General features: G+C 66.3%; 47 protein-coding genes and 2 pseudogenes (2 of these 49 cut by a window edge). 26 read left to right on the forward strand and 23 right to left on the reverse strand.

Going from position 1 to position 57,671, the window contains the following annotated elements:
* Positions 1 to 1,761 carry the end of a type VI secretion system Vgr family protein gene (locus tag AC1Z3W_RS01295; protein ID WP_483506691.1) on the forward strand. 2,094 nt of this gene lie to the left of the window's left edge, so 1,761 of the gene's 3,855 nt are visible here — the last part of the coding sequence; its start codon lies beyond the left edge, outside the window; its stop codon occupies positions 1,759 to 1,761.
* Positions 1,727 to 2,638, forward strand: a complete 912-nt coding sequence (locus tag AC1Z3W_RS01300; RefSeq protein ID WP_483506693.1) for a hypothetical protein — start codon at positions 1,727 to 1,729, stop codon at positions 2,636 to 2,638. The genes AC1Z3W_RS01295 and AC1Z3W_RS01300 overlap by 35 nt, the downstream gene beginning before the upstream one ends.
* Before the next feature lie 105 nt (positions 2,639 to 2,743).
* On the opposite strand, the gene AC1Z3W_RS01305 is transcribed toward AC1Z3W_RS01300, so the two are convergent.
* The 7 genes from AC1Z3W_RS01305 to AC1Z3W_RS01335 all read right to left on the reverse strand — a co-directional run bounded on the left by AC1Z3W_RS01305 (position 2,744) and on the right by AC1Z3W_RS01335 (position 11,127).
* Complete coding sequence (locus AC1Z3W_RS01305) at positions 2,744 to 3,643, reverse strand: SMP-30/gluconolactonase/LRE family protein (RefSeq protein ID WP_483506694.1); 900 nt, start codon at positions 3,641 to 3,643, stop codon at positions 2,744 to 2,746.
* 45 nt (positions 3,644 to 3,688) lie between these two features.
* The gene (gene araH, locus AC1Z3W_RS01310; RefSeq protein ID WP_057925505.1) at positions 3,689 to 4,708 is read right to left on the reverse strand and encodes an L-arabinose ABC transporter permease AraH; all 1,020 of its coding nucleotides are present in this window, start codon (positions 4,706 to 4,708) and stop codon (positions 3,689 to 3,691) included.
* Positions 4,709 to 4,738: 30 nt separating this feature from the next.
* A complete protein-coding gene (araG, locus tag AC1Z3W_RS01315; RefSeq protein ID WP_483506695.1) occupies positions 4,739 to 6,289 on the reverse strand; it encodes an L-arabinose ABC transporter ATP-binding protein AraG in 1,551 nt (516 codons plus the stop codon).
* A 20-nt stretch (positions 6,290 to 6,309) separates the two neighbouring features.
* Positions 6,310 to 7,314: an arabinose ABC transporter substrate-binding protein gene (locus AC1Z3W_RS01320; protein WP_057925503.1), complete on the reverse strand. Its 1,005-nt coding sequence runs from the start codon at positions 7,312 to 7,314 to the stop codon at positions 6,310 to 6,312.
* Positions 7,315 to 7,388: 74 nt separating this feature from the next.
* The gene (locus AC1Z3W_RS01325) at positions 7,389 to 8,318 is read right to left on the reverse strand and encodes a Gfo/Idh/MocA family protein (RefSeq protein WP_057925502.1); all 930 of its coding nucleotides are present in this window, start codon (positions 8,316 to 8,318) and stop codon (positions 7,389 to 7,391) included.
* 24 nt (positions 8,319 to 8,342) lie between these two features.
* A complete protein-coding gene (locus AC1Z3W_RS01330) occupies positions 8,343 to 9,272 on the reverse strand; it encodes a dihydrodipicolinate synthase family protein (protein WP_483506697.1) in 930 nt (309 codons plus the stop codon).
* Positions 9,273 to 9,375: 103 nt separating this feature from the next.
* Entirely contained in the window at positions 9,376 to 11,127 is a 1,752-nt protein-coding gene (locus AC1Z3W_RS01335) for an IlvD/Edd family dehydratase (RefSeq protein ID WP_057925500.1), read from the reverse strand.
* 114 nt (positions 11,128 to 11,241) lie between these two features.
* Here AC1Z3W_RS01335 and AC1Z3W_RS01340 point away from each other — a divergent pair, with 114 nt between their 5' ends.
* Positions 11,242 to 12,192, forward strand: coding sequence for a LysR family transcriptional regulator (locus tag AC1Z3W_RS01340; protein WP_483506699.1), 951 nt, complete (start codon positions 11,242 to 11,244; stop codon positions 12,190 to 12,192).
* A gap of 930 nt (positions 12,193 to 13,122) precedes the next feature.
* Here AC1Z3W_RS01340 and AC1Z3W_RS01345 read toward each other — a convergent pair.
* From AC1Z3W_RS01345 to AC1Z3W_RS01355, 3 genes and pseudogenes are all read right to left on the reverse strand, one after another.
* Positions 13,123 to 14,304 carry a DUF6402 family protein gene (locus AC1Z3W_RS01345; RefSeq protein WP_483506701.1) on the reverse strand — a complete coding sequence of 394 codons (1,182 nt, stop codon included), beginning with the start codon at positions 14,302 to 14,304 and terminating at the stop codon, positions 13,123 to 13,125.
* 105 nt (positions 14,305 to 14,409) lie between these two features.
* A pseudogene (locus tag AC1Z3W_RS01350) lies at positions 14,410 to 14,736 on the reverse strand (IS4 family transposase); the annotation flags it as partial.
* Positions 14,737 to 15,006: 270 nt separating this feature from the next.
* Positions 15,007 to 15,483 carry an OsmC family protein gene (locus tag AC1Z3W_RS01355; protein WP_057925497.1) on the reverse strand — a complete coding sequence of 159 codons (477 nt, stop codon included), beginning with the start codon at positions 15,481 to 15,483 and terminating at the stop codon, positions 15,007 to 15,009.
* Between the two features lie 92 nt (positions 15,484 to 15,575).
* Here AC1Z3W_RS01355 and AC1Z3W_RS01360 point away from each other — a divergent pair, with 92 nt between their 5' ends.
* Positions 15,576 to 16,217, forward strand: coding sequence for a GntR family transcriptional regulator (locus AC1Z3W_RS01360; RefSeq protein ID WP_057925496.1), 642 nt, complete (start codon positions 15,576 to 15,578; stop codon positions 16,215 to 16,217).
* Between the two features lie 217 nt (positions 16,218 to 16,434).
* Here the strand turns inward: AC1Z3W_RS01360 and AC1Z3W_RS01365 are convergent, their stop codons facing one another.
* Complete coding sequence (locus AC1Z3W_RS01365; RefSeq protein WP_483506703.1) at positions 16,435 to 17,457, reverse strand: LacI family DNA-binding transcriptional regulator; 1,023 nt, start codon at positions 17,455 to 17,457, stop codon at positions 16,435 to 16,437.
* Positions 17,458 to 17,643: 186 nt separating this feature from the next.
* Between AC1Z3W_RS01365 and AC1Z3W_RS01370 the strand changes: the two genes are divergently transcribed.
* The 8 genes from AC1Z3W_RS01370 to AC1Z3W_RS01405 all read left to right on the forward strand — a co-directional run bounded on the left by AC1Z3W_RS01370 (position 17,644) and on the right by AC1Z3W_RS01405 (position 26,682).
* On the forward strand, positions 17,644 to 18,792 hold the full coding sequence (locus AC1Z3W_RS01370; protein ID WP_483506705.1) for an ABC transporter ATP-binding protein: 1,149 nt from the start codon (positions 17,644 to 17,646) through the stop codon (positions 18,790 to 18,792).
* 8 nt (positions 18,793 to 18,800) lie between these two features.
* A complete protein-coding gene (locus AC1Z3W_RS01375) occupies positions 18,801 to 20,786 on the forward strand; it encodes a beta-galactosidase (RefSeq protein ID WP_483506707.1) in 1,986 nt (661 codons plus the stop codon).
* Positions 20,787 to 20,849: 63 nt separating this feature from the next.
* Positions 20,850 to 22,109, forward strand: a complete 1,260-nt coding sequence (locus tag AC1Z3W_RS01380) for an ABC transporter substrate-binding protein (RefSeq protein ID WP_483506708.1) — start codon at positions 20,850 to 20,852, stop codon at positions 22,107 to 22,109.
* 54 nt (positions 22,110 to 22,163) lie between these two features.
* The gene (locus AC1Z3W_RS01385; RefSeq protein ID WP_483506710.1) at positions 22,164 to 23,117 is read left to right on the forward strand and encodes a carbohydrate ABC transporter permease; all 954 of its coding nucleotides are present in this window, start codon (positions 22,164 to 22,166) and stop codon (positions 23,115 to 23,117) included.
* 21 nt (positions 23,118 to 23,138) lie between these two features.
* A complete protein-coding gene (locus tag AC1Z3W_RS01390; protein ID WP_483506712.1) occupies positions 23,139 to 23,990 on the forward strand; it encodes a carbohydrate ABC transporter permease in 852 nt (283 codons plus the stop codon).
* 334 nt (positions 23,991 to 24,324) lie between these two features.
* Positions 24,325 to 25,071 (forward strand): SDR family oxidoreductase, encoded by a 747-nt coding sequence (locus tag AC1Z3W_RS01395; protein ID WP_057925489.1) that lies wholly within the window; start codon positions 24,325 to 24,327, stop codon positions 25,069 to 25,071.
* A gap of 152 nt (positions 25,072 to 25,223) precedes the next feature.
* On the forward strand, positions 25,224 to 26,078 hold the full coding sequence (locus AC1Z3W_RS01400; RefSeq protein WP_483506714.1) for a DJ-1/PfpI family protein: 855 nt from the start codon (positions 25,224 to 25,226) through the stop codon (positions 26,076 to 26,078).
* 121 nt (positions 26,079 to 26,199) lie between these two features.
* Positions 26,200 to 26,682: a YybH family protein gene (locus AC1Z3W_RS01405; RefSeq protein WP_483506716.1), complete on the forward strand. Its 483-nt coding sequence runs from the start codon at positions 26,200 to 26,202 to the stop codon at positions 26,680 to 26,682.
* Positions 26,683 to 26,748: 66 nt separating this feature from the next.
* On the opposite strand, the gene AC1Z3W_RS01410 is transcribed toward AC1Z3W_RS01405, so the two are convergent.
* The 3 genes from AC1Z3W_RS01410 to glcC all read right to left on the reverse strand — a co-directional run bounded on the left by AC1Z3W_RS01410 (position 26,749) and on the right by glcC (position 30,334).
* The gene (locus AC1Z3W_RS01410; RefSeq protein WP_057925486.1) at positions 26,749 to 27,696 is read right to left on the reverse strand and encodes a GlxA family transcriptional regulator; all 948 of its coding nucleotides are present in this window, start codon (positions 27,694 to 27,696) and stop codon (positions 26,749 to 26,751) included.
* A gap of 172 nt (positions 27,697 to 27,868) precedes the next feature.
* Positions 27,869 to 29,350 (reverse strand): nitronate monooxygenase, encoded by a 1,482-nt coding sequence (locus AC1Z3W_RS01415; protein ID WP_483506718.1) that lies wholly within the window; start codon positions 29,348 to 29,350, stop codon positions 27,869 to 27,871.
* 213 nt (positions 29,351 to 29,563) lie between these two features.
* Positions 29,564 to 30,334, reverse strand: coding sequence for a transcriptional regulator GlcC (glcC, locus tag AC1Z3W_RS01420; protein ID WP_057925484.1), 771 nt, complete (start codon positions 30,332 to 30,334; stop codon positions 29,564 to 29,566).
* Between the two features lie 223 nt (positions 30,335 to 30,557).
* On the opposite strand from glcC, the gene glcD reads away from it, so the two are divergent.
* From glcD to AC1Z3W_RS01470, 10 genes and pseudogenes are all read left to right on the forward strand, one after another.
* On the forward strand, positions 30,558 to 32,057 hold the full coding sequence (glcD, locus tag AC1Z3W_RS01425; RefSeq protein ID WP_057925483.1) for a glycolate oxidase subunit GlcD: 1,500 nt from the start codon (positions 30,558 to 30,560) through the stop codon (positions 32,055 to 32,057).
* Entirely contained in the window at positions 32,057 to 33,139 is a 1,083-nt protein-coding gene (gene glcE / locus AC1Z3W_RS01430; protein WP_175827159.1) for a glycolate oxidase subunit GlcE, read from the forward strand. Before glcD ends, glcE begins: the two co-directional genes overlap by 1 nt.
* Positions 33,140 to 33,163: 24 nt before the next feature.
* On the forward strand, positions 33,164 to 34,384 hold the full coding sequence (glcF, locus tag AC1Z3W_RS01435) for a glycolate oxidase subunit GlcF (protein ID WP_057925481.1): 1,221 nt from the start codon (positions 33,164 to 33,166) through the stop codon (positions 34,382 to 34,384).
* Positions 34,385 to 34,406: 22 nt separating this feature from the next.
* Positions 34,407 to 34,811 carry a GlcG/HbpS family heme-binding protein gene (locus tag AC1Z3W_RS01440; RefSeq protein ID WP_057925480.1) on the forward strand — a complete coding sequence of 135 codons (405 nt, stop codon included), beginning with the start codon at positions 34,407 to 34,409 and terminating at the stop codon, positions 34,809 to 34,811.
* Between the two features lie 42 nt (positions 34,812 to 34,853).
* Positions 34,854 to 37,028: a malate synthase G gene (locus AC1Z3W_RS01445; protein WP_124832575.1), complete on the forward strand. Its 2,175-nt coding sequence runs from the start codon at positions 34,854 to 34,856 to the stop codon at positions 37,026 to 37,028.
* 546 nt (positions 37,029 to 37,574) lie between these two features.
* A complete protein-coding gene (locus AC1Z3W_RS01450) occupies positions 37,575 to 39,137 on the forward strand; it encodes a sensor domain-containing diguanylate cyclase (protein ID WP_057925478.1) in 1,563 nt (520 codons plus the stop codon).
* A gap of 130 nt (positions 39,138 to 39,267) precedes the next feature.
* On the forward strand, positions 39,268 to 40,650 hold the full coding sequence (locus tag AC1Z3W_RS01455; protein WP_057925477.1) for a cache domain-containing protein: 1,383 nt from the start codon (positions 39,268 to 39,270) through the stop codon (positions 40,648 to 40,650).
* 32 nt (positions 40,651 to 40,682) lie between these two features.
* A complete protein-coding gene (locus AC1Z3W_RS01460) occupies positions 40,683 to 41,327 on the forward strand; it encodes a response regulator (protein WP_124832574.1) in 645 nt (214 codons plus the stop codon).
* A gap of 336 nt (positions 41,328 to 41,663) precedes the next feature.
* Positions 41,664 to 42,154, forward strand: a pseudogene (locus tag AC1Z3W_RS01465) (DUF2778 domain-containing protein).
* Positions 42,154 to 42,420: a hypothetical protein gene (locus tag AC1Z3W_RS01470; RefSeq protein WP_057925474.1), complete on the forward strand. Its 267-nt coding sequence runs from the start codon at positions 42,154 to 42,156 to the stop codon at positions 42,418 to 42,420. Before AC1Z3W_RS01465 ends, AC1Z3W_RS01470 begins: the two are co-directional and overlap by 1 nt.
* 97 nt (positions 42,421 to 42,517) lie before the next feature.
* Here the strand turns inward: AC1Z3W_RS01470 and AC1Z3W_RS01475 are convergent, their stop codons facing one another.
* On the reverse strand, positions 42,518 to 43,114 hold the full coding sequence (locus AC1Z3W_RS01475) for an MlaC/ttg2D family ABC transporter substrate-binding protein (protein ID WP_057925473.1): 597 nt from the start codon (positions 43,112 to 43,114) through the stop codon (positions 42,518 to 42,520).
* A gap of 329 nt (positions 43,115 to 43,443) precedes the next feature.
* Between AC1Z3W_RS01475 and hpnN the strand changes: the two genes are divergently transcribed.
* Complete coding sequence (hpnN, locus tag AC1Z3W_RS01480; RefSeq protein WP_057925472.1) at positions 43,444 to 46,077, forward strand: hopanoid transporter HpnN; 2,634 nt, start codon at positions 43,444 to 43,446, stop codon at positions 46,075 to 46,077.
* On the forward strand, positions 46,070 to 47,074 hold the full coding sequence (locus AC1Z3W_RS01485; RefSeq protein WP_124832571.1) for an MlaA family lipoprotein: 1,005 nt from the start codon (positions 46,070 to 46,072) through the stop codon (positions 47,072 to 47,074). The genes hpnN and AC1Z3W_RS01485 overlap by 8 nt, the downstream gene beginning before the upstream one ends.
* A 113-nt stretch (positions 47,075 to 47,187) precedes the next feature.
* On the opposite strand, the gene AC1Z3W_RS01490 is transcribed toward AC1Z3W_RS01485, so the two are convergent.
* From AC1Z3W_RS01490 to AC1Z3W_RS01510, 5 genes are all read right to left on the reverse strand, one after another.
* Entirely contained in the window at positions 47,188 to 47,895 is a 708-nt protein-coding gene (locus tag AC1Z3W_RS01490) for a phosphorylase (RefSeq protein ID WP_082664636.1), read from the reverse strand.
* Between the two features lie 3 nt (positions 47,896 to 47,898).
* Positions 47,899 to 49,872, reverse strand: a complete 1,974-nt coding sequence (gene shc, locus AC1Z3W_RS01495) for a squalene--hopene cyclase (protein ID WP_057925470.1) — start codon at positions 49,870 to 49,872, stop codon at positions 47,899 to 47,901.
* Between the two features lie 15 nt (positions 49,873 to 49,887).
* The gene (hpnE, locus tag AC1Z3W_RS01500) at positions 49,888 to 51,141 is read right to left on the reverse strand and encodes a hydroxysqualene dehydroxylase HpnE (RefSeq protein WP_057925469.1); all 1,254 of its coding nucleotides are present in this window, start codon (positions 51,139 to 51,141) and stop codon (positions 49,888 to 49,890) included.
* Positions 51,142 to 51,145: 4 nt separating this feature from the next.
* Positions 51,146 to 51,994, reverse strand: coding sequence for a presqualene diphosphate synthase HpnD (gene hpnD / locus AC1Z3W_RS01505; RefSeq protein ID WP_006757769.1), 849 nt, complete (start codon positions 51,992 to 51,994; stop codon positions 51,146 to 51,148).
* Positions 51,995 to 52,251: 257 nt separating this feature from the next.
* Positions 52,252 to 52,584 (reverse strand): hypothetical protein, encoded by a 333-nt coding sequence (locus AC1Z3W_RS01510; RefSeq protein WP_124832570.1) that lies wholly within the window; start codon positions 52,582 to 52,584, stop codon positions 52,252 to 52,254.
* 210 nt (positions 52,585 to 52,794) lie between these two features.
* Here AC1Z3W_RS01510 and AC1Z3W_RS01515 point away from each other — a divergent pair, with 210 nt between their 5' ends.
* Positions 52,795 to 53,679 (forward strand): alpha/beta fold hydrolase, encoded by an 885-nt coding sequence (locus AC1Z3W_RS01515; protein WP_124832569.1) that lies wholly within the window; start codon positions 52,795 to 52,797, stop codon positions 53,677 to 53,679.
* Between the two features lie 46 nt (positions 53,680 to 53,725).
* Here AC1Z3W_RS01515 and AC1Z3W_RS01520 read toward each other — a convergent pair whose 3' ends face one another.
* The 3 genes from AC1Z3W_RS01520 to AC1Z3W_RS01530 are packed head-to-tail and all read right to left on the reverse strand — an operon-like array spanning position 53,726 to position 55,666.
* Entirely contained in the window at positions 53,726 to 54,682 is a 957-nt protein-coding gene (locus AC1Z3W_RS01520; protein WP_057925466.1) for a GGDEF domain-containing protein, read from the reverse strand.
* A complete protein-coding gene (locus AC1Z3W_RS01525; RefSeq protein WP_057925465.1) occupies positions 54,679 to 55,305 on the reverse strand; it encodes a chemotaxis protein CheC in 627 nt (208 codons plus the stop codon). The genes AC1Z3W_RS01520 and AC1Z3W_RS01525 overlap by 4 nt, the downstream gene beginning before the upstream one ends.
* Positions 55,298 to 55,666: a response regulator gene (locus tag AC1Z3W_RS01530; protein ID WP_011548759.1), complete on the reverse strand. Its 369-nt coding sequence runs from the start codon at positions 55,664 to 55,666 to the stop codon at positions 55,298 to 55,300. The genes AC1Z3W_RS01525 and AC1Z3W_RS01530 overlap by 8 nt, the downstream gene beginning before the upstream one ends.
* A 468-nt stretch (positions 55,667 to 56,134) precedes the next feature.
* Here AC1Z3W_RS01530 and AC1Z3W_RS01535 point away from each other — a divergent pair, with 468 nt between their 5' ends.
* Positions 56,135 to 57,671 carry the 5' portion of a hybrid sensor histidine kinase/response regulator gene (locus tag AC1Z3W_RS01535; protein WP_483506725.1) on the forward strand. It continues 704 nt past the right edge of the window, so 1,537 of the gene's 2,241 nt are visible here — the first part of the coding sequence; its start codon is at positions 56,135 to 56,137; the stop codon falls past the right edge of the window.

Genomic DNA, 57,671 nt, shown 5'->3' on the forward strand with positions numbered 1-57,671 from the left:
GCGAGCGGTGAGGACGTTGCCGTGACGAGCGGCCGGCATGTCGGGATTGCCGTGGGGCGTTCGCTGTTCGCGAGCGTATCGAATGCGTTCTCTCTGTTTGTGCACAAGGCAGGCATGACACTCGTTGCCGCCGCGGGGAAAGTGCGGATCGAGGCGCGGAACGACGGTGTTGACGTGACCGCCAAGAAGACAATCCAGATCACAAGCATGACTGACAGTATCCATCTGCATGCGGCAGAGGAAATCGTGCTGCACGCCGGCAGTACCGAGGTACGCATCAGCGATCAGGGGTATGTGGTGCGAACAGCGGGCGAGCACACGATCTTTGCCGGCAGTCATCAGACAGACGAAGCGCAGGTGCGACCAATACGCCTGCCGGTCACGCCCGACAATCCGGGGCAGTATGCGGCGCACTTCGTGCTGTTGGAGCACGACAGCGGGCTTGCGCTGCCGAACCAGCCGTACCGGGTCACGCTCGACAACGGACGCGTGATAGAGGGCGTGAGTAACGCGCTGGGCGAAACGGATGTGGTGACGAGCCACGACATCGCGTTCGGCACGGTGGAGCTGCTGGCGGCGAGCGATCCGGACAAGGTGATTGCGGTGAACCGGGCAGCCATCGTGCGCGACAACACGACGCCCTACACCGCCCAAGCGCCGAACGCCGACAAACGCACCACAACGATCAAGGGCAAGAAGGTCAGCACCCCGGAACAGGGGGCGACGTCCGAGAATCAGCCGGCCGCGTTCGCGACCTGCGACCCGCTCAACTTCGGGTTGCGCTTCCATCACTTCATCGACGGGGCTAAACAGAGCGATACGCCCCCCGATATGCCGATACGCCGGGATGTTGAGTATCCGGTGACGAAGGCTTATACGGCGACGATCAAAAAGGCGCTCAAGGGGATCGAGTGGGGCAGGTTCAATACGTTGAGTGGCGAGATATCAAGAAGCCTAAAGGCAAATATCGCGCTCGCGGTTGAAAATATACTGAGCAGCGCCCTTGGCGCAGGGCCATTTGGGTTACCCAAGGGCCTGTTAGGCGATCCGACTGGATCAAATGGCGCAACCCCCAAGATAAATATCGTTAATGAAAATGATGGGAAATCCAAATACAACATGCGCCCGGATGTCAGCGCGTCATTTATCGGCATACCCTGGGTAATCGCTATCCAAGAGAGAGAAATAACGAAGATCGTTGCATCGTCGAGCAATGCAGCTGCCTTGGACGGCACCCTGAAGGCCTTCGCGGATCTGCTTTATCACGAAGCGCGACATTGCCAGCAAACATTCTGGATGATTGCCTTGCTTCAACAACATCCGAGCGACTATGCGATGTTCTCGCAGGCAATGCAGGTGTATGGAGACAGTATGCGAAAGGATGTCTTTGATGCGGCCGAAAAGACGCGACTTCCAGATGACGCGCGGGTAATGGCGGGGCTGCATCGCATGTTGGTTTTTCACTATTACTGGATGATTTCGCACATGCAAAATCAGGCGGGCGGAGCCTATGTGAAGTCCGACGTGCCGATTGCACAGGCCGAGGTGTGCAAGCTGTTGAGAGTGTCGCCAGAAACGGCGGCCAAGATGGTGAATTTCGAAGATGGATACCGGAGCCAGTTACATGAAGAAGATGCTTATGCGTGTGCGGAGGTGGTGCAAGCCTATTGGGACCGTCCTGATCGTGCTTTCGTGCGTAACCCCGGTACATGCACAGGAGAATACAATGCTTCACTTAACGCCATTGGGGGAGGGATTTGAAATGCAGACGACAGACGAAGAGCAACGTGTCGTGCTGCGCACCATTCTCGAATCAGCAATGGCAATCCTGCGCGATGATGCGCCATACGATCCGAAACATATTGTCTTTGGGACAAACTACACGACGTGGACGCACCACCCTGCAAAAGGGTTTCTTTATAAGTACGCAAATCGTGCGCTGCGTGGGACGGAGATTGAGTTTTCCACTGGCGACGATCCGGAGGACTACAGCGACAATCGAGATAAGGCGAAAATTGTCCCGGCCGGGGTAAGAATAGTCGTTGATTCAAGGGTTGCCAGCTTGCCGGACACGGAAATCAAGTCGCTTCTCCAGCTAGAGGACTATTGGATTAATCATCGCGGGAATCGTCGATATGGGAATGAAATAAGGACGCGCACCCCCGATGCTCCCAATTTGCAGTCCTTTCGCTACCGCTCAAAAGATATTCCGGGCAGTAAATTTCCGATCGATGTCGATCTTGGTTACATCAATCCGATAGATGGATCATTTCCGCAGCAATTGTGGATAGTCGAGATACGCCGCGTATACAAAATCTTGACGCCTGAGGAACGCAAGCAACGCCGCCTTGAAGAGCGGCAGGCGAAACGTCAGAAATACGGCGAAATGAACCTGCGCACAGGCATGCTGTGTCCCGAGACGGGGTTGTGGGAGGGATTCACCACGATTTCCAGCTCCCACCCATTGGTGGTCTACAAGGGGCGAAAATTCCCCACGGTCCGTACGTTAACGCCTCAAGAGGAACGCCAACAGCGGCGGGCCACCGAGCACGTAGCGGGTCGGTGGATGTGGTTGCGAGAGCCGCACGATCATCCGGTATGGTGGATGCAGGACGACCCGGAATCCGATCAAGCATGAACCGGAAAGACGGGGCCGATCGGTAATTTCGTGTTCGAGGCATATCTACCGACCAAATCGTGCTCTTGTGCGCCTGCCGATGAACACCCGCCGTCGCCCCGTCATTCACCGCGTGCGCTTCCCCGCAAACCGCACGGTCGGCAACCCCGCATGCCGTGTCTGCGCGACGAACACACCGCCGGCATCGGCATCGCTCGCCAGCGCGTCGTCGCTCAACCCAACCCGCGCACTCGTCACGTACAGCCGGCCTTCGCCATCAAGCGTCACGCAGCTCGGCTGCGCGGTCGGCACCGCCACGCGGTCCGTCTCAACACCGTCCGGCCCGTAACGCACCACCCGCCGCCCGCCCCACTGCGCGTTCCACAGTCCGCCGTCGCGATCCATCGTCGAACCGTCCGGATCGCCGTCCGCATCGGTCAACCGCGCGAACGGCCGCACGTTGGCGACGTCGCCGCCCGCGCGGTAATCGCACACGAAAATCTCGCGCACCATCGAATCGCAGAAGTACATCTTCGTGCCGTCCGGCGAGAATGCAATGCTGTTCGCGATCGCGGCCGCAGGCAGCGCAAGCCGTTCGAGCGTGAGGTCCGGATTGAGCCGGTAGAACCCGCCGACCGCGCGCGGCGGCTCGCCGCCTTCGTCCTTCATCCCGAACACGAACGCACCGAACGGATCGCAGCGCCCGTCGTTCAGGCGCGTCGGCAATTCGGGTTCGACGTCGACGATCCGCGTGAATGCGCCGCTGTGCAGATCAAAAAACGCGAGATGCGTCGCGAGCCCGACGAGCAGCACGTCCGGGTCGTTCGTCAGCGCGAAGCACGCGAGCCGCTCGGGCATCGGCCACTGCGCAAGATCCGAGCCGCCCGCGCGACAGCGCCACAGTCGCGCGCCTTCGATGTCCGTCCAGTACAGCGCGTGCGTCGCGTCGCACCACGTCGCACCTTCGCCGAGCATGTTGCGGCTGTCGACCAGCAGCGCCGCCGCGCCCGGATGAATCTGTTGCATGCCGTCTCCCGATATCTGTCGCATTTGCAGGCGGCCACGCATTCGTCAGATCTTCATCGCGCGCCGCTGGTTGCGACGATACTGGTCGAACAGCACCGCGAGCAACAGAATTCCGCCGCGTATCAGATATTGGTAAAAGGTCGGCACGTTCAGGAGGCTCATCGCGTCCTGCACGGAGCCCATGATCAGCACGCCGACCAGCACGCCGGAGATCGTCGCGACGCCGCCCGTCAGCGACACGCCGCCGAGCACGCACGCGGAGATCACGCCGAGTTCGAGCCCGACCGACGTCTTCGGATCGCCAAGGCTCATCCGCGACGCGAGCATCACGCCGGCGAAGCCGGTCACGAGCCCCTGCAGCACGAACACCGCGATCTTGATGCGCATCACCGGCAGCCCCGCGAGCAGCGCGGCCTCGCCGTTACCGCCGACGGCCAGCACGTTCTTGCCGAACACCGTCTTGCGCAGCAGGAAGCCGAACACGACGAAGCCGACGATGTTGCTCCAGATCGGATACGAGATGCCGAGGAACGACCCGCCGCCGAGATCGAAGAAGCGTTCCTCGGAGATCATCACCGCGTCGCCGTTCGACGTGATGAACGCGAGGCCGCGCACGACTTCCATCATCGCGAGCGTGACGATCAGCGAGTTGATCCGCCAGCGCGCGATCAGCACGCCGTTGACGAGCCCGACCGCACCGCCCGCGAGCACGCCGGCCGCGATGCCGAGCACGACGCTGTGCGTCGCGGTGATCAGCGTCGACGCGACGACGCCCGAGAACGCGACGATCGACGCGACCGACAGGTCGACTTCGCCGAGCGCGAGCACGAACATCATCGTCACCGCGATCGAGCCGATCAGCGTGACCGACAGCAGCAGGCCCTGGATGTTGCGCGGCGTGAGGAAGTCCGGCACGGTCAGCGACAGCGTCGCGAACAGCACGAGAAACACCATCACGATGCCGGAGCGGTTGATCAGTTGCCACACGCCGCCGCGCGCTCGCGCGGGCGCGGCCGTGGCATCCGGGGACGGGGAAGTGCGTTGGGGTTGCATTGCCTGGCTCATAACGTTTGCATTCCGGTTGACTGCTGGCCGCTAGCGCGGCAGTGCGAGCTTGATCAGCGTGTCGGGCGTCGCCTGCGCCTTCGCCACCTCGCCCGCGATCCGTCCTTCCTTCATCACGATGATCCGGTCCGACACGCCGATCACCTCGGCCAGATCGCTCGACACGATGATCACGGTGCGGCCCGCTTCCGCGAGTTCGTAGAACAGGTTGTAGATTTCCGCACGCGCGCCGACGTCGATGCCGCGCGTCGGCTCGTCCATCAGGAACACGTCGATGCGCTCGGCCAGCCAGCGCGCGAGCACGACCTTCTGCTGGTTGCCGCCCGACAGCGCGCCGATCGGCGTGTCGCCGTCGCGGGTCTTGATCGCGAGACGCTCGATGTATTTCTGCGCGAGCTCGCGTTCGCGCCGCGCATCGAGCAGCATGCGCGCCGGGCTGAAATGACGGCGCGCGCTGATGTTCAGGTTGTCGGCTACCGACGCGATCGCGACGATGCCTTCCTGCTTGCGGTCCTCGGGGCACAGTGCGATGCCGGCGCGTACCGCATGACGCGGGCTCGCGAACGCGACGCGCTTGCCGCCCAGCTCGATGTGCCCGCCGCTCGGGCGCGCCGCGCCGTACAGCAGCTTCATCAGCTCCGAGCGGCCCGCGCCGACAAGGCCGAAGAAGCCGACGATCTCGCCGCGCCGCGCGACGAACGACACCGGCTCGGACAAGCCCGGCCCCGTCAGTTCCTTCGCCTCGATCAGCACGTCGCCGGCCGCGCGCGGCCGGTAGCCGTACACGTCCTCGATCGAGCGGCCGACCATGCAGCCGATCAGCCGGTCGCGGTCGAGGTCGGCGACCGATTCGAACGTCTCGATCCGGCGGCCGTCGCGGAACACCGTCACGCGGTCGCACAGCGCGTCGACCTCCTCCATCCGGTGCGTGACGTAGATGATCGCGCGGCCTTCCGCGCGCAGCGAACGGATGATCCGGAACAGCTGCGTCGTCTCGCGCGCGGACAGCGAACTGGTCGGTTCGTCGAATGCGATCACGCGCGCGTCGCGCATCAGCGCCTTGCCGATCTCGATCATCTGGCGCTGGCCGATCGACAAATACTTCACCGGGATGTCCGGATCGATGTGCTCGCCGAGCCGCTCCAGCGCATCGAGCGCGCGCACCGCGAGCGCACGCTCGTCGACCACGCCGAGCCGGCTCGGCAGCTGGCCGAGCATCAGGTTCTCCGCGGCCGTCAGCTCGGGCACCAGATGCAGTTCCTGGTAGATGATCGCGATGCCGGCCTCGAGCGCGGCGCGCGTCGACGCGAAGCGCTGCACCGCGCCGTTCAGCGTCAGCGTGCCGGCCTGCGGCTGGTTCACGCCGGACAGCACCTTCAGCAGCGTCGACTTGCCCGCGCCGTTCTCGCCCATCAGCCCGTGCACCTCGCCCGCGCGCACCGACAGCGACACGCCGTCGAGCGCGCGCACGCCCGGGAACGTCACCGTGATGCCGTCGAGCGCGAGCAGCGCGCCGCCCGGCGGCGGCGTGGCGGTTTCGGCGTCGTTGCCGGGCACCACCGTCATCGTCTGCATCGTCATTGCGTCTGCGCCCCGCACGCTCAGATGCCGAGTTCGGTGCGCACGGCCTGCCAGTTCGCGCGCGTCATCAGCTTGCCGCTCGTCTGCGTGTCGGCCGGCGGCGTCTTGCCGTTGCGGATCCAGTCGACGAGGTTCTGCGTGCTGTCCTTGCCGTGGTTCGTCGAGCTGACCGCGATCGTCCCGTAGAAGCCGGTCGGCTCCTTCTTCTGGAATTCGGCGAACGCCTCGCCCGCGCCGTTGATGCCGACGCCGATCACGTCGGCCGCCGGAATGTGCAGCTGCTCGGTCGCGCGCACCGCGCCGAGCACGGTTTCCTCGTTCAGTGCGTAGACCACCCATTTCTTGATGTTCGGATGGCGCGCGAGCACGGGCGCTGCCGCGCTGAAGCCGCCTTCGTCGTCGGTCGTCTTCTGCGGCGCGTCGAAGATGTTCTCCTTGCGGAAACCGTTCGCGAGCAGCGCCTGCGTCGCACCGTCGGTGCGCAGCTTCGCGGTCGGCAGCTCGTAGTTGGTGATGCGCAGCGCGCCGACTTCCTCCGGCTTCCAGCCGCGCCGCTTCATCTCGTCGGAGATCGCCTGGCCGACCTGGTTGCCGATCTTGATCGCCGACATCCCGAGGTGCGGCACGTTCGGCAGCGGCTTGCCGGTCGAGTCGACGAGCTGGTCGTCGACGGTCACGAACTTCATGTTGTAGCGCTTCGCGCGCGCGGCGATCGCCGGCCCGAGACGCACATCGGGCGCGCAGATCACGAAGCCCTGCGCACCTTGCGAGCCGAGGTTGTCGATCGCGGCCAGCACCTTCTCGCCGTCCGGCGTGCCGATCTTCACGACCGAGAAATTCTCCTTCTGGCCGAGCGTGGCGGCCGCGTTCTGCTCGTTGATGAACCATGCCTGCTCGGGCATCTTCACCAGGAAGCCGATCTTCAGCGGCGCGTCGGCGTGAGCGGCGCCCGTCATCCCGAGCGGCGCGATGCAAAGCGCGGCCAGCAGCGCGCGCAGGGTGTGTCGGCGAATCGTGCGGTTCATGCGTGTCTCCTTGTATTGGCTTGGGTCTTCAACTTCCGTCGTACGCGCTCGCGGTGGAGCGCGCCGGCATGGTGTCAGCGGCCGAACGCGTCGGTCCCGACGCGCCGCCCGAACAGGAACGCGTCGGCGACGAGCCGCAACGGCCGCACGTCGACGTCGCTTTCGCCGCGCGCGATCAGCGCGCGGAACTGCGCATACAGCGCCGGATACTCGCGCTGCGGCCCGATCTCGACGGGCTCGCCGCCGATCGACAACTGCGCGCCGCCGCGGCTGATCGCAAGCACGCCGTCCGACGTGTCGACCGCGATCTCCCATTGCTCGACGGGGCCGTGCCGCCAGTCGAATTCCGCACGCACGGGCACGCCGTCCGTGTCGGCACAGTCGAGTTCGGCCGCGATCGGCATCTGCGCGTCGCTCGGCACATAGAGCGTCGCTTCGCGCAGCACCAGTTCGCGCGGTAGGATCCGCGTCACGATCGACAGCGCGTTGATGCCGGGATCGAACACGCCGAGGCCACCGGGCTCCCAGATCCACTGCTGCCCCGGATGCCAGCGCCGCACGTCCTCCTTCCAGCGCACCTGCACCGCGCGGATCGTGCGCGTCGCGAGCCACGCGCGCGCCGGCTCCACCGCGCTCGCACAGCGCGAATGCCAGGTCGCGAACAGCGTGAGGCCGCGTTCGCGCGCGAGCGCGTCCAGCGCGGCCACTTCGCCGAGCGTCGCGCCCGGCGGCTTCTCGAGCATCACGTGCTTGCCGGCTTCGAGCGCGGCGCGTGCCTGTGCATAGCGCACCTGCGGCGGCGCGCACAGCGACACCGCATCGAGCTCGGGCTCGGCGGCCAGCAGCGCGGGCAGATCCTGATAGTTGCGCACGCCGCTGACTTCCGCGTGGCGGCTCGCGCAAGCGGTCAGCGCGAAACCCGGTTCGGCGGCGATCGCCGGCAAATGCTGGTCGCGCGCGATCTTGCCGATCCCGATCACGCCCAGCGAAATCACCTTGCTCATCTGCGTTCCTCCTTCGCCACTCGCTCAGTGCGCCCAGCGCAGCACGAGCGGATCGAGCCGGCGCGCGATCGCGATCAGCTCCGCACGCGTGTCCGGATGCAGTTCCGGCATCGGATGCCGCGGCCGCTCGCACGCGATCACGCCGCCTTCGCGCATCAGCGCCTTCGCGGTGAGGATCCCGGACTGGCGGTTCTCGTGATTGATCAGCGGCAGCCACGCCTGATAGCGCGCGAACGCATCGTCGTGCCGCCCTTCGCGGAACGCTTCGAGGATCGGCCGGATGCCGTCCGGAAACCCGCCGCCCGTCATCGCGCCGGTCGCGCCGGCATGCAGGTCGGCGAGCAGCGTGATCGCCTCCTCGCCGTCCCACGGCCCTTCGATCGCATCGCCGCCGAGCCGGATCAGCTCGCGCAGCTTGTTCGCCGCACCCGGCGTCTCGATCTTGAAGTACGCGACCTGCTCGATCTCGCGCGCCATCCGCGCCAGGAACGGCGCGGACAGCGCGGTGCCGCTCGCGGGCGCGTCCTGGATCATGATCGGGATGGCGATCGCATCCGACACCCGCGCATAGAAGTCGAAGATCTGCGCTTCGGGCACGCGGAACGTCGCGCCGTGATACGGCGGCATCGCCATCACCATCGCGGCGCCGAGCTGCTGCGCGCGCAGGCTGCGCGCCGCGCACACCTGCGTGCTGTAGTGCGACGTCGTGACGATCACCGGCACGCGGCCGGCGACGTGTTCGAGGATCGTGCGCGTGAGCACGTCACGTTCGTCGTCGGTGATCGCAAACTGCTCGGAGAAGTTCGCGAGGATGCACAGCCCGTCCGAGCCCGCGTCGATCATGAAGTCGACCGCGCGCTTCTGGCTCGCGAGGTCGAGCTCGCCGGTATCGGAAAACGTCGTCGGGACGACGGGGAAGATGCCGCGATAGCGCGGCGTGCTGCTCGATGTCATGGTTCGGTCCTGCGTCGGCCTCGAGGCGAGGCCATCAAGCGTTCACGGTTTCACATCACCCACTTCGCGTGGCGCGGACGGTTGCCCGCGCCGCGCCTTGCGCTCAATGCGAATGGCTCGGCACGTCCGCGCCGCGCGTGCCGACCAGGAAGTCGAGGTCGCATCCCTCGTCCGCCTGCAGCACGTGATCGATATACAGCCGCGCATAGCCGCCCTTGCCGAGCTGCCCGGCCACGCCTGGCGCCGCGGTCGGATCGACATCCGACAAACGGCGCTGCAGTTCGTCATCCGTAATGTCCAGATGCAGCGTGCCGGCCTCGCAGTCGAGCTCGATCCAGTCGCCGTTGCGCACCGCGGCGAGCGGCCCGCCCGCGGCCGCTTCCGGCGCGACGTGCAGCACGACCGTCCCGTACGCGGTGCCGCTCATCCGCGCATCGGAGATCCGCACCATGTCCTTCACGCCCTGGCGCAGCAGCTTCGGCGGCAGCCCCATGTTGCCGACCTCGGCCATGCCCGGATAACCGCGCGGCCCGCAGTTCTTCAGCACCAGCACGGAGCTGGCATCGACGTCGAGCGCTTCGTCGTTGATCGTCGCCTTGTAGTGGTCGAGGTTCTCGAACACCACCGCGCGGCCGCGATGCTTGAGCAGTTCGGGGCTCGCCGCGGACGGCTTCAGTACCGCGCCGCGCGGCGCGAGATTGCCGCGCAGGATGCAGATCCCGCCGTCCGCAATCAGCGGGCGGTCGAGCGGGCGGATCACCTCGTCGTCGTAGTTCGGCGCTTCGCGCACGTTGTCCCACAGCGACTTGCCGTTCACCGTCAGCGCGTCCGGGTGCGGCAGCAGCCCGCCTTCGCCGAGCCGGCGCAGCACGGCCGGCAGGCCGCCCGCGTAATAGAACTCCTCCATCAGGAAGCGCCCCGACGGCATCAGGTCGACGATCGTCGGCGTGTCGCGGCCGATGCGCATCCAGTCCTCGAGTTCGAGCGGCACGCCGATGCGGCCCGCGATCGCCTTCAGGTGGATCACCGCGTTGGTCGAGCCGCCGATCGCCGCGTTCGCGCGGATCGCGTTCTCGAACGCGGCGCGCGTCAGGACCTTCGACAGCACGAGCCCTTCGAGCGCCATCTCGACGATGCGGATGCCGGACATGTGCGCGAGCACGTAGCGGCGCGAATCGACGGCCGGAATCGCCGCGTTGTGCGGCAGCGCGACGCCGAGCGCCTCGGCCATGCACGCCATCGTCGAAGCCGTGCCCATCGTGTTGCAGGTGCCGGCCGAGCGCGACATGCCGGCTTCGGCCGACAGGAAGTGGTGCAGGTCGATCTCGCCCGCCTTCAGCGCTTCATGCAACTGCCACACGGCCGTGCCGGAACCGATGTTCTTGCCTTCGAGCTTGCCGTTCAGCATCGGACCGCCCGACACGACGATCGCCGGCACGTCGCAGCTCGCCGCGCCCATCAGCAGCGCGGGGGTCGTCTTGTCGCAGCCGGCCAGCAGCACGACCGCATCGATCGGATTGCCGCGGATCGCTTCCTCGACGTCCATCGACGCGAGATTGCGCGTGAGCATCGCCGACGGCCGCAGGTTCGATTCGCCGTTCGAGAACACCGGGAACTCGACCGGGAAGCCCCCGGCTTCGGAGATCCCGCGCTTCACGTGCTCGGCGAGCTTGCGGAAGTGCGCATTGCATGGCGTCAGTTCGGACCACGTGTTGCAGATGCCGATGATCGGCCTACCGTCGAACTCGTGGTCGGGGATGCCCTGGTTCTTCATCCAGCTTCGGTACATGAAGCCGTTTTTGTCGTTCGTGCCGAACCATTGGGTGGAGCGCAGCCTGGGTTTTGTTGCCGACATCGTCAGTCCTGTGGTGACGGGATACCGACGCAGTCTAGGGAGAATTTTGATAACTCGCCAATGACGTTTTAGGCGATTACGATATCTATTTCGATATCGATATAAACCCGTACGATGACCGAAGCCAGCCCGTGGGGAAACCGCAGCCGCCTGAAAACCCGCCAGCTCCTGCTGGTCGTCGCGCTCGCCGACGAAGGCAGCATTCATCGCGCGGCGGCCGCGCTGAACATGACGCAGCCGGCCGCATCCAAGCTGCTGCGCGAGCTCGAGGAATCGATCGGCGCGGTGCTGTTCGAGCGCCTGCCGCGCGGGATGCGGCCGACGCTGTACGGCGACGCGCTGATCCGCCACGCGCGCGCGGCGCTCGGCAGCCTCGACCAGGCGCGCGAGGAGCTGGCCGCGCTGAAGGCCGGCCATCTCGGGCACGTGGCGGTGGGTGCGATCACGTCGCCGGGGCTGCGGCTCGTGCCGCCGGCCGTCGCCGCGGTGAAGGGCACGCATGCGAACGTGCGGGTATCCGTCGAGATCGACACGAGCAACGCGCTACTCGAACACCTCGCGCAGGACAAGCTCGACATCGTGCTCGGCCGGCTGTCCGCCGAACACGACAAGCTGCACCTGCGCTACGAGCCGCTGACCGGCGAGCCGGTCGCCGCGGTCGTGCGGCCCGGCCATCCGTTGCTCGCGCAGGCGCCGCTGTCGCTCGCCGACGTGCAGCGCGCCGCGTGGGTCATGCCGCCGGCCGGCAGCGTGCTGCGCCACCGCTTCGAACTCGTGTTCCAGCGCGCGAGCCTCGCGCCGCCGGCGAATGTGGTCGAAACCGCCGCGCTGCTGTTCATCACGCAGCTGATCGAGCAGAGCGACATGATCGCGGTGCTCGCGGAAGATGTCGCGCTGTACTACGCGCGACACGGGATCGTCTCGGTGCTGCCGCTGCAGATGGATTGCCGGATGGACGATTTCGGGATCATCACGCGCACCGACCGGCTGCATTCGCCGGCCGTCGCGGTGATGGCCGATGCGATCCGCGCGGCCGCGCGGGACGTGTACGGGATCGGGTTGTGAGGCGGCGGCCTCGGGTTCATGTGGGCCGCCTGCCCGTTGAAGGGCTCCTTATCGGTATGGTGAATCCGTGAATTTTTCCTTTATTTTCAATTACTTATACATTTCATGCCTGCGCGTACGGATGGCTGTCCTGATTCCAGAAAAAGAAAAGGAGCCGCGCGGCCCCTGTTCTCATCGTTGACACAACAACCTCTTAGCTACCTGCCGCACGCCTGAAGCGTCGCGCCCAGTGTAGAAGCTCCAGTTCCGCCTTTTAGCCTGCCCTACGACCTACACTGACAGAGCCATCAGAGCTGTCCTGACGACGTTCTGAACCGGCGGCCCCCATGCCTGAATCAATGCAGCCCGCGACTGCGCACGGGCGGCGCTTCAAATCCTCTTATCCACGCGCCCTCCTGCGTACTGAACACCGCCCAAGGTCCATCGTGCTCGGAAGGCTCACGACACACACCCAGCCGCGCTATGGCCGTCTGATACAGGCGGTCGAATCCCGTCCATAGGAACACCCGGATTAGTCTATCCGCTCGTATTTGGACCAAGTTTGTCTGAGTGGGACTAACCGTGGGCGGTTCGCCAAAATCCTATCCATTAGGGATGGTGGCAAAGTAAATTCCGATCCATCGCCGTCTCCCCTTTGAAGCAGTAGGTAATCCTTCCCCCAGATAAAGTCTGGAACCGGTGAGTCAAAAGTTGTTATTGCCAAAAGTTTATTGTCTTTGTTGTCGTAAAGTCTGGCGACAAATACATAGTCTATGATGTTAAACGGCTGCTCACTAAATGTCTCATGAGTGATAAAGCACATCGTGGCATAGTATTTTTTGTCAGGGGAGATTGACTTTTGGCAGTCCTCCCCCATAGGGCTTCGGTCAAACCCCCACATGTAACAAGCCCATGCACCCAGGGCGACAAGTAGTATTACTTTGCGCCGACTCATAGGAACACCCGGATTGACTTATCGAGACGAACAAATTTCTTATCTGAAAAAATAATGAAGTCCCCGCCCCGCTTATGCTTTTTTTGCCACTCCCGGAAGTCACTATTGCGCACCGGATAATAAAGGTTTCTTTTTTTCCTTACGTCTCCGACGGCCGCTGGATAATTAAGTTGCGGGATTCGAGAATCTCGCGAACTGACAAACGAGTATGGAACTACAATGATTCCGTTTTCGCCCCAATGACCCAAGTATTGCGATGGCTTACCCGCATCAGCCTCAAAGGTGTATCCATCTTTTACATAAACAAAAATGCCAATTATGTCAACGCATCTACTCCGGCTGCGTTCGTCAATGTAGAAGTTGGCTTGCGCAACTGCCGCGCAGATGTTGAAACTTCCGAGAGAGGCAAATAAATCATCCGGCACCCCCTTGTTTTCTTCGGTGAAGTACATGAACGACTTTATTTTATCCGCCAAGCCTCCGTCAACCGTTGCCCGTTGAAACTGAAACATTTCGTGCATCATCCTCACGTCATCTTTAAAAACTTCCGCCGTTCTAAAGAAGCCGTAGTGATCGTAGTATGCGGATAAGCTCTCCCTTAATATTTTGATTGCATCGGGCGAATAAATGCCGACCTCAATTAGCTGGTCATACTTTTCTTTCGCTCTCCGGTGTTTCAAAACCCAGTCTAACTTGACGATTGAGTAGTCGTACATGTCATCCGCATACGGCTTCCCGTTCTGGTCAATCGCATGTTTTTGATCATCCGAACTGGTTGAATAATTAAGCCTGCCAGCAAACCATCGCTCCATCAGCTTTGCGCCGACCGGCATCATTTCCCGGCGCATAGCGTCCGGAATCTCTTGAATGTCGAAGGGGGGAATGGTCGGTTCGACTTTGAGCGGAGGTTTGGGCTTTGGCGGATCGGGGGTATCCAGCCATCTCTTGAATCGTGAAAAAGCGTTATCAATCCTTTCGAAGTCGTCGGCCATCTTGTCCAGCGAATCCCGCTTGGGTGCCGAAGCCGGTTTGGGTGCCGGTGGTTTGGGCGGCTCTGGGGGCAATGGCGGGGCTGCGTCCATCGAGAGCTTGGCTTCATCCACGATGCGCGCGCCGTCCTGTTTTCGCCATCGCCAAAGCATCTTGTTTATTTCGTAGTAGGACAGTAACTCTGACATGTGCTCTCCAAAAATCGAACAAAGAATCTAGGTTAGATTTGAGTTTCACTCGCGGGCTGCTGTTCTTGCAAGCCGAATACCCAAACCCAGAGCGTTATGCATAAGTCAGTCGAGTCCTTCGCGTAGCGCACGTAACGTGTCAGCAGCGGTAAGCACTTTGTCGAGACTGCGCCAGATGGTTTTGGCGCCGGGCTCGCCGTCGCTCTTGCGACCGAGGAAGCCGCCGATTTGAGCAATCAGCCGTACGACCTCGTTCACCGTGGGCGCCTTGGTCGGCATTTTCTTTTTTGCGAGCAGATGAGCACCACGAATTTCATCTGGATCGAAGAACAAGGTGGCATCCAGATCCGGGCAGGTTCCGCCTTTGCACATCAGATAGGTGACGCGCCACGCCACAACCATGAACAAGGCCAGCGCACGCTCGATCCGGTCGACGGCGGCCATTTATCTACAGAATACCTCTCACTCTCAACGCCACCTGACTATTGTTATCAGTTTCACACACCGCCGATTTTCTAGATAATCGATCTTTATTTAATTTTCAGCTCCGGCTTTTCCAACAAAAAAGGCCGCTATCGACAGCCAGAAGTAACACCAGTGGGTAGCACTAGACGACCTAGCGTCACCCCATGCAACCAATAATTTGACTCGGGCCCTGCCTAATAACAATTGATTATTTGCACGTCTTCTCCCTGGCGCGCGTCACGCGGCCGCGACCTCGATCACCGGCTCGCACCGGATCGGGAAATTCACCGAATTCGCCACATAACACTTCGCATGCGCGTCGTGATGCAGCCGCTCGGCGAGCGCACGATCGTCGCCCGCACGGATCGTCACGTGCGGATGCAGCACGATTTCCGCGAAGCGGCCCGCTTCGGCGCTGTCGAGCATGGTCCCTTCCGCATCGTCGACATACGCAAGCACGCGGATGCCCGCATCCGAACACAGATGCAGATACCAGAGCTTGTGGCACGCCGATGCCGACGCCAGCAACAAATCTTCCGGATTCCAGCGCGCGGCGTCGCCGCGAAACGCGGCATCCGACGAACCCGGAATGTCCGGCTTCGAACCCGCGCGGATCACATGATCGCGGCCATATTCGCGATAGCCCGACGTGCCGGTTCCGCGGTTGCCGGTCCACTCCACTGCCACGCGATACTTGTGTTCGCCATGCGCCATCTCGCTCTCCTCTGCTATCGGATGTGAGGCCGCCATTGTGGCACCGGAATGCCGTTTGGTATACCATTATTCCAAAATGAGGACTCTAGGGCATGGAAGGCAGACTCGATTCCACGGCGGACACGGTGGCCGCATCGCTGCGGGAAATGATCATCAACGGCGAGTTGCAGGCAGGCGAGCGGCTCGTCGAGCGCGACCTCGCCGAACACTTCGGGATCAGCCGGATTCCGATGCGCGAGGCGATCCAGCGTCTGGAGCGTGAAGGGCTGCTGGACATCTTCCGCAATCGCGGCGCGGTCGTGCGGATGCTGAGCGCGGCCGACGTGCAGGAAATCTACGACATGCGCGCGCTGCTCGAAGGCGACGCGATCTACCGCAGCGTGAAGCGGATCGACGACGAAACGCTCGCGCGCGCCGAACTCGTGCACCGGCTGCTCGGCGAATCGAGCGTGCCGCGCCGGCAAGGCGAGCTGAACCGGGAGTTCCATGCGCTGCTGTATTCGTGTTGCGGCAATGAGCGACTGCTGAAGGCGATCGCGGAATTGCGCAGCCAGGTCGAGCGGTACGAGCGGCTGCAGGCGACGCTGCTCGCGGATACGCCATCGTTCCAGGTCGAGCACGAAGCCATCCTGCAAGCCTGCCGCGAACGCAATGCTCGCGGCGCACGTGCGATGACGGTCGCGCATCTCGAATCCGCCCGACGCATCGTGATGCGGCTCGTCGAAGGCGAGTGAGGCCGCGGCCAATCCGGCCTCGCCGGTTGCCACGCATCTCGATTCGGCGACGCGTATCGTGATGCGGCCCGTCGAACGCGACCGAGGCGGCCAGCCGATCCGCGTCGGACTCCTGTTCCGTCCGGTGGTCGGTGCCGTTCGTCGCTTGGCGGGTCGTGCCCCCGCGCCGGCAAACCGCGTCACGCCCGGTGTAGCGCCACACGGCCACCCACGCGCGCTAAGCCCTCGGCGCCTTACCCGTCGTCCCCCGCACCACCAACCTCGGCACCGACGCCGTCCGCACACGCAATGCATCGTCGACCTGCTCGCCCGCCTCGCGCAATGCGTTGAGCAGTTCGACCGCGAGCCCCGCGGCCTCGGCGGTCGGGATCGCGACGGTCGTCAACGTCGGACGCGTATCGCTCGCCAGATGAATATCGGTGATGCCGACGATCGACAGGTCGTCGGGCACGCGCCGGCCGCGATCGGCCGCCGCATGCAGCGCGCCGATCGCCGGCAGGTCGTTGGTCGCGACCAGCGCGGTCAGCCCGGGATGCGCGTCGAGCAACCGCCCCGCCGCGCGCACGCCGCCTTCGATCGAGTCGGGTTCCGCCGCGACGATCGACGCGTCGAGCCCCGCCTCGCGCATCACGTCGACGAAGCCGTCGTAGCGCGCCGCCTGCACGCCGCTCGCCGAGCCGCCGACGATCACGCCGATCGTCCGGTGCCCGAGTTCGAGCAGATGCCGCGTCGCGATCCGCCCCGCCTCGCGGAAATCCACCGCCACGCACGGCAACCCTTCGGGCGGCGCATCGGGCCGCTCCCACAGACACAGCACGACCGGCACGCCGCGCCGTGCGACGTCGACCAGATCCGGCAGGTGCAGGTTCGCGTTGGTCACGAGGATGCCCTCGGAAATCGTGCCGGCGATCTGGTCGAGATACGCACGCCCCTGCAACGGATCTTCGTTCGTATTGCAGATGATCAGGAACTGCCCGTTGCGGCGCACCGCACGCTCGACCGCGAGCGCGAACTCCGGATAGAACGGGTTCGCGATGCTCGACACCATCAGCGCGACCGTCGGCGCGCGCCCTTCCGCGAGTGCCCGCGCCGCGAGATTCGGTCGATACCCGAGCGCCTGCACGGCTTCGAGCACCCGCGCACGGGTAGCCTCGCCGACCCGGCCGCGGTTGCGCAGCACGTTCGAGACCGTCGCGGCCGTCACGCCGGCGCGGCGGGCCACTTCATCGAGTGTCGCCATCGTTTGCTCACTATATGAGACGCTGATCCAGTATTTGCTTCGCTCACCGAAGCGGCGCACTATCGCCGCACACCCTGCCGCCCAACGGGCGCGACTCGGCCGCGATCGCTACGGGCTCTTTTTTTGATCGCGATGATTAAGCGCTTAAGCATCAATGAAAGCGCATTAGAACATGGAGTGGAGACAATGGCGAGCATCTCGATGCGGCGCGTGCAGAAAGCCTATGGCGAGCATGCACCGGTCATTCGCGACGTCGATCTGGAGATCGGCGCGCACGAGTTCTGCGTGTTCCTCGGTCCGTCCGGCTGCGGCAAGTCGACCCTGCTGCGGATGATCGCCGGGCTCGAGGATCTGAGCGACGGCGAGCTGTCGATCGACGGTCGCCGCGTCGACGACGTGCCCGCGGCGGAGCGCGGCGTCGCGATGGTGTTCCAGAGCTATGCGCTGTTTCCGCACATGACGGTCTACGAGAACATGGCGTTCGGGCTGAAGCTCGCGCGCGTGCCGAAGGCCGAGATCGACCGGAAGGTGCGCGACGCCGCGCGGATCCTGCAGCTCGACACGCTGCTCGAGCGCAAGCCGAAGGCGCTGTCCGGCGGCCAGCGCCAGCGCGTCGCGATCGGCCGTGCGATCGTGCGCGAGCCCGGCGTGTTCCTGTTTGACGAACCGCTGTCGAACCTCGACGCCGCGCTGCGCGGCCAGACCCGCATCGAGATCGCGAAGCTGCACCGGCAGTTCGAACGCGCGAGCGTCGTCTACGTGACGCACGACCAGACCGAAGCGATGACGCTCGCCGACAAAATCGTGCTGCTGCACACCGGCGCGGACACCGCGCGGCACGGCAGCATCGCGCAGGTCGGCGCGCCGCTCGACCTCTATCACCATCCCGCCAGCCGCTTCGTCGCCGGCTTCATCGGCTCGCCGCGGATGAACTTCCTGCCGGCCGTCGTCGCCGCCTGCGACGCGCGGCGCACCACCGTCACCCTCGTGCCGTCCGGCGAAACCTTCACGCTGCCGCGCGACTGCTCCGCGCTCGCGCCAGGCGCGACCGTCACGCTCGGCATCCGCCCCGAGCACCTGACGCTCGGCACCGCGCACGACGCGACCACGCTCGCGCGCGACATCGCGCTCGTCGAACGCCTCGGCGAGCAGACCTACGTGCACCTCGACCAGCCCGGCGGCACGCCGCTGATCGCGAAGGTGCCCGGCGACGCGCCGGTGCGCAGCGGCGAGCGCGTGCACGCGCATGCGCCGGCCGCGGCCTGTCATCTCTTCACCGAAGACGGCCGCGCGGTGCCCGCGTGCGCCGACGTTCCCGTCCACCACTACGCATAAGGATCGGCATGCGCCTCGGAGTCTGCTATTACCCGGAACACTGGCCGGAATCGATGTGGGCCGACGACGCCCGCCGGATGAAGGCGCTCGGCATCGCGCAGGTGCGGATCGCCGAATTCGCGTGGAGCCGCATCGAGCCGTCGCCGGGCGAATACGACTGGGGCTGGCTCGACCGCGCGGTCGACGTGCTCGGCACGGCCGGCCTCGAGATCGTGATGTGCACGCCGACCGCGACGCCGCCGAAATGGCTGGTCGACCGTCACCCCGACATCCTCGCGATCGGTGCGGACGGCCGGCCGCGCAAGTTCGGTTCGCGCCGCCACTACGACTTCTCGTCGCCGACCTATCTGGAGGCGTCGCGCCGCATCTGCGCGGCGGTCGCCGAACGCTATGGCCGACACCCCGCCGTGCGCTACTGGCAGACCGACAACGAGCTCGGCTGCCACCAGACGGTCGTCAGCTACTCGCCCGCCGCGCTCGTGCGCTTTCGCGAATGGCTGAAGGCGCGCTACGGCACGATCGACGCGCTGAACCGCGCATGGGGCACCGTGTTCTGGAGCATGGAGTACCGGCATTTCGACGAGATCGACGCGCCGGTCGGCACCGTGACCGAAGCGCATCCGTCGCACCGCCTCGACTACCGGCGCTTCGCGTCCGACGAGGTCGCGCGCTATCACCGGATGCAGGTCGACGTGATCCGCGCGCATTCGCCGGGCCGCCCCGTCGCGCACAACTTCATGCAGCTCTTCACCGAGTTCGACCACTACGAAGTGGCGCGCGACCTCGACGTCGCGACGTGGGACAGCTATCCGCTCGGCGCGCTCGAGGAGCAGTGGTTCGCGCCCGACGTGAAGGCGCGCTGGCTGCGCACCGGCCATCCGGATTTCGCGTCGTTCAATCACGATCTCTATCGCGGGATGTCGAAGCTGCCGTTCTGGGTGATGGAGCAGCAGCCTGGGCCCGTGAACTGGGCGCAATGGAACCCCGCGCCGCTGCCGGGCATGGTGCGCCTGTGGAGCTGGGAAGCGTTCGCGCACGGCGCCGGCTGCGTGTCGTACTTCCGCTGGCGGCAAGCGCCGTTCGCGCAGGAGCAGATGCATGCGGGCCTGCACACGCCGGACGACAAGCTCGACGAAGGCGGCCGCGAAGCGCAGCGCGTCGCGCGCGAGATCGCGGCCGTGCTCGACGCCGATCCCGACGCGAACGGCGCGGTGTGCGCACCCGTCGCGCTGGTGTTCGACTATGAAGCGAAGTGGCTGTTCGAAGTGCAGCCGCAAGGCGCCGATTTCCACTACCCGCGCTTCGCGTTCGAGTACTACTCGGCGCTGCGTTCGCTCGGCCTCGACGTCGACATCATTTCCGCGCACGCACCGCTCGACGGCTACCGGCTCGTCGTCGTGCCGCCGCTGCCGGTCGTGCCGGACGACTTCGCGGCGCGGCTCGCCGCATCGGGCGCGCATGCGGTGTTCGGCCCGCGCACCGGTTCGAAGACCGCCGACCTGCAGATTCCGCCCGCGCTGCCGCCCGGCCCGCTCGCGTCGATCCTGCCGATGCGCGTATGGCGCGTCGAATCGCTGCGGCCGAACGTAGCCGAGCGGATCGACGGCACGTTGCGCGACGGCTCGCCGCTCACCGGCGACGCGCGTCACTGGCGCGACCTCGTCGAACTGCACGACGACGCGCGCAGCGTCGTGCGTGCGCGCTTCGCCGACGGCCATCCGGCGTGCGTGTCGCACGGCGCGCTGCACTACTGGGCCGCGCTGTTCGACGACGCGACCACCGCGCGCCTGTTCGCCGACGTCGCGGCCGAGGCGGGCCTGACACCGTCGCCGCTCGGCGACGGCGTGCGCGTAAGCCGACGCGGCGGCCTCACCTACGTATTCAACTACCGCGACACGCCGCACACGATCGAGGGGGTGCCGCCGTCCGCGTTCGTGGTCGGCGCCGCACCGGTCGAGCCGCAAGGCGTCGCCGTGTATCGAAGCCGTTCGTAGCAACCGCCCCCGGCGCCGCGATGCGCCGGTCACGCACAACGACATACAGGAATGGAGACACACATGACCCATCGCCCCCTTCGCGTCGCCGCCCGGCTTGCGACCGCCGCCGCCATCGCGTTCGCTTCGTTCGGCGCCGCGGCGCCTGCCGACGCGGGCACGCTGACGATCAACATCGCGTTCAAGGGCGCCAGCCAGCGCGCGGTCTGGCAGTCGACGCTCGAGGCGTTCCACAAGGCCCATCCCGACATCGACGTGAAGCCCACCTTCGTCGACGAGGAAGCGTACAAGGTGCAGTTGCCCGCGTGGTTCACGACCGTCGCGCCCGACGTCGTGAACTGGCACGCGGGCGAGCGGATGGCGTACTACGCGAAGCGCGGGCTGTTCGAGGACCTGAGCGGCGACTGGGCGAAGAACGGCTGGGGCGCGATGTACGCGTCGACGCGCGACGCGTCGTCATACAACGGCAAGCAGTACGCGGCGCCGACCGTCTATTACTCGTGGGGGCTGTTCTACCGCAAGGACCTGTTCGGCAAGGTCGGCATCGCCGACGAGCCGAAGACGTGGGACCAGTTTCTCGATGCGTGCAAGAAGCTGAAGGCGGCCGGCATCACGCCGATCGCGGTCGGCGGCCGCGACGCGTGGACGCTCGCCGGCTGGTTCGACTATCTCGACCTGCGCCTGAACGGCAACGCGTTCCACCAGCAGCTGATGGCCGGCGACGTGCCGTACACCGACCCGCGCGTCAAGAAGGTCTACACGACGTGGAAATCGCTGATCGACGCGGGCTACTTCATCGACAACGCGCTGTCCTACGATCTCGACGGCGCGCAGCCGTTCCTGTTCCAGGGCAAGGCCGCGATGATGCTGATGGGCACCTTCATCGCGGCGGGTTTCCCGCCGAACGTGAAGCAGGAAATGGGCTACTACCGCTTCCCGATCATCGACCCGAAGGTGCCGACCGCCGAGGACGGCCCGGTGGAATCGCTGCACATCCCGACCAAGGCGAAGAACAAGGCCGACGCGCACACGTTCCTCGCGTTCGTCGAAACGCCCGAGATAGGCGCGAAGCTCGCGGAAGGGCTCGGCTCGCTGTCGGCCAACAGCAAGTCGCCGGAGCCGGCCGATCCGGTCTCGCGGATCGGCTTCCGGATCCTCGCCGACACGAAGGGCGGCGTCGCGCAATTCTACGATCGCGACATGACGAAGGAAATGGCCGACGAAGGGATGAAGGGCATGCAGCAGTTCGTCGCGAATCCCGCGCAGCTCGATGCCGTGCTCGCGCAGCTCGAGCAGACCCGCAAGCGGATCTACAAGAAGTAACCGCGTGACCTCTGCGGCGGCCTCGGGCCGCCGCGTCCGCCCAGGAGGCTTGCCGTGTCCAGTCCGATCACGTCCACCCCGCCCGCCGGCGCTGGCGCCGCGCCGCCGCCGCGCGGCGCATCCGCCGCCACCGCACTGCCCGCGCGCCGCCCGTCGCCGGCCGTGCGGCGGCAGCGGCGCGCCGCATGGCTCTTTCTCGCGCCGGCGTGCGCGATGGTTGCCGTCTATGTGATCTGGCCGATCCTGTCGACGCTCTGGCTGAGCCTCTGCAACTGGGACGGGATGACCGAGCGCACGTTCGTCGGTCTCGCGAACTACGCCGAGCTGCTGCACGCGCCAACCTTCTATACCGCGCTGCGCAACAACGTGATCTGGCTCGCGCTGTTCATGCTCGCGCCGCCGCTCGGCCTCGCGCTCGCGCTGTACCTGAACCAGGCCGTCGCCGGCATCCGGCTCGTGAAGTCGCTGTTCTTCGCGCCGTTCGTGCTGTCCGGCGTGGTCGTCGGCCTGATCTTCTCGTGGTTCTACGATCCCACCTTCGGGCTGCTCGCGCTGATCGCCGGACACGGAATCCCGGTGCTCGGCGATGCGCGCTACGCGACGTTCGGCATCGTGTTCGCCGCGCTGTGGCCGCAAACCGCGTACTGCATGATCCTGTACCTGACCGGCCTCACGTCGGTGAACCCCGAGCAGATCGAAGCGGCGCGGATGGAAGGCGCGCGCGGCTTCGCGCTGCTGTGGCACGTCGTGCTGCCGCAACTGCGACCGACCACGTTCATGGCGATCGTCGTCACGGTGATCGGCGCGCTGCGCAGCTTCGACCTGATCTCGGTGATGACGGGCGGCGGCCCGTTCGAGAGCTCGACCGTGCTCGCGTATTACATGTACGACCAGGCGATCAAGTACTACCGGCTCGGCTATTCCGCGTCGATCGCGGTCGTGCTGTTCGCGATCATGCTCGTCTACATCGTGTTCCAGTTGCGCCGCATGCTGCGCAACGAGCAGTGACCTACCGGGGATTCATCGATCATGTTTCCGACACCCGTTGCCCACTGGAAGCCGGTATCGCGCCGGCTGTACAAGCTGTCGCTGCCCGTCGCGCTCGTGATCTGGCTGCTGCCGATGATCGCCGTGTTCGTCACGTCGGTGCGCTCGACCGAGGAGCTGGTCGAAGGCCACTACTGGGGCTGGCCGCGGCACTTCTCGATGATCGAGAACTATCGCGACGCGCTGACCACGTCGCCGATGCTGCATTACTTCTGGAACAGCGTGCAGATCACGGTGCCGTCGGTGCTCGGGTCGATCGCGCTCGCGGCGATGGCCGGGTTCGCGCTGGCGACTTACCGGTTTCGCGGGAATACCGTGCTGTTCGGGACCTTCGTCGCGGGGAACTTCGTGCCGGTGCAGGTGTTGATGATTCCCGTACGCGACCTGTCGCTCAGGCTGGGGGTGTTCAATACGGTCGAGGCGTTGATTCTTTTTCACGTCGCGTTTCAGACGGGGTTCTGCACGCTGTTTCTGCGCAACTTCATCAAGCAGCTGCCGTTTGAGTTGATCGAGGCAGCGCGGATTGAGGGGGCCGGTGAGTGGACGGTGTTCTGGCGGATCGTGTTGCCGTTGATCCGGCCCGCGTTGGCCGCGCTCGCGATTCTCGTGTTCACGTTCGTGTGGAACGATTACTTCTGGGCGCTGTGCCTCACGCAAGGCGATGAGGCTGCGCCGATTACCGCGGGTGTTGCAGCGCTGAAGGGGCAATGGACGACGTCGTGGAATCTCGTGTCGGCCGGGTCGATTCTCGCCGCGCTGCCGTCGGTCGCGATGTTCTTCGCGATGCAGAAGCACTTCGTCGCGGGGCTGACCTTTGGGGCGACGAAAGGCTGAGCGCGCGTTGATCGCGGATTCTGCTCTCTCCCTCTTCATCGAGAGGTTGCCCGCTTCGGCGGGCTTTTTTCATTCTGACGGGGCTTGGGGAATGTCGCTTGCCGCCCCGCCCCGACCCTGCCGTGGTTGCTTGACGCGCGGGCGTCACCAGGCGCCGGAAGACGTTGTCGCCAATGCGGATTGAGTGGCGTTTTTTGAGGGTTATAAGACCTTTGCGCCATATGCGTCACGTTCCATACTTCGCATGGAAGATCAAGCCGGGAAAAGCGCGGAAACGCGATTGCGTTTTGGACTTTCGGCCTGATCGATCACATGACATGAAAAGGAACGGAAGATGAGACTCAAGAACAAGTCGGCCTTGGTCACGGGTGGAACCAGTGGCATCGGCCTTGCAACCGCGAAGCTGTTCATTGCGGAAGGCGCCCGAGTCGCCGTGACCGGTCGCGATGACGCCGTGTTCGAGCGCGTGAAGACCGAACTCGGCGAGAATGCGGTCGTTCTCAAGGGCGACGTACGGTCGATCCGGGACATGCGAGCGATTGCCGCAGAAGCAAAAGAGAAGTTCGGTGGCCTGGATGTCGTGTTCGCCAACGCTGGCTGGGCTTTCCCGTCCGCAATCGATGACATCGACGACGAACTCTATGACGAGATCATGGACATCAACGTCAAGGGCGTGGTGTACACGCTTCAAGCGGTGCTGCCGTACTTGCGAGAAGGTTCCTCTGTCATCCTCAATACATCGTTCGTCGCGCAGACCGGCAAGCATGGCATCTCGTTGACTGCGGCGGCGAAGGCTGCCGTGCGATCGCTTGCTCGCAGCTGGTCCTATGAGTTTCTCGACCGGAAAATCCGTTTCAACGCGATCGCGCCCGGCGCGATGAAGACGCCACTGCTCACCAAGTGGGGCATGCCCGACGAATGGGTGCGCGACCGTCAGGCCGAGTTCGCCGCAGCCATTCCGGTGGGCTACATGGGCAAGGCCGAGGACATCGCCTACGCGGCACTCTATCTCGCCAGCGACGAATCCTCGTACGTCGTCGGCACCGAACTGGTCGTCGATGGTGGTGCGTCGCAGCTTTAAGCTCGCGGTTCTCGATTCCCGCGCCCGACACGTCATCGCGTCACATCCCCATCCTGATCTCGCATCCGCCACGCGCTTCGTCGTGGCGGTTATTCAATCCGGCCCAGCCCGGGTGCGCTCGCAGAGGGGCCGAAGTGCAAGGAGAAATCATCTTGATCGACAGTAGCGATAACAACGATTCCGTCACGCAACTCGCCCGGGCAGGTCGCTCGCGCCGCGATGTTCTCAAGCTTGGAAGCATCGCCACCCTCGGCGCCGTGCTGGGGGGTAGCGCATTGCTTGGGCACGCGACGCCTGCTCGTGCACAGGCCGGCAGCGAAGGAATACTTTCCCCGAATGACCCGCTCGACATTTTGATCGTCAATTACGACGGCGGTACGCTTCTCGACTTCGCGGGCCCCAGCGAGATTTTCCATCGGCTACCCAATACGAACGTTCGCTACGCGAGCCTCAATGGGGGCGACGTGATCCTCGAATTTGGCGTCGTGTATGGCAAGACTGAACGACTGGCCGATATCGAGAAGACCGACGTGATCCTCGTCCCCGGCGGGTCCGATTTGACGGCGCCGATGCGGCCGGCGTATCAGGCGCAGATCCGGCGTCTGGCAGAAAGCGCCACGCACGTTACGTCGGTTTGCAACGGATCACTCGTGCTCGCCGCAACGGGCGTTCTCAAGGGCAAGCGAAGCGCCTGCCATTGGGCCTTCGTCAACAAGCTGGCCGAATACGGCGCCATTCCCGTTCCCGATCGCTTCGTGGAAGACGACAACGGACGGTTCATGAGCGGCGGCGGCGTGACGGCGGGCATCGACTTCGCACTTCGCGTGGCAGCGAAACTGCGCGGTCAACAGGCCGCCGAATTCACGCAGCTCGTGATCGAATATGACCCCGCTCCGCCGTTCCACTCCGGGCATCCCAGGGACGCACGGCCGGAAGTCATCGCGATGGTCGACAAGAAACTGCCCGGCGCATCCAGGGGGCTCGCACGCATCCCCGGCGTTCGCTGAAACGCTTGCCGGCAATGTGTGCATGGCCGCCGGCCTCGATGAAGGCCGCGGCCGGCATTGTCTGCTCCACCCGCCTGTTTGGCGACGCCCTATCCATTCAAGCCCGTTCGGAAATCACTCGATGCAACAGATCCGCTTTTGTACTGCTGCCCTTGCAGCCTGCGTCTCCTTTTTCGCATTCACGGCGCCGGCCACTGCTGGCGATTCGCAACGTCCGCCCGAAGCGGCCATCAGCGCCGAAAACGCGCGATGGGCAGATGCTTTTGCGCGCGGAGACTATGAAGCGATAGGGCGCCTCTATACCGACGACGGCACACTCTTGCCGCCCGGAGGCGACAAAGTCACGGGGAACCGCGCGATCGTCGAGTACTTCACCAAGGGGTATGCCGGATCAAAACCCGGCACCGTATCGTTCAGCCATGACGAGTTCTACGGTAATGATCGGATCGTGACGGAGGTCTCGGATGCGGAGGTCCGCGATCACGATGGAAAACTCAAGATCCGCGCCAAGCAGATTCTCGTCTTTGTGAAGCAGGCGGGCGTGTGGAAACTGCATCGCGACATGTGGAATGGTTACGGTCCCGTCAAAACCGATGACCATTGAGTGTCCGGCGACATAGCCCGCTGGAGAAACGTTGACCACGCAGCGCGCTGACCGGCCGGCGGTCGATCAGCGCGCTGCATTCGATCTGCTCTCGCGTCGAATCGCCTGCGGCGGGTGCCCATGCAGTTTGATGAAGGCCCGCCGCATCCGTTCCGGATCGGTGAACCCGACAGCCAGGGCAATCTGTTCGATCGGTTCGCTACCACCCTGCAGACGCAACCTCGCCGCTTCGACGCGCAAGCGCTCGACCGCCTTGGCAGGCGTTTCTCCGGTTTCGCGCCGAAAGGCTCGTCCGAACTGTCGCAAACTCAATCTCGCGGCATCCGCGAGTCGTTCGACAGGTAATGCTTCAGCCAGATGCTCCCTGGCGAAATTCAGCGCAATACGGATACGATCCGATTCCGGCTCCATCTGCGACATGGCGGAGAATTGGGACTGCCCGCCCGGTCGACGATACGGAACAACCAGAAGCCTGGAGACAGCGCGCGCAACCTCCGCGCCCATATCTCTTTCAATCATGCCGAGCGCCAGGTCTATTCCGGAGGCGATGCCCGCCGACGTCCAGACGCGGCCATCCACGATATAGATGCTATCGCCGTCGACCCTGGTGCGAGGGAATTGCGACTGCAACAGCGCAGCGTATCGCCAGTGGGTCGCTGCTCTCAAGCCATCCAGCGAGCCGGTTTCCGCAAGCAGAAACGCGCCCGTGCACACGCTTGCCACCCGCGATGCCCTGGCGGTCAATTTTTTCGCAGCGGCGATATTCTCCGATGTCTGCATCGGATCGATATCTCCCCCCACGAAAACGACGGTATCAAACGAGCGCCTCCCGATCGGCTTTGTCTCGATCGACAGGCCCGTATTGCCAGGAACCGGGCCGCCGGATTGCGAAATTACTTGAAGATCGTATGGCGTATGCCCGGCTGCCGTGGCCACCTGATTGAAGGCCGACAGTGGCCCGCCAAGATCAAGCGCATCGTAGCCACGGCAAACGAAGAATCCGATTCGATGCATGACGAAACAATGACTGAAATACCCAAGAGGCGTATTTTACCGATAACCCTCGAATAGCGTCATTCGGCCTAAAACGAGGGAAGAACGTCATTTACGCCACCATCAATTGCCGGTACACGCACTCGTCAGAACAGCGCGGGCGAATCAACGCCCATCCTCAACGCCCATCCGCCTAAACGCTCCCCGCCCCCTGCTCCCTCAACCGCACATCCACCGCCCCGATATTCTTCTCATGCGCGACCAGCATCAGCGACAGCGCGTGATGAATATCCGGATCGGCGAGCGTCGGCAGCAGCGTCTGCAGTTTGCGCACGACCCACCTCTGACCTCGGTTCAAAAACGCCATCCGTTCGGCCAGATCGTCGATCGCCATCGCCTTTTCATAGAACGAACCGGTCGCACGCGTCGGCGTCGCACCGAGCGTGCGAATCGCATCGACCAGCACGCTGCACCAGTGGGCCTCATCCTGCCGAATATGCGCGATCAGCCGATGGAGTTCCTGATCGTCGCCGACCTCGGCCGCCGTTTCCGACGCCACACGTGCACCCGCGCGCTCCGCCTCCAGCAACTCATCGAGCGCCGTGAGCAACGCCGCACGATTTTCATCCGCCTCGCCTGCCGGTGAAGCCACGACGCCCTTCTCGACGATCGCCGCCGCATCGAGCACGATCCGGCGCAGCACGTCGCCGGCCGATTCGATCGCCCGGATCTTCCCGGCGCCGGTACCCGCATACAACGCCATCGCTTCGAAATCGCCCGTCATCGTACGCAGCGGCGAATCCGTGCTGAACAGGTAGATCGGCCGCCCTTCCTCATCGCCGATCACCACGCGCTCATCACCGAAAGGATCCCCACGCTCGCCACGCGTGACGCTCGACGGCAGCACACGCACCCGCGCGCCGCGCGGCCAATTGATGTGGAAGATATCGGTCAACAGCGTGTCGCCTTCACGCGCATCGACGATCCGCTGCTGGTGATACGCATGCGCGAACGACTCGTGCGTTGCGATGAACGCCGTGCCCATGACCGCGCCCTGCGCGCCGAGCGCCATCGCGGCGGCCACGTCCGCGCCGTCGACGATCCCGCCCGCTGCTAGCACCGGCAACCGCGTCGCGTGAACCACTTCAGGCAGCAACTCGGCCAGCGGCCGATCGCCACGCACATGGCCGCCAGCCTCATGCCCCTGGACGATCAGCGCCTGCGCGCCCGCCGCCTCGGCCGCGCGCGCATCGTCGAGCGAGCCGACCTGATGCACCACACGCACGCCCGCATCGCGCAGACGCCGCACGACACCCGGCGTCACGTCCCAGAACAGTGCGACCACCGGCACACGCAATTCGATACACGCGTCGAGCTGCGCATCGAGCAACTCGGGCGGCGTCGACGCGGGAATCAGGTTGACGCCGAACGGCCGCTCGGTGGCCGCGCGCACCTGCTCGACCTCGCGCCGGATCAGCGCGACCGGCTCGCGCACCATCCCGAGAAAACCGAACCCGCCGGCCGCGCTCACCGCGCTCGCGAGTTCGGCCCGCGCGACACCGCCCATGCCCGCGAGCACGATCGGCCATGCACAGCCGAGCAGGTCGCAAACGGGGCGATGCAGGATCTGGACGGCGCGGGCCTCGGGCCCGTCGCCACGCGTCGGAATCGACATGCAGCGTCCTCCTTTCAGGATCGGCGGCGCGTCACGGTCAACGGTCAACGGTCAACGGCCAAAGCGCGCGTCGCGCAAAGGCGAAACGGTTCGTGTCGGGCCACGCATCGAATAGATCACATTGTGACATATTCGGCCGCCAGGCCGCACTCCCGGCGCAACATGCTTGATACACGTCATGGCGACACCGACCATTCGGTCATACGGTTCGGTTCAGGTCCACCCTTCGAGGCGCAGCGTCGAGCGCACGAGCCGCTGCTCCTCCGCTTCGATCTCGCGCAGATACTCGACGCACTGCCGGATATGCTCGCTCGCGGCCTTGCGCGCCTGGTCGGGCAGCCGCCCGGTCACCGCGTTGTAGAGCCGCGCGTGCTGACGGTCGATCTGCTTCTTCAGCGGCTCGCGATGATAGAGGTTGTTCACCGACGCGAACACGGAACTGAGCAGCAGGTCGGTCAGCGACTGCAGCGTGTTGACGAGCACCGGATTGTGCGACGCCTCGCAGATCGCGAGATGGAACGCATGGTCGAGCTTCGCGCGCGCGGCCGGATCGAGATCCTGCGCATCGGCCGCCGTCATTTCCTCGTAGCGGCGCCGGATCAGGATGAAGTCGGCGGGCGTCCCGCGCAGCGCGGCGAGCCGCGCGGCTTCGGTCTCGAGCATGCCGCGCACCTCGAACAGGTCGTATAGCGTACGCGGCTGCGAGCCGAGCAGATGCATCATCGGCGAGACTTCGCGCTGCGGGGTCAGGCTCGCAACGAACGAACCCTTGCCGTGCGTCGTGTCGATGATCCCGCGCGCGCGCAGCAGCTTCATCCCTTCGCGCACGGCCGTGCGCGACACGCCGAGCTTCTCCGTGAGCCGCCGCTCGGACGGCAGCGCCTGCCCGGCCTTCAGCACGCCGTCGACGATCAGCTGCTCGATCCGCTCGGCGACGACATCGGCGACGTTGCGCGCCGGCGCCTGTCTATCCTGCATTTCCATACTGGTATGACCACTTCGGAACGATATCGCCGATTTTCTCACAAACCCTTGTAGCAATTGGGTTTTCCGTCACAACCACCACTACCCGCCAGGCACGCCTCGAAAAACTGGTATGACCATGCCAGAGACGTCTGGACACGCGTCGGCCACCCGCCAAGAATGCCGTCCATCCGGCGCGCTGCGCATCCCGCGGCCGCCTGCATGGTGGAGACGGAGACAGACGATGAGTTTCACCTACGACGAACGGATCGACGGCGCGCTGGCGACCGTCGACCGCGACACGCTCGTCGCCGCGCTCAACGCGGCGGCGCCCGGCCTCGACGTGCTGCACGAGCGCGAGGCGCTGAAGCCGTTCGAATGCGACGGCCTCGCCGCATACCGCACGGTGCCGCTCGCGGTCGTGCTGCCCGACACGGTCGAGCAGGTGCGCGCGGTGCTGCGCGTCGCGGCCGCGCACGGCGTGCCGGTCGTCGCGCGCGGCGCGGGCACCGGGCTGTCGGGCGGCGCGATGCCGCTCGAAAAAGGCCTCCTGCTCGCGATGTCGAAGTTCAACCGGATTCTCGAAATCGACGCCGATGCCGGCATCGCGCGCGTGCAGCCCGGCGTGCGCAACCTCGCGATCTCGCAGGCCGCCGCACCGTACGGCCTCTATTACGCGCCCGATCCGTCGTCGCAGATCGCATGCTCGATCGGCGGCAACGTCGCCGAAAACGCAGGCGGCGTGCACTGCCTGAAATACGGGCTGACGGTGCACAACATCCTGAAGGTCGAGATCCTGACGATCGACGGCGACACGCTGACGCTCGGCGCCGACGCGCTCGATGCGCCCGGCTTCGACCTGCTCGCGCTGTTCACCGGCTCCGAGGGAATGCTCGGCATCGTCACCGAAGTGACGGTGAAGCTGCTGCCAAAGCCGCCAAGCGTGAAGGTGCTGATGGCGAGCTTCGACGACGTCGCCGAAGCCGGCGCGGCGGTCGCGCGGATCATCGGCGCGGGCGTGATCCCGGGCGGGCTCGAGATGATGGACAACCTCGCGATCCGCGCGGCCGAGGACTTCATCCACGCCGGCTATCCGGTCGACGCGCAGGCGATCCTGCTGTGCGAACTCGACGGCGCGGCGACCGATGTCGAAGAAGACGCCGCACGCGTCGCCGCGCTGCTGCGCGACGCCGGCGCGTCGGAGATCCGCGTCGCGCGCGACGAAGCCGAGCGCCAGCGCTTCTGGGCCGGCCGCAAGAACGCGTTTCCGGCGGTCGGCCGCATGTCGCCCGACTACTACTGCATGGACGGCACGATCCCGCGCCGCGAGCTGCCGCGCGTGCTCGAAGGCATCGCCGCGCTGTCCGCCGAATACGCGCTGCCGGTCGCGAACGTGTTCCACGCAGGCGACGGCAACATGCATCCGCTGATACTGTTCGACGCGAACCGCCCCGGCGAGCTCGACCGCGCGGAAGCGCTCGGCGGCAAGATCCTCGAGCTGTGCGTCGCGGTGGGCGGCAGCATCACGGGCGAACACGGCGTCGGGCGCGAGAAGATCAACCAGATGTGCGTGCAGTTCAACGCCGACGAAATCACGTTCTTCCATGCGGTGAAGGCGGCGTTCGATCCGCAGCGCCTGCTCAATCCCGGCAAGAACATCCCGACGCTGCACCGCTGCGCCGAATTCGGCGCGATGCACGTCCATCACGGCAAGCTGCCGTTTCCCGAACTGGAGCGCTTCTGATGCGACGCGAACGCGAACCCGAATCGATCGACGACAGCGCGGCGCTCGTCGCGCAGGTCGACGCCGCGATCCACGATCGTCAGCCGCTGCACATCCGCGGCGCGGGCACGAAGGCGTTTGTCGGCCGTGCCGTCGAGGGCCGCACGCTCGACGTGCGCACGCACCGCGGCATCGTCGCGTACGACCCGACCGAACTCGTCATCACCGCACGCGCGGGCACGCCGCTCGCCGAACTCGAGGCGATGCTCGACGCGGCCGGCCAGATGCTGCCGTGCGAGCCGCCGACGTTCGGCGGCGCGGCAACCGTCGGCGGGATGTTCGCGGCCGCGCTGTCGGGGCCGCGCCGCCCGTGGGCCGGCGCGGTGCGCGATTTCGTGCTCGGCTGCCGGGTAATCACCGGCCACGCGAAACACCTGCGTTTCGGCGGCGAAGTGATGAAGAACGTCGCGGGTTATGACGTGTCGCGGCTGCTCGCGGGCAGCTTCGGCTGCCTCGGCGTCGTGACGGAGGTATCGCTGAAGGTGCTGCCGAAGCCGCGCGCGACCGGCGATCTCGCGCTGCCGCTCACGGCAGGCGAAGCGGTGCAGCGCGTCGCCGGATGGCGTCGCGCCGGGCTGCCGCTCGCGGGCGCCTGCCATGTGGACGGCGTGCTGCGCGTGCGGCTCGAAGGCGGCGAGGGCTCGGTGAAGGCCGCGCGCGACACGATCGGCGGCGAGCGCATGGACGATCGCGTCGACGGCTTCTGGGCACGGCTGCGCGACCTGTCGCTGCCGTTCTTCGACGATCCGCGCCCGCTGTGGCGCGTGTCGGTGCCGGCCGCCGCGCCGCTCGATGCGCTGCCGGGCGTGCAACTCGTCGACTGGGGCGGCGCGCAGCGCTGGCTGAAGAGCGACGCCGCGCCGGCCGACGTGCAGCGGTTCGCCGCGCAGTGGGGCGGCCACGCGACCTGCTTCACGCCCGGCACGACGCCCGAGCCGTTCCAGCCGCTGCCGCCCGCGCTGCTGCGCGTGCACCGGCAGCTGAAGGCACAACTCGATCCGCATGCGATCTTCAATCCCGGCCGCCTGTACGCGGACGTCTGACGCCAACCCGACTTCGAACCGCCGATGCAAACCAATCTCAGCGAAGCAAGCAAGGCCCTCGACCGGGCCGACGAAGCGGAAGCGATCCTGCGCGCCTGCGTGCACTGCGGCTTCTGCAACGCGACCTGCCCGACCTACCAGGTGCTCGGCAACGAGCTCGACGGGCCGCGCGGGCGCATCTACCTGATCAAGCAGATGCTCGAAGGCGAGCCGTGCGGCGAGCGCACGCAGCGGCATCTCGATCGCTGCCTGACCTGCCGCAACTGCGAGACGACCTGTCCGTCGGGCGTGCGCTATCACACGCTGCTCGACATCGGCCGCGCGGAAGCGGAAAAGCGCGCGCGCCGCCCGGCACGCGAACGCCTGCTGCGTGCGGGCCTGCGTCACGTCGTGCCGCGGCCGGCGACGTTCGCCGCGCTGCTGAAGGCCGGCCGCGCGCTGCGCCCGCTGCTGCCCGCGACACTGCAGGACAAGATCCCGGCCGCCGCGCCGGCAGACACCCCGCGCCCGCCGGTACGCCATGCGCGGCGCGTGCTGATGCTCGAAGGCTGCGTGCAGCCATCGCTGTCGCCGAACACCAACGCGGCCGCGGCACGCGTGCTCGACCGGCTCGGCATCAGCGTGACGCCCGCGCGCGAAGCCGGCTGCTGCGGCGCGACCGAATATCACCTGAACGCACAGGAGGCGGGGCTCGCGCGAGCGCGCCGCAACATCGATGCGTGGTGGCCCGCGATCGAGGCCGGCGCGGAAGCGATCGTGCTGACGGCAAGCGGCTGCGGCGCGTTCGTGAAGGAATACGGCGACCTGCTGCGCTCCGACCCCGTCTATGCGGACAAGGCGCGGCGCGTCAGCGCGCTTGCGCGCGATCTCGCCGAAGTGATCGCGGCCGAACCGCTCGACGCGCTGGCCGATGCGACGCCGCGCCGCGTCGCGGTGCATTGCCCGTGCACGCTGCAGCACGCGCAGCGGCTCGGCGGCGCGGTGGAAAGCATCCTGACGCGGCTCGGCTTCGATCTGACGAATGTCGCCGACGGCCACCTGTGCTGCGGCTCGGCCGGCACCTATTCGCTGACGCAGCCCGAACTCGCGACCCGACTGCGCGACAACAAGCTCGACGCGCTCGAAGCCGCGCGGCCGGACCTGATTGTCACGGCCAACGTCGGCTGCCAGACTCACCTGAACGGCGCGGGCCGTACGTCCGTGCGCCACTGGATCGAGCTCGTCGACAACCGACTCGTCAACTGACCGCTGATTCCGGAGGAACACCTTGAAAACGAAACCCGAACTCGAACTCGCCGATGTCGAACGCATGCTTGCCGCCGCCCGCGCGGAAGCCGAGCGTCACGGCTGGGCGGTGTCGATTGCCATCGTCGACGACGGCGGCCACCTGCTGGCGTTCGCACGCCTCGACGGCGCGTCGGCGGCCAGCGCCTGCATCGCGCAGGACAAGGCGCGCGCGGCGGCGCTCGGCCGTCGCGAGACGAAGGCGTATGAGGATATGATCAACGGTGGCCGCACGGCGTTTCTGAGCGTGCCGCTGACGGGGTTGCTCGAAGGCGGCGTGCCGGTCACGGTGGACGGCCGCATTGCAGGCGCGATCGGTGTGTCTGGCGTAAAGTCCGAACAGGACGCGCAGATTGCCCGCGCCGGCACACAAAGCGTCGCGGCATAACCAGCCAAGCCGCGCGCGCATTTTTCCCCGGGAGGAATCACGATGATCGACCAAGCAGGACTGCAAGTCGCGCCAGCGCTGAGCCAGTTCATTGAAAACGAAGCACTGCCGGGCACCGGTATCGACAAGGCCGCGTTCTGGAGCGGTTTCTCGGCCCTGGTGCACGACCTCGCGCCGCGCAACCGCGAACTGCTCGCGGAACGCGACCGCCTCCAGCAGGAACTCGACTCGTGGCATCGCGCGCACCCCGGCCCGGTGCGCGACCATGCCGCGTATCGCGCGTTCCTCGAACAGATCGGCTACCTCGTGCCGGTCCCGTCGAACGTCGCGGCAGCCACCACGAACGTCGACAGCGAGATCGCGACGCAAGCCGGCCCGCAGCTCGTCGTGCCGCTGTCGAACGCGCGCTATGCGCTGAACGCCGCGAACGCACGCTGGGGCAGCCTGTACGACGCGTTGTACGGCACCGATGCGCTGCCCGAGGACGGCGGCGCGGAACGCACCGCGGCCTACAACCCGACGCGCGGCCAGCGCGTGATCGACTACGCGCGCGACGTGCTCGACAACGCGGCGCCGCTCGCGAGCGGCTCGCACCGCGACGCGCTGCGCTACCGCGTGCAGGACGGCCAGCTCGCCGTCGAAACCGGCAAGGGCGTCGTGCCCCTCGCACAGCCGGCGCAATTCGTCGGCTACCAGGGCGCGGCGGGCGCGCCGTCCGCGATCCTGCTCAAGCACAACGGCCTGCACCTCGAGATCCAGATCGACGCATCGACCCCCATCGGTCGCGCCGATCTCGCGAACGTGAAGGACGTCGTGCTCGAAGCGGCGGTCAGCACGATCATCGACTGCGAGGATTCGGTCGCGGCGGTCGACGCCGACGACAAGGTCCAGCTCTACCGCAACTGGCTCGGCCTGATGCAGGGCACGCTGGTCGAGGAAGTCGCGAAGGGCGGCAAGGCCTTCACGCGCCGCCTGAACGCCGATCGCGAGTACACGACGCCGGCCGGCGGCACGCTGTCGCTGCACGGCCGCTCGCTGCTGTTCGTGCGCAACGTCGGCCACCTGATGACCAACGGCGCGGTGCTCGACCGCGACGGCAACGAGATTCCGGAAGGGATCCTCGACGGCGTCGTCACGGTGCTGTGCTCGCTGCACGACCTGAAGGCGAAGCGCAACTCGCGCACGGGCTCGATCTACATCGTGAAGCCGAAGATGCACGGCCCGGTCGAAGTCGCGTTCGCCGATACGCTGTTCGCGCGCATCGAGGATCTGTACAACCTGCCGCGCAACACGCTGAAGATGGGCATCATGGACGAGGAGCGCCGCACCAGCGTGAACCTCGCCGCGTGCATCGCCGCGGCCGCCGCGCGCGTCGCGTTCATCAACACCGGCTTCCTCGATCGCACCGGCGACGAGATGCACACCGCGATGGAAGCGGGCCCGATGATCCGCAAGGGCGACATGAAGTCGTCGGCGTGGATCCAGTCGTACGAGCGCAACAACGTGCTCGCGGGCCTGTCGGCCGGCCTGCGCGGCCGCGCGCAGATCGGCAAGGGCATGTGGGCGATGCCGGACCTGATGCACGCGATGCTCGAGCAGAAGATCGCGCATCCGCGCGCCGGCGCGAACACCGCCTGGGTGCCGTCGCCGACCGCCGCGACGCTGCACGCGCTGCACTACCACCTCGTCGACGTGCAGGCCGTCCAGCAGGAGCTCGAGAAGACGCCGTACGCGAGCGAGCGCGACGCACTGCTCGAAGGGCTGCTGACCGTGCCGGTCGTCGAGCGCGCCGCCTGGAGCGAGGCCGAGATCCTGAGCGAGGTCGAGAACAACGCGCAGGGCATCCTCGGCTACGTGGTGCGCTGGGTCGAACAGGGCGTCGGCTGCTCGAAGGTGCCCGACATCCACGACGTCGGCCTGATGGAAGACCGCGCAACGCTGCGCATCTCGAGCCAGCACATCGCGAACTGGCTGCGCCACGGCGTGATCACCGAGGCGTTCGTGCTCGACGTGTTCAAGCGGATGGCGCGCATCGTCGACCAGCAGAACGCGGGCGACCCGAACTACCGCCCGATGGCGCCCGGCTACGACCAGTCGACCGCGTTCAAGGCCGCGTGCGCGCTGGCGCTGCAGGGCACGTCGCAGCCGAGCGGCTATACCGAGCCGCTGCTGCATCGGTTCCGGCTCGCGTTCAAGGCGCAACAGCGCGGCGCGTGAACCTTCGCATGCGGGCTTTCCCGCATGCGGTTTCCCGAAACGGGCGGCCATCACCGGCCGCCCGTTTTCATCTATGAATTTATGCGGATGCTGAAACGGATAACCGGTCCGTATCGCACGACTTCGGGTTTCGCGTTCGCCGGCCGCTCACCGCGAAAATCGGCGACCGCGGAATGCACGCCGCTCCCGCGCGGGCACGGAGCCTTGCGCTGCAACGCTCTGCGCGCAATTGGCAAGTTTCGGAGGCCGCGCTAATTTGATCCGGATCAACGATTCACAACATTTTCCGCGCACGCCAATGTGCGCGTTATACTCGGACCAATCCGCGCCGCCCGATTCGTCGGATCGTCGAATCGCGGCAAATCTTGCCGGTGAACAGGGGACCTGGCGGTTTATCCAACCGCAAATACCGATAATCGGCCCCCGTTTTCTCGGTCAGTCGGACAAATGCGTGCCGGGGGCCGCATACCCGATCGCCCCCGTCCAATCATACGAACAATAGCATCGGCCCACCGCCCGGCGGCGATGCCCATCGATCCACGGACCATGGCAGAAACCGACTACGCAATGCCCAGCGAATCCGGCCTGACGGGCCGTGTCGCGGCGCAATTGCGCAGGCTCCTCCTGCCGCACCTGATCTTCTATTCGGGCTTGCTGATCGGCCTGCTCCTGATGCTGCTCTGCGGCATCGTGCTGTACGAAGCCCGCATCGACGCGCGCGACCGTGCGCGCATCACGCAGCAGAACATCGCGCTGATGGCGTCGTGGGACATCGAACGCAATATCGAGTTCTACTCACTGTCGCTGCAGGCGGTCGTCGAAGGCGAGAACGATCCGACGATCGTCGCGCTGCCGATGCCGCTGCGCCGCCAGGTGCTGTTCGATCGTGCGACGACGGCCAAGTACCTCGGCGGCATCTACGTGCTCGACGCGAACGGCGACATTGCGGTCGACGGCAAGAGCGACGTGCCGCGCAAGGCCAATTTCGCCCACGAACGGTACTTCACCGTGCAGCGCGACCACCCGGACGTCGGCTTGTACGTCAGCGACCCATACCATTCACGGCTGCGCGACGGCTCGCCGAGCGTCGCGCTCAGCCGGCGAATCACGCGGCCCGACGGGTCGTTCGGCGGCGTTGCCGTGATGTCGATCCGGCTCGAATATTTCCAGAACCTGTTCTCGCGCCTCGCGCTCGGCGATCGCGGGTCGATGGCGCTGATCAATACCGACGGCCTGATGCTCGCGCGCCAGCCGTACGACCCGGCGATCGTCGGCCGCGACATCAGCAAGGCAAGCACGTTCCGGCAGTTCATGACCGCCAGCGAGGGCAGCTTCGCCGATACCGCGTCGATCGACGGCGTGCGGCGCCTGTACGTGTTCCGGCACCTCGATAACCTGCCGCTGATCATCATGGTCGCGCGCTCGGAAGCCGACACCTACGCCGCGTGGTACGACCGCGCGATCCCGATCGGCACGGCCATGGCCGTGCTCGCGCTCGGCTTCGTCGGCCTGTCGCTGCTGCTCGACGTGCAATTGCGCAAGCGTCACCGCGCGGAAACCGAACTGCAGGCCCTCGCGCGCACCGACGGCCTCACCGGCCTCGACAACCGCCGGATGCTCGACGTCACGCTCGCGCGCGAATGGCGCCGCGCGGCGCGCTCGCAGCACGCGCTGTCGCTGCTGTTCGTCGACGTCGATCACTTCAAGCGCTACAACGACACGCAAGGCCACCAGGCCGGCGACGATGCGCTCGCCGCCGTCGGCCGCTGCATCGCCGGCTGCCTGCGGCGCCCGGCCGACTATGCGGCCCGCTACGGCGGCGAGGAGTTCGTCGTCGTACTGCCCGACGTCGACACGAACGGCGCCGTGACGATCGCCGAAGCGATCCGCACCAGCATCCTCGATCTGGGGATCCGGCACGACACGAGCACGTCCGGCCGCCTGACCGCGAGCATTGGCGTGACGACCTGCTATCCGGAACGCGACGACAGCATCCAGGCCGCGCTGAAGCTCGCCGACGACGCGCTGTACCGCGCGAAGGAACGCGGGCGCAACCAGGTCGTCGTGCAGACGGCCCCGTCCGTCGACCGCACGCCGCGCCGCGTCTGAGCCGACCTGCGCGCCGACTGGCCGTCCGGCCGCCGCACCGCCGCCCGCGGGCAAAATCGCCGACAATGTCGGCTCGCCGCGCCGCCGCGCGGCACACGCGCCCGCCGGCCCGCGCCCGCTTCGCACCACCATGAGACTCAAGGCAAAGATTTTCCTTCTGGCCATCGTGCCGTTCCTGCTCGCGATCGCCGGCATCGGCTTCGGCGTGCGCCAGCAGGCGACGTCGCTCGCGCGCACGCAGCATGCGACGATCCAGGCTGCCTACCTGTCGAGCAAGGAAGTCGAGCTGAAGCACTACGTCGAGCTCGCGACGAGCGCGATCATGCCGCTGTACGACGCGAGCGGCCGCAATGCGCGCGACGAGGGGTTGCTGCGCACGCAAGCGCTCGCGATGCTGCAGAAGATGGATTTCGGCCCCGACGGCTATTTCTTCGTATACGACCTGCACGGCAATGCGCTGATGCATCCGCGCGAGCCCGAGCGCGTCGGCCACAACTACTGGTCGATGCGCGACCCGCAGGGTGCGCTGACGATCCAGCAACTGATCGGCGCCGCGTCGCACGGCGGCGGTTACGTGCGCTACACGTGGCAGCGGCCGTCGACGGGCAAGGCCGCGCCGAAGCTCGGCTACGTCGTCGCGCTCGAACGCTGGGGCTGGATGGTCGGCACCGGCATCTATCTCGACGACGTCGACACCGCGCTGCAGCGCATCGACGCGCGCGCGTCCGCGAACATCGAGCGCACGATGACCTGGCTCACCGCGATCGCGTTGACCGGCGCGGCGGTGATCGCCGTCTGCGCGCTGGTGCTGAACGTCAGCGAGTCGCGCAGCGCCGACGCGAAGCTCAAGCAGCTTGCGCAGCGCGTCGTCGAATCGCAGGAGCAGGAGCGCGAGCGGCTGTCGCGCGAGCTGCATGACGGGATCAGCCAGATGATGGTGTCCGCGAAGCTGATGCTCGAATCCGCGCTCGCGCGTTTCGAGCGTGGCGCGACGCGCATGCCTGAAGCCGAGCAGGCACTCGCGTCGGGTGTCGGGCGGCTCGGCGACACGCTGCGCGAGGTGCGGCGCATCTCGCATGCGCTGCGCCCGGCGATGCTCGACGATCTCGGCCTCGCGGCCGCGCTCGAGCAGCTCGTGCGCGAGTTCGGCGCGGAAAGCGGCATCGACATCGGCTATACGCAGGTCGCGCACAGCGGCGCGCGGCCGTTGCCCGCGCCGGTCAATACGGCGCTGTTCCGGATCGCGCAGGAAGCGCTCAGCAACATCGTGCATCATGCGCAGGCGTCGCGCGCGGCCGTCACGCTCGACGTCGGCGCGCATTCCGTCACGCTGACCATCGCCGACAACGGCTGCGGCTTCGACGCCGAGCGTTCGCAGACCGATGCGCGCCGCGGCATCGGGCTGCGCAACATGCGCGAGCGCCTCGACGCGCTCGGCGGCGCGCTGACGATCACGTCGCAGGTCGGCCACACCGTCGTGGCCGCGCGCGTGCCGCTGCGCGCCGTCGCCTGATAACGCGCCACCATAACCGGAGACCTTTGCCCATGAGCGCCCCCGACACCGCCCGGCCCGCCGCCCGACTGCTGCTCGTCGACGACCACCCGCTGGTGCGCGACGGCCTGCGGATGCGGCTCGAGGCGGCCGACCTGTCCGTGGTCGGCGAAGCCGGCAACGCGGACGAGGCGCTCGCGCTCGCTGCATCGCTCGAACCCGATCTCGCGCTGATGGACGTCGGCATGAACGGGATGAACGGCATCACGCTCGCCGGCGTGTTCCACGAGCGCTTTCCGGGGATCCGTGTGCTGATGCTGTCGATGCACGACAACATCGAATACGTGACGCAGGCCGTGCGCGCCGGCGCGCACGGCTATCTGCTGAAGGATTCGCCGGCGAGCGAGATCGTGCGCGCGATCGGCGCGGTGCTGGCCGGGCAGACGTTCTTCAGCGAGGGGCTCGCCGCGCGGATGATCCAGGCGAGCGCGGCCGCGTCGCCGCTCGACCGCTTGACCCCGCGCGAACGCGACATCCTCGATGCGCTGGCCGAGGGGCTGTCGAGCAAGCAGATCGCGCAGCAGACGGGGCTGTCGGTGCGCACGGTGGAAACCCATCGGCTCAACCTGAAGCGAAAGCTCGAGATCGAAGGGCAAGCGGAGCTGATCAAGTTTGCGGTCGAGCATCGGCGGCGGTGAGCGGATTGCCGGCCGATTTTTTACATTCAGGTCCTTTGACATGAATGTTCGACGTGACGAACCACATCCGGTGTCAGGCCGTCGCGTCTTACGCGATGCAGTCGAGAAGCACGGCTTGACTTGCCTTGACTCAACTTACAGCGACAGTGATTTCGCGGACAGTCCGTAACATTTTTCGGCTGCCGCGCGCAGTCGCGCGCGTGCGTCCGTAGACGTCGTGGTTCAAGACGATTTCACAGAGGAGGGCGACCCGATCGTGGTCCCCGGCAGGACTACCGAGTTGAGTGCCCCAGGTTCATCTGATACGGTCCGTCCAAATCAACTGCGGGATCACCCATGTCAGCGTCATGCACCTTCGTCCTGAACGGGCGGCCGATTTCCACCCTTTCATGCGTTGGCGCCGGTCCCGTATCGGCGTTCAACGGCATGCCAAACGATCGCAACCAACCGGAAGCGATCGCGAAGCCGAAGTCAGGTCCTTTGCCGCAGGGCTTGTATTACGTCGTCGATCGACAGTCGGGAGGCCGCCTGGGATGGCTCTATGACTTCGTGCATGCGAACCTGTATGAAACCAACCGGGATAGATGGTTTGCGCTGTACCGTGCCGACGGGACAATCGACGATTGGACAACCGTGAACGGCGTGCGCCGCGGCGCGGCGCATTCCGCCTGCATCCGAACGGCCCGCTCGGACGCAGCGAAGGCTGCATCACCGTGAAGGATGCGCAAGACTTCGAACGGTTATCGGCGTACCTTCGGGCACGGGGCGCAACGTTGCCGATCCCGGGGAGCAACGTCAAGGCATATGGAATCGTCGAGGTGCGGTAATGAAGGTCACGCGCTATGCCCTCAACATCCTGGCGACCCTCATTCTCGGCACGCTGCTCACACGCTGGTTCGTCCGTCTCCCGATCGAGACGCACATTCCCGCGACAATCGAATCGGCGATGGCATTTTTCGGGGTTGACACCATTGCGCATGCCGACGACGTCGAGGGGATCGGGCTCTTGCTCGTACTGGCCGTCTGTCTCGTCGTGGCCGGCTTGGCTGTTTGGGGCGTTAACCGGGTAGTTCGGCGCCAGGTGAAACACTGATGGTGCATTTGTTCAATGTGCAACGCCCCGGCCGCATTCGCGACCGGGGCGTGATGATTTCAGCGTCGCATTTCAGTCGCGGCTCGCGCCGCGACCGTCAATTCGTCCGCGAATTGTGCTTCTGCAGATACGCGATCAGCCCGTCGATACCGCCCGACGCGAGCTGGCTCTTGAACTGGCCCTGGTAGACCTGGATCAGCCACGCGCCCGACATGTCGATGTCGTAGATCTTCCAGTCGCTGCCGACCTTGCCGAGCCGGTAGCCGACCGACTGGCTGTCGCCCGGCGTCGTGACCGTCGACTGCACCAGCGCATCGGCACCCGACGCGCCGCCCGCCTTGAACGAGAACTTCGCGTCCTGGCTGCCGAGCTGCGCGAGCGATGCGGCATAGGTGCGCGTCATCAGCAGCTTGAACTGCTTGTACAGCTCCTGCTGCTGTTGCGGCGTTGCCTGCTTCCAGGCATCGCCGACCGCGATGCGGGTCGTTCGCTCGAAGTTCGTCGCGGGCAGGAAGCGCTGCTCGACGACGTGCGTGACTTTCGCCATGTCGCCACCGCGCGCACCCGGATCGGCCTTCATCGCGTTGACCGTGCCCTCGACCGCAGTGCGGACGACGTCGACCGGCGCGCTCTGCGCGAAAGCGGAAACCGACACGGCAGCCGCCGCGACGAAAGCAAACAGATGACGTTTCATACGGATAATCGCACTCGATGAGAAAAAAACGGCCGGCGGATTGCATCGATTGCATCGGCCGGTGGGTCGAAGTATAGCGGCCGGGGCGCCCGCCTGCCGCGCGGTGACCGACTGTTACCTTTGAACCCCTTTTGTCACAGGACCCGCCGCCGCGCGATTCCGGCCGATTATGTAAATATCCCCATACAAATTGCGGGGCTACCTGCGCCGATTCGTGTGCTGCGGAGCAAATATCCTTCCCGCCCCTTTACGCGCCAACGTCGCGACTGACGCCACGTTGCGCCGGTATACTCGTTCCTTTGCCCTTGCCAGCCCCTTCCCACCGCCACATGGTGACATCTCTCATCGTCCGACTCGTCGCATTGTCGGTACGCCGCCCCGTCTGGGTCGTCGTGCTGTCGCTCGTCATCGCCCTCTTCAGCGGCGTCTATGTCGCGCAGCACTTCAAGATCAACACGGACATCAGCAAGCTCGTCGACGCGGAACCGCAATGGGCCGTGCTCGGCCAGGCCGTCGACAACGCGTTCCCGCAACGCAACGGCACGATCCTCACGGTAGTCGAGGCGCCCGCGCCCGAATTCGCGACCGCCGCCGCGCATGCGCTCACCGAAGCACTGCAGAAGCAGGCCGACGCCGGCCGCATCGGCCAGGTCGCCGAACCCGGCGGCGGCCCGTTCTTCGAGCACAACGGGCTGCTGTTCCTGTCGCCGCAGGAAGTGTCGGATACGACGTCGCAGCTCGCGAGCGCGCGCCCGCTCGTCAACGAACTCGCGAAGAACCCGAGCCTGACGGGGCTCGCGACCACGCTGTCCACCACGCTCGGCCAGCCGCTCCTGACGGGCCAGGTGAAGCTGCCCTCGATGGCGAAACTGCTCGCACGCAGCGCCGCGACGGTCGACGACGTGCTGGCCGGCAAGCCGGCCGCGTTCTCGTGGCGCGGGCTGGTCGACAGCGACGCCGCGCGCCAGCCCGCACGCGCGTTCGTCACCGTGCAGCCGGTCGTCAACTACGGCGCGCTGAAGGCCGGCGCCGAAACGACCCAGGTGATCCGCGATACCGCGAAAGCGCTCGGCCTCGAGCAGCGCTACGGCGCGGTCGTGCGCCTGACCGGCGAACAGCCGCTCGCAGACGACGAATTCGCGTCGGTGGAAGACGGCGCCGCGCTCAACGGCGCGCTCACGCTGCTCGCCGTGCTCGTCATCCTGTGGCTCGCGCTGCGCTCGAAGCGGATGATCGGCTCCGTGCTCGTCACGCTATTCGTCGGCCTCGTCGTGACTGCCGCGCTCGGCCTCGCGATGGTCGGTTCGCTGAACATGATCTCGGTCGCGTTCATGGTGCTGTTCGTCGGCCTCGGCGTCGACTTCTCGATCCAGTACGGCGTGAAGTACCGCGAGGAACGCTTCCGCGATCCGCGCATCGATCACGCGCTGATCGGCGCCGCGCACTCGATGGGCATGCCGCTCGCACTCGCCACCGCGGCGGTCGCGGCGAGCTTCTTCTCGTTCATCCCCACCGCCTATCGCGGCGTGTCCGAGCTCGGCCTGATCGCGGGCGTCGGGATGTTCGTCGCGCTGCTGACCACGCTCACGCTGCTGCCCGCACTGCTGCGCCTGTTCGCGCCGCCCGGCGAATCGAAGACGCCGGGCTTCCCGTGGCTCGCGCCGGTCGACGACTTCCTCGATCGCCATCGCAAGCCGATCCTGATCGGCACGCTCGCCGTCGTGATCGGCGCGCTGCCGCTGCTCGCGTTCCTGCACTTCGACTTCAACCCGCTGCACCTGAAGGATCCGCACAGCGAATCGATGGCGACGTTGCTCGCGCTGAAGGATTCGCCCGAAGCAGCCGTCAACGACGTCACGCTGCTCGCGCCGTCGCTCGCCGATGCCGACGCGGCCGCGAAACGCCTCGACGCGCTGCCGGAAGTCGGCCGCACGACGACGCTCACGACCTTCGTCCCGGCCGACCAGCCGGCCAAGCGCGCGGCGATCGCCGCGGCCGCGAGCGACCTGCTGCCCGCGCTGACGCAGCCGGCCGCGCCGAGCGTGCCCGACGCGCAGCGGGTCGCCGCGCTCAAGCGCGCGTCCGACCTGCTGAGCTACGCGGCGGAAGACCACCCGGGGCCGGGCGCGGCCGCCGCACAGCATCTGTCGGCATCGCTCGCGAAGCTCGCCGCCGCCGACAGCGCGACGCGCGACCGCGCCGAGCGCGCGTTCTCCGACACGCTGCGCATCGCGCTCAACCAGCTCGCGACGCTGCTGCAGCCGCAGGACGTCACGCGCGAATCGCTGCCGCCGCAGCTCGTGCGCGACTGGATCGCACCCGACGGCCACGCGCTCGTGCAGATTTCGCCGAAGGTGCCGAAGGGCGTCGACCCGAACGACGACACGATGCTGCGCCACTTCGCGAAGGCAGTGAAGGCCGCGGAACCTGGCGCGATCGGCGGCCCGATCTCGATCCTGCATTCGGCCGACACGATCATCAACGCGTTCCTGCACGCGGCGCTGTGGTCGATCATCTCGATCACGATCCTGCTGTGGATCACGCTGCGCCGCTTCGGCGACGTGCTGCGCACGCTGGTGCCGCTGCTCGTGTCGGGTCTCGTCACGCTCGAGATGTGCGTCGTGCTCGGCATGTCGCTGAACTTCGCGAACATCATCGCGCTGCCGCTGATGCTCGGCGTCGGCGTCGCGTTCAAGGTGTACTTCGTGATGGCGTGGCGCGCGGGCCAGACGGGCCTGCTGCATTCGAGCCTCACGCACGCGGTGCTGTTCAGCGCCGCGACGACGGCAACCGCCTTTGGCAGCCTGTGGCTGTCGCATCATCCGGGCACGTCGAGCATGGGCAAGCTGCTCGCGCTGGCGTTGACCTGCACGCTGATCGGCGCCGTGGTATTTCAGCCCGTCCTGATGGGCAAACCGCGCGTCAAACGCGCCAAGAACCAATCGCAAGGAAACAATGAATAAGGTGCGAATCATTGCGGCGACCGTCGCTGCCAGCGCAGTGCTGAGCGGCTGCGCGACGGGCCCGAACCGCAACCCCAACGACCCGCTCGAGCCGATGAACCGGGCGATGTACAAGTTCAACGACACGGTCGACACGAACATCGCCGTGCCGATCGCGAAGGGGTACCAGAAGATCACGCCGACGCCGATGCGCACCGCGATCAGCAACTTCTTCTCGAACCTCGGCGATCTCGGCAACATGGCGAACAACCTGTTGCAGCTGCGCATCACGGATGCGACGCAGGATCTGATGCGCGTGGCGATGAACTCGGTGTTCGGCGTCGGCGGCCTGATCGACATCGCGACGCCGGCCGGCCTGCCGAAACATCACCAGGATTTCGGGCTGACGATGGCGCGCTGGGGCATGCCGTCCGGCCCGTACCTCGTGCTGCCGGTGTTCGGCCCGAGCACGATTCGCGACGGTGTCGGCCGCGCGGTGGACGTCCGCTTCAACCTGCTGAACTACATCGAGCCGGCCGTGCGCAATCCGATGTACATCGCGCAGTTCATCAGCGCGCGTTCGGACCTGCTCGGCGCAACCGATCTGCTGAAGCAGGCGGCGCTCGATCCGTATTCGTTCGTCCGCGACGCGTACCTGCAGCAACGCAAGTCGCTGACGTATCACGGCCAGTCGGCATCGGCCGCGCCGCCGAACTACGCCGAGCCGGGTGAATCGGGCGCGGTGCCGGCGGCCACGCCGGCCGTGCCGGGCTTGCCGAACTACGAGGATCCGGGCGAGTCGGGCGGGGCGGGCGGCGCCGCGCCGAACAACGCGCCGGCTGCACCGGGGTTGCCGCAGTATGACGATCCGGGCGCGGACAATGCGATGCCCGCGAGTGCGCCTGCCGCGGCCCCTGAGGCGGTATCGGCCGGGGCAACGACCGCGCCCGCCGCCAACGGCGCGCCGATCGCGCCAGCGATGCCGACCGTGCCTGCGAGCAGTCCGGCCGCGCAGTAACGCGGCGCGGAATCCACCGGAAAGCCGAAGAGCGCTGCATCATGCGGCGCTCTTTTTTTGCGCGTACGCGAACGGAAAAAGGAAGGGGGAAAGGAGAACGCAGCGAACGCCGCTCAGGCAATCCGCATCGCGCCCGCACGCTCGAATGCGTGCCGCGCCTGGATCAGCGTCGTGCGCGCCGCGCGCGCGTCGCCCGCGACCTGCAGCAGCGGGCCGAGCTGCGACGGCTGCTTCAGCAGTTCGCGCAGGATCGGCAGGATCGCGGTGCTGCCGTCGTCACGCAGGCCGGCCGTCGCCGCGCGCGGCAGTGTGCGCCACGCCGGGTCGACGATCGCGCGGCACACCGCGAACGGCACGCCGCGCGACGCCGCGAAGGCCGCGGCGATATGCGATTCCATGTCGACGGCGAGCGCACCCTTCGCGCGGTGCAGCGACGCCTTCTCCTGCTCGCTGACCACCGGCGCGCCGACCGCCGCCATCGTGCCGCGCGTGATGCGCGCCCACACCGGCGTGTCGTGCAGCGCCGCGACGAGCCGCGCGCTCCAGCCCGGATCGGTCTGCACGCGGCCGAACGGCCCGTCGATCGCATCCGCGATCACGAGTGCGCCGGGCGCGAGGTCGGGCGCAAGGCCGCCCGCCGTGCCAAAGCTCACGATGCCCGCGCAACCGCGCGCGGTCGCCTCGGCCAACGCACGCTCGAGCCGGTCGGCCCGCGCGGCGAACACGGCCTCGACACCGCGACCGCGCGCGATGCGTGCCTCGAACGCCATCCCCGTGACGGCGATGACGGGCAACGTGCCGTTGTGCTGCGTCGGCGCCACGCGTTACAGCCCGACCGTCACGCGCGTGGCGTTGTCGCGCTTCAGGTTGCGATAGCGCGCAAGCGCCCACAGCGGGAAGAACTTGCGATAGCCGTGGTAGCGCAGGTAGAACACGCGCGGGAAGCCCGTCGCCGTGAAGCGCGTCTCGTCCCACAGGCCCTCTTCGTTCTGGTTCGCGATCAGGTACTCGATGCCGCGCGCGACGGCCGGGTTGTTCACCTCGCCGGCCGCCATCAGGCCGAGCAGCGCCCAGGCCGTCTGCGACGCCGTGCTCGGCGCCTGCTCGAAGCCTCGGTAGTTGAGCTTGTAGCTGTCGCCGTCCTCGCCCCAGCCGCCGTCCTTGTTCTGGATCGAGAGCAGCCACTGCGCGCCGCGCTTCATGCGCGGATCGTCCGGCGTCAGGCCGGCCGCGTTCAGCGAGCACAGGGCCGTCCACGTGCCGTACACGTAGTTCATCCCCCAGCGGCCGTACCAGCTGCCGTCCGGCTCCTGCTCCTTCAGCATGTAGTCGAGCGCGCGGCGCGCCGGCTCGCTGTTCAGCGGCGTCTCGCCGAGCTGCGACAGCATCGACAGGCAGCGGCCCGACACGTCGGCCGTCGGCGGATCGAGCAGTGCGCCGTGATCCGAGAACGGGATGTTGTTCAGGTAGTACTGCGTGTTTTCCGGTTCGAACGCGCCCCAGCCGCCGTCGCTGCTCTGCATCCCGACGACCCACTCGCGCGCACGCGCGATCGAATCGCGATACGCATCGTTCTGCCTGAGTTTCTGCACGCGATCCATCGCCGCCACGACCACCGCCGTATCGTCGACGTCCGGATAGTGCGCGTTCGCGTACTGGAATGCCCAGCCGCCCGGCCGCACGTTCGGGCGGCGCGAGATCCAGTCGCCGCGCACGTCGAGGATCTGCAGCGGGCGCAGCCATTCGAGGCCGCGCAGCACGGCTTCCTCGGCACGCGCATCGCCGGTCTCGAGCAGCGCATGCGCGGCGAGCGACGTGTCCCATACCGGCGACAGGCACGGCTGGCAATACGCTTCGTCCTCCTGCACGACGAGCAGCTTCTCGACCGACTTGCGCGCGATCGCGCGGTTCGGATGATCTTCCGCATAGCCGAGCACGTCGTACATCATCACCGAGTTGGCCATCGCCGGATAGATCGCGCCGAGGCCGTCCTCGCCGTTCAGGCGCTCGTCGACGAACGACACGGCCTGGCGGATCGCGCGTTCGCGCGTGTAGCTCGGAAACAGGCCGTCGACCGCGCGCAACGCATGGTCGACCACGCGGAAGAACGCGAACCAGCCGGGGCTCTGGTGGCCCTGGCGCGGCAGCAGGCCGGCGTTGACGGGCGGATCGATGAACAGCTCGTCGATGCGCACGCCGCGCGGGTTCTTCGCGAGCGGCCGCTTCGCGTTCAGCACCAGCAGCGGCACGATCACGGTACGCGCCCAGTACGACACCTTCGACAGATGGAACGGGAACCACTGCGGCAGCAGCATGATCTCGACCGGCATCATCGGCACCGCGCGCCACGGAATCGCACCGTACAGCGCGAGCTGGATCCGCGTGAACACGTTCGACATCTCGGCGCCGCCCATCGCGTGGATCGCACGGCGCGCACGCTGCATATGCTCGGCGTTCTCGTCGTCGCCGATCACCTTCAGCGCGAAATACGCCTTCACGCTCGCGCTGATGTTCGGCGCGCCGTCGGTGAACAGCGGCCAGCCGCCGTCGGCCTGCTGGATGCGGCGCAGATAGCGGCCGATCTTCTGTTCGAGCTCGAGGTTCGGCGTCTCGCCGAGATAGTGGACGAGCAGCACGTATTCGGCGGGAATCGTCGAATCGGCCTCAAGTTCGTAGACCCAGTGTCCGTCCGCGTTCTGCGCGGCCAGCAGCGCATCGGTTGCGCCGGCAACGGCCGCGTCGAGCCCGGCCGGCGCGGTGGCGGCGGACAGGGTAGCCATTTCGGTGAGATCGTTCATCGGTCCCTCTGTTACTTACTGTGTCTGGAGCACGTCCGCGGCCAGCTGGCCGGAACGGATCGCGCCCTCGATCGTGGCGGGCAAGCCGGTGGCAATCCAGTCGCCTGCCAGCACAAGATTGGTCCAGCGCGTACGCGCGGCCGGACGTTTCATTTCCTGCGGCGGCACCGCCGCAAAACTCGCGCGCGGCTCGACGACGAGCTGCCACGCGGGGATGGTTTCCGGGTTCGCGCCGCTCACGCGCGCGACGTCTTCCCAGATGCGCCGCGCGAGCGCGTCGCGCGGCATGTCGAGCCAGCGCCCCGCGTCACGGATCGTCGCCGCGAGCGGGCCGCCGCCGGTGCGCACCGCGTCGACGACGCCGTTGACAACGGTCGTCTGCAGCGGGCTGCCGGCCGGTGTGTCGACCGCGAAATACGCGGTCACGACTGCACTGAACGTGTCGGGCGCGGCAAGATCCGGGACGAGCGGCTGCGCGACCTCGGGCGGCACGGCCAGCACGATCGCGTCGCCCGGCGCGAGATCGACGCGCTCGCCGCCGATCGTGACCGCGTCGACCGCATTGCCGTGCGCGCCGAATTCGAACACATCGAGCCGCGAGTTCAGCCGGATCTGCGCGCCGCCGTGCTGCAGCATCCGCAGTGCCGGTTCGACGAAGGCACTGCCGAGCCCGTGGCGCGCGACGAGCGGACGGCAACCGGGGCCGCCCGCGGCAAACGTGCCGCACAGCGCCGCGCGCGCGAGTTCCGCACTCGCGTGGCGCGGCTCGACGTTCAGCACCCCGAGGAAAAACGGCCGCAGCCAACGATCCCACAGCACGCCGTCGCATCGCATCGTCTGTGCGAGCGAGCGGCCGGTGCGCGCGACCGCGAGCGGGGCCAGCGCGAGATAGTCGAGCGGCGTGGTGCCCGGCGCGCGCGACGCGGCGTCGAACAGCCACGACGGCCAGCGCCCGTTGCCAAAGCGCAGCGTCCAGCGCTGCTGCGCAGCAACGTCGACCACCGGACATTCAGGCAGCGCGGGCCCCGTGAGCTGATCGGCCGCACCGATCGCGCGCAGATAGCGCTGCGTCGCGGCCTGTCCCGCGAAAACCTGATGCAGCCCGCTGTCGAGCGTCGTGTTCAGCGTTCCGTCGAACCACGAGCGGCAGCGGCCGCCCGCGTGCGCATGCGCGTCGTGCAGCACGATGCGCCGCCCGCGACGTTGCAGCTCGACCGCCGCCGACAGGCCCGCGAGTCCTGCACCGATCACGTGGACGGTTCTGGGCATCGGCTCAGAACAGCGCGTAGCGCGCGGCGATCATCAGCATGCGCGCCTTCGGCTTGCGCAGCGGCGCGCGCGGGGCGGCGAAGCCGCGCGCGATCGCGGCCTCGAGAATGCAGCGGTACGCGCCCGACATGATGCGCGGCGCCTTGACCTGCGCACGCGTGCAGGTGTCCATCACGGCGTCCGCCGCGCGGAAATGCTCAAGCGCGCGCTCGACGAGCGTCGCGCAGACACGCGGCAGCGCCGGGTCGCGCACGATCGTCGCCGGATCGGTGATCGCGATGCCTTCGCGCGCAAGCAGCTCGCGCGGCAGGTAGCAGCGGTTGATCGCCGCGTCGTCGTCGATGTCGCGCAGGATGTTGGTCAGCTGCAGTGCGCGGCCGAGGTGGTGCGACAACTCGATGCCTTCCGCTTCCGGGATCCCGAAAATCCTCACCGACAGACGGCCGGCCGCGCTCGCCACGCGATCGCAAAACAGGTCGAGCGTCGGTTCGTCCGGCGCGCAGATGTCTTCGGCGGCGTCCATCGCCATCCCGTCGATCATCGCGTGGAAGTCCTCGCGCTTCAGGTCGAACGCGCGGATCTCGCGCTCGAGCGCGACCAGATGGCGCGGCGGCTGGCCGGCGAAGCACGCGTCGATGTCCGCGCGCCAGCGATCGAGGCCCGCGTTGCGCTCGGCGCGCGGCAGGTCGCTGTCGGCGATGTCGTCGACCGCGCGGCAGAACGCGTAGACCTGGAACATCGCGTCGCGCTGCACCGCCGGCAGGATGCGCATCGCCAAATAGAAAGAACTGCCCGATGTGACGGCAGCGGCGTCGGTTTCTTGTTCGTCCACGACGAGATTGGAAACGGCCAAGACGAGCTCCACGGAGGCACCCACGCGGGGCGATTGAAGAAGCCATGCCCGGCTGGGTTGGTCAGGGCGTCAAATGCGTGCGAGATATGCGAACGATCGACGCAGACAGGCACAAATTACCGGCCGGAAGCCGGAATTGGGCGAAAGTATAGCAATCTTTGAAGTTCGATGGCGGACACGCGCCGCGCGCGGCGGGCCGCCTGCAGGCTGGCGGGCCGGCGCGGCCGGCCCCGATGAGGACGGCGTCGCGCCGCCCGTCAGCCGTAGACGATGTCGCGCTGCAGATCGAGCGCGATGAGCCCCATTTCGCGAGTCAGCTGCAGCATCGAACGGCGCTCGAGCCGCGAGCCCATGAAGCTCGTCACGCGCCCGTCGGGTTCCGCCGTGAACTGGAACGACGGGCCGCCCGTGCCGAACCATGCGCCCGGCACGTCTGGCGACTCCTGCCAGTCGATCTGCTCGAACACGCGCGCGATTCCCGCGCGCACCACGTCGCTCGGGCCGATCGGCGGCGCGATGTCGCCCAGGTCGTCGAGGGAATAGGGGCCAGGCTTATCCGGCCGCCGGTAGAAGAGGTAGTCGACGTTCATGGGACGCAATCGGGAGCAAAGCGTCAAATTAGCGCGCTTCGGCGCAAATTCAAATCAGATCAGGACGAAATGTGGCCTGTACGAGACAAAAGGGCCGCATCGCGGCGACCTGTGCGAACCCACGCACGACCGGGCCGCGCGTTCCTGCTTGGACGCGCGCGGCTTCGTCTAAGATGAACACCTTCCTAGATCTCGAAAAAGACGGACACCATGGAGACGAACGTAACCGCCCCCCCGCAATCCGACCATCCGGTTTTCGTGCTGGTGCACGGCGCGTGGCACGGTGCGTGGTGCTACGCGCACGTGGCGGCCGCGCTGGCCGCGCGCGGCTACCTGTCGATCGCGCGCGACCTGCCCGCGCACGGCATCAACGCCCGCTTTCCTGCGTCCTATCTCGAACGGCCGCTCGACAAGGACGCATTCGGCGCCGAACCGTCGCCGGTCGCAAATACCACGCTCGACGATTACGCGACGCAGGTGATGCAGGCCGTCGACGACGCGTACGCGCTCGGCCGCGGCAAGGTCGTGCTCGTCGGGCACAGCATGGGCGGCCTCGCGATCACGGCCGCGGCGGAACGCGCGCCGGAGAAGATCGCGAAGATCGTCTATCTCGCGGCGTTCATGCCCGCGTCGGGCGTGCCGGGCCTCGACTACGTACGCGCGCCCGAGAACAAGGGGGAAATGCTGGGGCCGCTGATGCTGGCGAGCCCGCGCGTCGCGGGCGCGCTGCGGATCGATCCGCGCAGCGGCGAACCCGCCTATCGCGAGCTGGCAAAGCGCGCGCTGTACGACGACGTGCCGCAGGCCGACTTCGAGGCGGTGGCGAACCTGATGACCTGCGACGTGCCGGCCGCGCCGTTCGCGACCGCGATCCCGACGACGCCCGCGCGCTGGGGCGCGATCGACCGTCACTACATCAAGTGCCTCGCGGATCGGGTGATCCTGCCCGCGCTGCAGCAGCGCTTCATCGACGAAGCCGACGCGTTCGTGCCCGGCAACCCGACGCACGTGCATCAGCTCGACAGCAGCCATTCGCCGTTCGTGTCGCAGCCGGCCGTGCTGGCCGGCGTGCTGGCCGACATCGCGAAAAGCTGAACGACGCGTATCGCGCGTGGGGAGCGGCGGCGCGGCGCCGCAACGGTCACGCGTACGCGATCGACCGGTCGCGCCCGAGCCGCTTCGCGCGATAGAGCGCGGTGTCGGCCTCGTTGACGAGCACGTCGCACGCCGGCGCGCCGGCGGTCGCGCATGCGCCGCCGACGCTCGCCGTCACCGGCACGCTGACGCCTTCCGCATCGACCGGCTTGCTGCCGATCGCGACGCGCACCTTGTCGGCCACCTTCATCGCCTCGTCGAGATTCGTGCACGGCAGCAGCAGCGCGAATTCCTCGCCACCGAAGCGGCCGAACGTATCCTGTGCGCGCACGATCGATGCGACGCGACGCGCCGTCTCGCGCAATACCGCATCGCCGGCCGCATGCCCGAACCGGTCGTTGATCGTCTTGAAGTGGTCGAGATCGAACAGCAGCACCGACAGGTCGCCGCCGTAGCGCTGCCAGCGCGCGAACTCGTCACCGAGCCGCGCTTCGAAGAAGCGCCGGTTCGCGATGCCGGTGAGGCCGTCGCGATTCGCATGCTCGCGCAACTTCGCGACCGCCTCCTCGCGCTCGCGCTGCATCACGCTCACGTGCGTGACGTCCGAGATCGTCACGCACACGGCCTCGACTTCGCGGCCGCGCGTGAGCGGCATGAACGTGCAGTCCTGCTGCATGTAGTCGACGCCGCCGGTAATCGGCCGATCGTGCTCGAAGCGAAACAGGTAGGGCCGCTGCTCCCACGAGCTGAACGCGAAGCTGCCGAGCTGGAACACGCTCTCGAGCTTGCGTTCGAGCCATGCGCGCGGCAGCGTCGGAAAGCAGTCAAACAGGTTGCGGCCGATCACGTCGGCAGCCGGGATGCCACTGTGGTCCTGCATGAAGCGGTTCCACATCAGCACGGTCATCGCGCGGTCGAGCACGAACAGGCCGAAGCCCACCCGTTCGATCACGAGGTCGCTCAGCGACGCGGCGGCGGCAGTGGTCGTGCGGATAGCGTTCATAGCGCGGACAGCAACGCGTCGAGCGCGTCGCCCATCAGCCGGATCGAATCCTCGGCCATCAGCATCACGAAATGTGCGCGAAACGCGTGATCCTCGAGTCCGAAATTCACTTCGAGCAGCAGCGCGACGCTCCATGCGAGCGCGTTCGCCTGGAACACGTCGTCGAACGACACGTTCGCGCCGAGCAGCCCCGGCGGGAAGAACACGGGCTTGCGGCCGAGTTCGTCGAGGATCGACGCGACGCACGCGCTCATCAGCACGTTCGCGACATCGAACACGAGTTCGTCCTGCGTCGCCATGCCGGCATACGCGCCGTCGCCGAACGTGCGGTCCATCAGCGACATGAGCCGCGCGACACCCGCGCTGCGGCACAGCACGATCGCCTCGCCCTTGATGTCGGAACGAAAACCCTGGCGCACGGCCGTCACGTTCTCGTGGATGCCCGTCATCTCGCGCAACGCGTCGCCCGCATCGGCGGCCTTCACGACGCGCACGCGCGGTACCGACAGCTCGATGAAATGTCCGAGCAGCAGCGCGAGCCGTGCGGCGGCGCGGCCCATCGCGAGGTTGGCGATCTCCTGCAACGCGTCGCGCTGCTCCGCCGTGAACACCGATTCAGGCATACAACCCATACTCCTTGAGAATGGGCAGCAACGCCTCCGACGTCACGGGCTTGGCAACGAATGCGATCGCGCCCAGCTCGCGCACGCGTGCTTGCGCCTGCGGCTGGATATCGGCGGATACCACGATCACGAACGTGTTCAGATCTTCGTGGCGCAGTGTCTCCAGCACCTGATAGCCGCTCATGTCGGGCATCGTCAGGTCCAGAAACATCACGGAAGCTTTGCCGTCACGATAGAGCGCCAGGGCCTCGCGACCATTCGCCGCGTACGCGACGTCGACATCCCAGTCCCCCGGCAGTGCCTTTGTCAGAAGTTTGCGAGCGAGCAAGGAATCGTCGGCGATCACGATCGGCAAAGGCATGGCGGCGAAGCGGTATACGGAATGGTCTCTCTCGCGTTAACGACCGCGCGGCGCGCTTCTTGAGGCGCCATGCAATCAAGCGCGGGCAGCCACCGTGCGGCCGCGCGCGGGCACCGCGGCACGTGGCACGCGACACACCGCGCCGCAAACGCCGGCGGGCGCATATATCAGTCATAGGGAAAGCAAGGCGCGATTCTCTGAGTAAACCGAAGGCGGTGCAACTCGCCATTTTCACAATTTCGAACAGAATCGATCCAATCGCACGGTATTCCGAAAACAGTTGCAACCATTTTCGAGATATGCACGCAAAATTTTTCTTTGTGTACGTTTGCGCTGCCGGATTCATAGCGTTTTCAATCTTTCAGGTTGCCCCTGTCGGAATCATCAGGTTGACCGTCCGTGCCGGGGTGCGGCGGGCGCACGCAACTCGTTTATGATTGAACACCTCAGCTTGACCCGCTTTCTTCAATGACGTCCGAACGTCCCGCCGACTCCCGCCCACCTGCCTCCACGCCCGCCGACGACTGGCAGGACGACGGCAACTATGCGTCCGGCGCGCCCGAGCACGATTTCGCGGTTCGGCGCGTGACGCTGATCGTGCTGCTGGTCGCGGCGATCGTGCTGCCGTGCATCTACGTGTCGGTCATGGCGTACAACGACCTGAAGGCACGCGAAGCCGCGGCGAGCGACGTGACGATGCGCACCGTGCGCGTGGCCGAGGAACATGCGCTCAAGGTGTTCGACCTGAGCGAAACGCTCGATGCGCGCATCGTCGACCTTGTGCAGGACATGGACGACGCCACCGTGCGCCGCCACGAATCCGACATCCACGAGGCGCTGAACACGATCGGCGGCGGCTATCCGCAGGTGGCCGCGGTGTCGATCTTCGGCGCGAGCGGAATGCTGCTCGCGAACAGCCTCTACTATCCGGCGCCCTATGCGTCGATCGCGAACCGCGACGACTTCACCGGCATTCGCGACGGCAAGTTCATCGAACATGTCTCGCGGCTGATGATGGGGCCGCTCAAGCTCGAGAACATCCCCGTGTTCAACACGGGCGTCGCGCGACGCCACAGCGACGGGTCGTTCGCCGGGATGGTGTCGATCGCGCTGAAATCGTCGTACTTCAATGCGTTCTACCGCGACCTTCTCGGCGGCGCGGCCACGCCGATGACGATGGCGCTCGCGCGCTCCGACGGCGCGGTGATCGCGTCGTATCCGCCGCCGCCGTCGCTCGCGCACACCGATCGCACGGCCACGTTCGGCAACACGCGCAACGATCCGCGCGCCGGCGTCGTGCGCGTGCGCCACGACGGCGCCAGCGAGATCGTCGCGTACCGCCAGGTCGGCAGCTATCCCGTGTACGTGATCTGTGCGTACCGCACGTCGGCGATCTGGCGTGAGTGGTACGAACACCTGAGCGTGCTGTTCATCTCGATGTTCGCGCCGTCGGTCGCGCTGTGGTCGGTGATCTGGCTGTCGCTGAAGCGGCTGAAGGCGGAAGAGGAGGCGTGGGATCGCTGGCAGGCGGAAGCGTCGATGCGGCGCTCGATCGAATCGGCGTACCGGCAGTCGCGCAAGATGCAGGCGCTCGGCAACCTGGTCGGCAGCGTCGCGCACGACTTCAACAACCTGCTGATGATCATCTCGAGCAACGTGCAGATCGCGCGGCGACGCGGCGTCCAGCATCTCGACAAGGAACTCGGCGCAATCGAACGCGCGCTGAAGAACGGCCAGTCGCTCACGCGCCAGTTGCTCGGCGTCGCGCGCAAGCAGCCGCTGCACAACGAGACGATCGACATCGGCCAGTGGCTCGGCACGTGCCGCGAACTGCTGAAGACGTCGCTCGGTTCGAAGTCGTTGCTGGTCGTCGCGATCGAACCCGGTGTATGGCCGATCCGGGTCGATGTCGCGGAGCTCGAACTCGCGGTGATCAACCTCGCCGTCAACGCGCGCGACGCGATGACGATCGGCGGCCGCTTCACGGTCGGCGCGCGCAACGTCA

Source organism: Burkholderia sp. 10_S31 (assembly GCF_056930375.1).

What these genes read in the sequence shown, in the direction of transcription:
- AC1Z3W_RS01300 (WP_483506693.1), top strand. Translation starts at nt 1,727, where the DNA reads ATGCTTCACTTAACGCCATTGGGGGAGGGATTTGAAATGCAGACGACA.
- AC1Z3W_RS01305 (WP_483506694.1), bottom strand. Translation starts at nt 3,643, where the DNA reads ATGCAACAGATTCATCCGGGCGCGGCGGCGCTGCTGGTCGACAGCCGC.
- araH (WP_057925505.1), bottom strand. Translation starts at nt 4,708, where the DNA reads ATGAGCCAGGCAATGCAACCCCAACGCACTTCCCCGTCCCCGGATGCC.
- araG (WP_483506695.1), bottom strand. Translation starts at nt 6,289, where the DNA reads ATGACGATGCAGACGATGACGGTGGTGCCCGGCAACGACGCCGAAACC.
- AC1Z3W_RS01320 (WP_057925503.1), bottom strand. Translation starts at nt 7,314, where the DNA reads ATGAACCGCACGATTCGCCGACACACCCTGCGCGCGCTGCTGGCCGCG.
- AC1Z3W_RS01325 (WP_057925502.1), bottom strand. Translation starts at nt 8,318, where the DNA reads ATGAGCAAGGTGATTTCGCTGGGCGTGATCGGGATCGGCAAGATCGCG.
- AC1Z3W_RS01330 (WP_483506697.1), bottom strand. Translation starts at nt 9,272, where the DNA reads ATGACATCGAGCAGCACGCCGCGCTATCGCGGCATCTTCCCCGTCGTC.
- AC1Z3W_RS01335 (WP_057925500.1), bottom strand. Translation starts at nt 11,127, where the DNA reads ATGTCGGCAACAAAACCCAGGCTGCGCTCCACCCAATGGTTCGGCACG.
- AC1Z3W_RS01340 (WP_483506699.1), top strand. Translation starts at nt 11,242, where the DNA reads ATGACCGAAGCCAGCCCGTGGGGAAACCGCAGCCGCCTGAAAACCCGC.
- AC1Z3W_RS01345 (WP_483506701.1), bottom strand. Translation starts at nt 14,304, where the DNA reads ATGTCAGAGTTACTGTCCTACTACGAAATAAACAAGATGCTTTGGCGA.
- AC1Z3W_RS01355 (WP_057925497.1), bottom strand. Translation starts at nt 15,483, where the DNA reads ATGGCGCATGGCGAACACAAGTATCGCGTGGCAGTGGAGTGGACCGGC.
- AC1Z3W_RS01360 (WP_057925496.1), top strand. Translation starts at nt 15,576, where the DNA reads ATGGAAGGCAGACTCGATTCCACGGCGGACACGGTGGCCGCATCGCTG.
- AC1Z3W_RS01365 (WP_483506703.1), bottom strand. Translation starts at nt 17,457, where the DNA reads ATGGCGACACTCGATGAAGTGGCCCGCCGCGCCGGCGTGACGGCCGCG.
- AC1Z3W_RS01370 (WP_483506705.1), top strand. Translation starts at nt 17,644, where the DNA reads ATGGCGAGCATCTCGATGCGGCGCGTGCAGAAAGCCTATGGCGAGCAT.
- AC1Z3W_RS01375 (WP_483506707.1), top strand. Translation starts at nt 18,801, where the DNA reads ATGCGCCTCGGAGTCTGCTATTACCCGGAACACTGGCCGGAATCGATG.
- AC1Z3W_RS01380 (WP_483506708.1), top strand. Translation starts at nt 20,850, where the DNA reads ATGACCCATCGCCCCCTTCGCGTCGCCGCCCGGCTTGCGACCGCCGCC.
- AC1Z3W_RS01390 (WP_483506712.1), top strand. Translation starts at nt 23,139, where the DNA reads ATGTTTCCGACACCCGTTGCCCACTGGAAGCCGGTATCGCGCCGGCTG.
- AC1Z3W_RS01395 (WP_057925489.1), top strand. Translation starts at nt 24,325, where the DNA reads ATGAGACTCAAGAACAAGTCGGCCTTGGTCACGGGTGGAACCAGTGGC.
- AC1Z3W_RS01405 (WP_483506716.1), top strand. Translation starts at nt 26,200, where the DNA reads ATGCAACAGATCCGCTTTTGTACTGCTGCCCTTGCAGCCTGCGTCTCC.
- AC1Z3W_RS01410 (WP_057925486.1), bottom strand. Translation starts at nt 27,696, where the DNA reads ATGCATCGAATCGGATTCTTCGTTTGCCGTGGCTACGATGCGCTTGAT.
- AC1Z3W_RS01415 (WP_483506718.1), bottom strand. Translation starts at nt 29,350, where the DNA reads ATGTCGATTCCGACGCGTGGCGACGGGCCCGAGGCCCGCGCCGTCCAG.
- glcC (WP_057925484.1), bottom strand. Translation starts at nt 30,334, where the DNA reads ATGGAAATGCAGGATAGACAGGCGCCGGCGCGCAACGTCGCCGATGTC.
- glcD (WP_057925483.1), top strand. Translation starts at nt 30,558, where the DNA reads ATGAGTTTCACCTACGACGAACGGATCGACGGCGCGCTGGCGACCGTC.
- glcE (WP_175827159.1), top strand. Translation starts at nt 32,057, where the DNA reads ATGCGACGCGAACGCGAACCCGAATCGATCGACGACAGCGCGGCGCTC.
- glcF (WP_057925481.1), top strand. Translation starts at nt 33,164, where the DNA reads ATGCAAACCAATCTCAGCGAAGCAAGCAAGGCCCTCGACCGGGCCGAC.
- AC1Z3W_RS01445 (WP_124832575.1), top strand. Translation starts at nt 34,854, where the DNA reads ATGATCGACCAAGCAGGACTGCAAGTCGCGCCAGCGCTGAGCCAGTTC.
- AC1Z3W_RS01450 (WP_057925478.1), top strand. Translation starts at nt 37,575, where the DNA reads ATGGCAGAAACCGACTACGCAATGCCCAGCGAATCCGGCCTGACGGGC.
- AC1Z3W_RS01455 (WP_057925477.1), top strand. Translation starts at nt 39,268, where the DNA reads ATGAGACTCAAGGCAAAGATTTTCCTTCTGGCCATCGTGCCGTTCCTG.
- AC1Z3W_RS01460 (WP_124832574.1), top strand. Translation starts at nt 40,683, where the DNA reads ATGAGCGCCCCCGACACCGCCCGGCCCGCCGCCCGACTGCTGCTCGTC.
- AC1Z3W_RS01470 (WP_057925474.1), top strand. Translation starts at nt 42,154, where the DNA reads ATGAAGGTCACGCGCTATGCCCTCAACATCCTGGCGACCCTCATTCTC.
- AC1Z3W_RS01475 (WP_057925473.1), bottom strand. Translation starts at nt 43,114, where the DNA reads ATGAAACGTCATCTGTTTGCTTTCGTCGCGGCGGCTGCCGTGTCGGTT.
- hpnN (WP_057925472.1), top strand. Translation starts at nt 43,444, where the DNA reads ATGGTGACATCTCTCATCGTCCGACTCGTCGCATTGTCGGTACGCCGC.
- AC1Z3W_RS01485 (WP_124832571.1), top strand. Translation starts at nt 46,070, where the DNA reads ATGAATAAGGTGCGAATCATTGCGGCGACCGTCGCTGCCAGCGCAGTG.
- shc (WP_057925470.1), bottom strand. Translation starts at nt 49,872, where the DNA reads ATGAACGATCTCACCGAAATGGCTACCCTGTCCGCCGCCACCGCGCCG.
- hpnE (WP_057925469.1), bottom strand. Translation starts at nt 51,141, where the DNA reads ATGCCCAGAACCGTCCACGTGATCGGTGCAGGACTCGCGGGCCTGTCG.
- AC1Z3W_RS01510 (WP_124832570.1), bottom strand. Translation starts at nt 52,584, where the DNA reads ATGAACGTCGACTACCTCTTCTACCGGCGGCCGGATAAGCCTGGCCCC.
- AC1Z3W_RS01515 (WP_124832569.1), top strand. Translation starts at nt 52,795, where the DNA reads ATGGAGACGAACGTAACCGCCCCCCCGCAATCCGACCATCCGGTTTTC.
- AC1Z3W_RS01520 (WP_057925466.1), bottom strand. Translation starts at nt 54,682, where the DNA reads ATGAACGCTATCCGCACGACCACTGCCGCCGCCGCGTCGCTGAGCGAC.
- AC1Z3W_RS01525 (WP_057925465.1), bottom strand. Translation starts at nt 55,305, where the DNA reads ATGCCTGAATCGGTGTTCACGGCGGAGCAGCGCGACGCGTTGCAGGAG.
- AC1Z3W_RS01530 (WP_011548759.1), bottom strand. Translation starts at nt 55,666, where the DNA reads ATGCCTTTGCCGATCGTGATCGCCGACGATTCCTTGCTCGCTCGCAAA.